General features: G+C 58.6%; 50 protein-coding genes (1 of these 50 cut by a window edge). 10 read left to right on the plus strand and 40 right to left on the minus strand.

Translation table 11 applies throughout. The features are described 5' to 3' along the window. Window positions 1-1174, plus strand: the 3' portion of a protein-coding gene (locus CQ009_RS01415) for an aminoacyl-tRNA deacylase and HDOD domain-containing protein (protein ID WP_016985804.1). It extends 227 nt beyond the left edge of the window; only the last 1174 of its 1401 coding nucleotides appear in the window; its start codon lies off the left edge, out of view; it ends in the stop codon at window positions 1172-1174. A gap of 96 nt (window positions 1175-1270) precedes the next feature. Here CQ009_RS01415 and CQ009_RS01420 read toward each other — a convergent pair whose 3' ends face one another. Next, a complete protein-coding gene (locus tag CQ009_RS01420) occupies window positions 1271-1654 on the minus strand; it encodes a helicase (protein WP_064389575.1) in 384 nt (127 codons plus the stop codon). A gap of 586 nt (window positions 1655-2240) precedes the next feature. Between CQ009_RS01420 and CQ009_RS01425 the strand changes: the two genes are divergently transcribed. After that, window positions 2241-2612 carry a DUF6124 family protein gene (locus CQ009_RS01425; protein WP_105704676.1) on the plus strand — a complete coding sequence of 124 codons (372 nt, stop codon included), beginning with the start codon at window positions 2241-2243 and terminating at the stop codon, window positions 2610-2612. A gap of 160 nt (window positions 2613-2772) precedes the next feature. Here the strand turns inward: CQ009_RS01425 and CQ009_RS01430 are convergent, their stop codons facing one another. The 27 genes from CQ009_RS01430 to tssA all read right to left on the minus strand — a co-directional run bounded on the left by CQ009_RS01430 (window position 2773) and on the right by tssA (window position 33149). Further along, on the minus strand, window positions 2773-5403 hold the full coding sequence (locus CQ009_RS01430) for a DUF2235 domain-containing protein (protein WP_256585359.1): 2631 nt from the start codon (window positions 5401-5403) through the stop codon (window positions 2773-2775). Further along, on the minus strand, window positions 5388-5903 hold the full coding sequence (locus tag CQ009_RS01435; RefSeq protein WP_082355433.1) for a DUF3304 domain-containing protein: 516 nt from the start codon (window positions 5901-5903) through the stop codon (window positions 5388-5390). Before CQ009_RS01435 ends, CQ009_RS01430 begins: the two co-directional genes overlap by 16 nt. Before the next feature lie 166 nt (window positions 5904-6069). Next, on the minus strand, window positions 6070-6627 hold the full coding sequence (locus CQ009_RS01440) for a DUF3304 domain-containing protein (protein WP_082355428.1): 558 nt from the start codon (window positions 6625-6627) through the stop codon (window positions 6070-6072). Continuing rightward, window positions 6612-7169: a DUF3304 domain-containing protein gene (locus CQ009_RS01445; protein WP_105704677.1), complete on the minus strand. Its 558-nt coding sequence runs from the start codon at window positions 7167-7169 to the stop codon at window positions 6612-6614. The genes CQ009_RS01440 and CQ009_RS01445 overlap by 16 nt, the downstream gene beginning before the upstream one ends. Beyond that, entirely contained in the window at window positions 7154-7711 is a 558-nt protein-coding gene (locus CQ009_RS01450; RefSeq protein ID WP_105704678.1) for a DUF3304 domain-containing protein, read from the minus strand. The genes CQ009_RS01445 and CQ009_RS01450 overlap by 16 nt, the downstream gene beginning before the upstream one ends. Next, a complete protein-coding gene (locus CQ009_RS01455; RefSeq protein ID WP_105704679.1) occupies window positions 7711-8517 on the minus strand; it encodes a DUF4123 domain-containing protein in 807 nt (268 codons plus the stop codon). The genes CQ009_RS01450 and CQ009_RS01455 overlap by 1 nt, the downstream gene beginning before the upstream one ends. An 11-nt stretch (window positions 8518-8528) precedes the next feature. Next, window positions 8529-10607: a type VI secretion system tip protein VgrG gene (locus tag CQ009_RS01460; protein WP_105704680.1), complete on the minus strand. Its 2079-nt coding sequence runs from the start codon at window positions 10605-10607 to the stop codon at window positions 8529-8531. Between the two features lie 28 nt (window positions 10608-10635). Next, window positions 10636-11637, minus strand: coding sequence for a serine/threonine-protein kinase (locus CQ009_RS01465; protein ID WP_064389581.1), 1002 nt, complete (start codon window positions 11635-11637; stop codon window positions 10636-10638). Continuing rightward, window positions 11634-12362: a PP2C family serine/threonine-protein phosphatase gene (locus CQ009_RS01470; protein ID WP_105704681.1), complete on the minus strand. Its 729-nt coding sequence runs from the start codon at window positions 12360-12362 to the stop codon at window positions 11634-11636. The genes CQ009_RS01465 and CQ009_RS01470 overlap by 4 nt, the downstream gene beginning before the upstream one ends. Further along, a complete protein-coding gene (gene tssM, locus CQ009_RS01475; protein WP_064389583.1) occupies window positions 12362-15901 on the minus strand; it encodes a type VI secretion system membrane subunit TssM in 3540 nt (1179 codons plus the stop codon). The genes CQ009_RS01470 and tssM overlap by 1 nt, the downstream gene beginning before the upstream one ends. Before the next feature lie 13 nt (window positions 15902-15914). Continuing rightward, entirely contained in the window at window positions 15915-16790 is an 876-nt protein-coding gene (gene icmH / locus CQ009_RS01480; RefSeq protein WP_064389584.1) for a type IVB secretion system protein IcmH/DotU, read from the minus strand. A 5-nt stretch (window positions 16791-16795) separates the two neighbouring features. Further along, entirely contained in the window at window positions 16796-18127 is a 1332-nt protein-coding gene (gene tssK / locus CQ009_RS01485) for a type VI secretion system baseplate subunit TssK (RefSeq protein WP_064389585.1), read from the minus strand. Window positions 18128-18129: 2 nt separating this feature from the next. After that, a complete protein-coding gene (gene tssJ / locus CQ009_RS01490) occupies window positions 18130-18630 on the minus strand; it encodes a type VI secretion system lipoprotein TssJ (RefSeq protein WP_105704682.1) in 501 nt (166 codons plus the stop codon). A gap of 5 nt (window positions 18631-18635) precedes the next feature. Next, window positions 18636-19832: a type VI secretion system-associated FHA domain protein TagH gene (gene tagH, locus CQ009_RS01495; RefSeq protein WP_064389587.1), complete on the minus strand. Its 1197-nt coding sequence runs from the start codon at window positions 19830-19832 to the stop codon at window positions 18636-18638. Between the two features lie 18 nt (window positions 19833-19850). Beyond that, window positions 19851-19991 (minus strand): hypothetical protein, encoded by a 141-nt coding sequence (locus CQ009_RS01500; RefSeq protein WP_003229566.1) that lies wholly within the window; start codon window positions 19989-19991, stop codon window positions 19851-19853. A gap of 93 nt (window positions 19992-20084) precedes the next feature. Further along, window positions 20085-21605 carry a sigma-54-dependent Fis family transcriptional regulator gene (locus CQ009_RS01505; protein WP_064389588.1) on the minus strand — a complete coding sequence of 507 codons (1521 nt, stop codon included), beginning with the start codon at window positions 21603-21605 and terminating at the stop codon, window positions 20085-20087. A gap of 10 nt (window positions 21606-21615) precedes the next feature. Then, complete coding sequence (gene tssH / locus CQ009_RS01510) at window positions 21616-24273, minus strand: type VI secretion system ATPase TssH (RefSeq protein WP_105704683.1); 2658 nt, start codon at window positions 24271-24273, stop codon at window positions 21616-21618. 11 nt (window positions 24274-24284) lie between these two features. Beyond that, on the minus strand, window positions 24285-25292 hold the full coding sequence (gene tssG / locus CQ009_RS01515; protein ID WP_064389590.1) for a type VI secretion system baseplate subunit TssG: 1008 nt from the start codon (window positions 25290-25292) through the stop codon (window positions 24285-24287). Then, window positions 25256-27043: a type VI secretion system baseplate subunit TssF gene (gene tssF, locus CQ009_RS01520; RefSeq protein WP_064389591.1), complete on the minus strand. Its 1788-nt coding sequence runs from the start codon at window positions 27041-27043 to the stop codon at window positions 25256-25258. The genes tssG and tssF overlap by 37 nt, the downstream gene beginning before the upstream one ends. 27 nt (window positions 27044-27070) lie before the next feature. Continuing rightward, window positions 27071-27496, minus strand: a complete 426-nt coding sequence (locus CQ009_RS01525) for a hypothetical protein (RefSeq protein ID WP_236708303.1) — start codon at window positions 27494-27496, stop codon at window positions 27071-27073. An 83-nt stretch (window positions 27497-27579) separates the two neighbouring features. Further along, entirely contained in the window at window positions 27580-27936 is a 357-nt protein-coding gene (locus CQ009_RS01530) for a hypothetical protein (protein WP_253481305.1), read from the minus strand. A 5-nt stretch (window positions 27937-27941) separates the two neighbouring features. Further along, on the minus strand, window positions 27942-28595 hold the full coding sequence (locus CQ009_RS01535) for a hypothetical protein (protein ID WP_105704685.1): 654 nt from the start codon (window positions 28593-28595) through the stop codon (window positions 27942-27944). Between the two features lies 1 nt (window position 28596). Next, complete coding sequence (locus CQ009_RS01540; RefSeq protein ID WP_064389594.1) at window positions 28597-29121, minus strand: PAAR domain-containing protein; 525 nt, start codon at window positions 29119-29121, stop codon at window positions 28597-28599. 11 nt (window positions 29122-29132) lie between these two features. Further along, entirely contained in the window at window positions 29133-29540 is a 408-nt protein-coding gene (tssE, locus tag CQ009_RS01545; protein WP_064389595.1) for a type VI secretion system baseplate subunit TssE, read from the minus strand. A gap of 9 nt (window positions 29541-29549) precedes the next feature. Continuing rightward, window positions 29550-31025, minus strand: coding sequence for a type VI secretion system contractile sheath large subunit (gene tssC, locus CQ009_RS01550; protein ID WP_016772499.1), 1476 nt, complete (start codon window positions 31023-31025; stop codon window positions 29550-29552). A gap of 25 nt (window positions 31026-31050) precedes the next feature. Continuing rightward, window positions 31051-31554, minus strand: a complete 504-nt coding sequence (gene tssB / locus CQ009_RS01555; RefSeq protein WP_003229587.1) for a type VI secretion system contractile sheath small subunit — start codon at window positions 31552-31554, stop codon at window positions 31051-31053. 32 nt (window positions 31555-31586) lie between these two features. Then, the gene (gene tssA / locus CQ009_RS01560) at window positions 31587-33149 is read right to left on the minus strand and encodes a type VI secretion system protein TssA (protein WP_064389596.1); all 1563 of its coding nucleotides are present in this window, start codon (window positions 33147-33149) and stop codon (window positions 31587-31589) included. A gap of 714 nt (window positions 33150-33863) precedes the next feature. Between tssA and tssI the strand changes: the two genes are divergently transcribed. The 3 genes from tssI to CQ009_RS30020 are packed head-to-tail and all read left to right on the plus strand — an operon-like array spanning window position 33864 to window position 38968. Then, complete coding sequence (gene tssI / locus CQ009_RS01565) at window positions 33864-37211, plus strand: type VI secretion system tip protein TssI/VgrG (protein ID WP_064389597.1); 3348 nt, start codon at window positions 33864-33866, stop codon at window positions 37209-37211. Further along, a complete protein-coding gene (locus CQ009_RS01570; RefSeq protein WP_064389598.1) occupies window positions 37204-37875 on the plus strand; it encodes a DUF2931 family protein in 672 nt (223 codons plus the stop codon). Before tssI ends, CQ009_RS01570 begins: the two co-directional genes overlap by 8 nt. Window positions 37876-37888: 13 nt before the next feature. Beyond that, on the plus strand, window positions 37889-38968 hold the full coding sequence (locus CQ009_RS30020; RefSeq protein WP_177330944.1) for a hypothetical protein: 1080 nt from the start codon (window positions 37889-37891) through the stop codon (window positions 38966-38968). Window positions 38969-39064: 96 nt separating this feature from the next. Here CQ009_RS30020 and CQ009_RS01580 read toward each other — a convergent pair whose 3' ends face one another. From CQ009_RS01580 to CQ009_RS01590, 3 genes are all read right to left on the minus strand, one after another. Beyond that, complete coding sequence (locus CQ009_RS01580; protein ID WP_003213368.1) at window positions 39065-39340, minus strand: HU family DNA-binding protein; 276 nt, start codon at window positions 39338-39340, stop codon at window positions 39065-39067. 190 nt (window positions 39341-39530) lie between these two features. Further along, complete coding sequence (locus CQ009_RS01585) at window positions 39531-40679, minus strand: NAD(P)/FAD-dependent oxidoreductase (protein WP_105704686.1); 1149 nt, start codon at window positions 40677-40679, stop codon at window positions 39531-39533. Between the two features lie 20 nt (window positions 40680-40699). Further along, the gene (locus tag CQ009_RS01590) at window positions 40700-40867 is read right to left on the minus strand and encodes a rubredoxin (RefSeq protein WP_007954349.1); all 168 of its coding nucleotides are present in this window, start codon (window positions 40865-40867) and stop codon (window positions 40700-40702) included. Between the two features lie 201 nt (window positions 40868-41068). On the opposite strand from CQ009_RS01590, the gene CQ009_RS01595 reads away from it, so the two are divergent. Then, the gene (locus CQ009_RS01595) at window positions 41069-41629 is read left to right on the plus strand and encodes a chorismate lyase (protein WP_064389600.1); all 561 of its coding nucleotides are present in this window, start codon (window positions 41069-41071) and stop codon (window positions 41627-41629) included. Then, on the plus strand, window positions 41629-42519 hold the full coding sequence (gene ubiA / locus CQ009_RS01600) for a 4-hydroxybenzoate octaprenyltransferase (RefSeq protein WP_105704687.1): 891 nt from the start codon (window positions 41629-41631) through the stop codon (window positions 42517-42519). The genes CQ009_RS01595 and ubiA overlap by 1 nt, the downstream gene beginning before the upstream one ends. A gap of 112 nt (window positions 42520-42631) precedes the next feature. Here ubiA and CQ009_RS01610 read toward each other — a convergent pair whose 3' ends face one another. After that, window positions 42632-43015, minus strand: a complete 384-nt coding sequence (locus CQ009_RS01610) for a hypothetical protein (RefSeq protein ID WP_064389601.1) — start codon at window positions 43013-43015, stop codon at window positions 42632-42634. 151 nt (window positions 43016-43166) lie between these two features. Between CQ009_RS01610 and phoB the strand changes: the two genes are divergently transcribed. The 3 genes from phoB (at window position 43167) to CQ009_RS01625 (ending at window position 46731) form a co-directional block, all read left to right on the plus strand. After that, window positions 43167-43856 carry a phosphate regulon transcriptional regulator PhoB gene (gene phoB, locus CQ009_RS01615; protein ID WP_007896474.1) on the plus strand — a complete coding sequence of 230 codons (690 nt, stop codon included), beginning with the start codon at window positions 43167-43169 and terminating at the stop codon, window positions 43854-43856. A gap of 137 nt (window positions 43857-43993) precedes the next feature. Next, window positions 43994-45280, plus strand: a complete 1287-nt coding sequence (phoR, locus tag CQ009_RS01620) for a phosphate regulon sensor histidine kinase PhoR (RefSeq protein WP_236427349.1) — start codon at window positions 43994-43996, stop codon at window positions 45278-45280. A 110-nt stretch (window positions 45281-45390) separates the two neighbouring features. Next, the gene (locus tag CQ009_RS01625; RefSeq protein ID WP_064389603.1) at window positions 45391-46731 is read left to right on the plus strand and encodes a hemolysin family protein; all 1341 of its coding nucleotides are present in this window, start codon (window positions 45391-45393) and stop codon (window positions 46729-46731) included. Between the two features lie 124 nt (window positions 46732-46855). On the opposite strand, the gene CQ009_RS01630 is transcribed toward CQ009_RS01625, so the two are convergent. The 8 genes from CQ009_RS01630 to CQ009_RS01665 all read right to left on the minus strand — a co-directional run bounded on the left by CQ009_RS01630 (window position 46856) and on the right by CQ009_RS01665 (window position 57556). Further along, a complete protein-coding gene (locus tag CQ009_RS01630) occupies window positions 46856-47752 on the minus strand; it encodes a M23 family metallopeptidase (RefSeq protein WP_105704689.1) in 897 nt (298 codons plus the stop codon). A gap of 187 nt (window positions 47753-47939) precedes the next feature. Beyond that, window positions 47940-48893: a response regulator gene (locus tag CQ009_RS01635; RefSeq protein WP_105704690.1), complete on the minus strand. Its 954-nt coding sequence runs from the start codon at window positions 48891-48893 to the stop codon at window positions 47940-47942. Window positions 48894-49070: 177 nt separating this feature from the next. After that, the gene (gene phoU, locus CQ009_RS01640; protein ID WP_016985766.1) at window positions 49071-49832 is read right to left on the minus strand and encodes a phosphate signaling complex protein PhoU; all 762 of its coding nucleotides are present in this window, start codon (window positions 49830-49832) and stop codon (window positions 49071-49073) included. 71 nt (window positions 49833-49903) lie between these two features. Next, window positions 49904-50737, minus strand: a complete 834-nt coding sequence (pstB, locus tag CQ009_RS01645; protein WP_105704691.1) for a phosphate ABC transporter ATP-binding protein PstB — start codon at window positions 50735-50737, stop codon at window positions 49904-49906. Window positions 50738-50881: 144 nt separating this feature from the next. Beyond that, a complete protein-coding gene (gene pstA / locus CQ009_RS01650) occupies window positions 50882-52552 on the minus strand; it encodes a phosphate ABC transporter permease PstA (protein WP_007920248.1) in 1671 nt (556 codons plus the stop codon). A 16-nt stretch (window positions 52553-52568) separates the two neighbouring features. Beyond that, window positions 52569-54851 (minus strand): ABC transporter permease subunit, encoded by a 2283-nt coding sequence (locus tag CQ009_RS01655; protein WP_105704692.1) that lies wholly within the window; start codon window positions 54849-54851, stop codon window positions 52569-52571. Between the two features lie 173 nt (window positions 54852-55024). After that, entirely contained in the window at window positions 55025-56023 is a 999-nt protein-coding gene (locus CQ009_RS01660) for a phosphate ABC transporter substrate-binding protein PstS (RefSeq protein ID WP_007920246.1), read from the minus strand. 234 nt (window positions 56024-56257) lie between these two features. Next, window positions 56258-57556: an MFS transporter gene (locus CQ009_RS01665; protein ID WP_105704693.1), complete on the minus strand. Its 1299-nt coding sequence runs from the start codon at window positions 57554-57556 to the stop codon at window positions 56258-56260. Between the last annotated feature and the right edge of the window lie 115 nt (window positions 57557-57671).

Below are 57671 nucleotides of genomic sequence, written 5' to 3' on the forward strand. Positions count from 1 at the left end.
GCGCCTCACCGCCGTGTCGACCGAACGCCTGGAAAAGATGCTCGGCAAACACAGCCTGAGCCTGCTGCCGGGCCTGCCGGCGCTGACCAGTTCGCCGTGCCTGTATGAAGAAAGCCTGCTGCGTGAGCCGAAGTTGCTGATCAACTCCGGTGAGCCGGGCCTGCTGCTGGAGATCGCCAGCGAAGACTTCAAGACCATGCTGACCAAGGCCAGCGCCGCCAACTTCGGCGAAGCACTGAGCAGCATTCGCCCGAACCTCGACCGCCCGGACGATGACCGCGAGGAAATCACCCAGGCCGTACAAGCGTTCACTGCACGCCGGATTCAGCAGCGTCTGGAAGCGACCATCGAGATTCCACCGCTGGCCGAAACCGCACAAAAAATCATCAAACTGCGCGTCGACCCCAACGCCACCATCGACGACATCACTGGCGTGGTTGAAACCGACCCGGCGCTGGCCGCGCAAGTGGTGAGCTGGGCGGCATCGCCGTACTACGCCTCGCCGGGCAAGATTCGTTCGGTGGAAGACGCAATCGTCCGCGTGCTCGGTTTCGATCTGGTGATCAACCTCGCGCTGGGCTTGGCCCTCGGCAAGACCCTGAGCCTGCCCAAAGACCACCCGCAACACACCACGCCGTACTGGCAGCAATCGATCTACACCGCCGCCGTCATCGAAGGCCTGACCCGCGCCATGCCGCGCGCCCAGCGCCCGGAAGCCGGCCTGACGTATCTGGCCGGTCTGCTGCACAACTTCGGTTACCTGCTGCTGGCCCACGTGTTCCCGCCGCACTTCTCGCTGATCTGCCGCCACCTGGAGGTCAACCCGCACCTGTGCCACAGCTACATCGAGCAACACCTGCTCGGTATCAGCCGTGAACAGATCGGCTCATGGCTGATGCGCTACTGGGACATGCCCGACGAGTTGGCCACCGCCCTGCGCTTCCAGCACGACCCAAGCTACGACGGCGCCTACGCCGAATACCCGAACCTCGTCTGCCTGGCCGTACGCCTGCTGCGTAGCCGCGGCATCGGCTCCGGCCCGGATGAAGATATTCCGGATGCCCTGCTCGAACGCGTCGGCCTGACTCGCGACAAAGCCAACGACGTCGTCAGCAAAGTCCTCGAAGCCGAAGTCCTCCTGCGCGAACTGGCCTCGCAGTTCAGCCAGGCCTAAACGCAATCGCGAGCAGGCTCACTCCTACAAGATTTAGGTAATCCCTGTAGGAGTGAGCCTGCTCGCGATGAATCCACCACGGTCCAACTGACCGCATCAAGCCTTAGGCTTAGCCTTCCTCGGCACCAAATACTTCATCAACCCCTGAAACCACATCACCAGCGCCGGATTGCCCTTGAGCTGGATCGACTTGTCCTGAATCCCCTGCATAAACGCCAACTGCTTGTTCTTCGCCTGCATCGTCGCAAAGCCATAACCGGCATCTTTAAACGCAATCGCAAACGCCGGCTCCGCCACCACCCCAGACTTGCTGGTAATGCGCTGATTCTTCACCACGAAATGCCGCGCCACTTTCCCATCCAGCGTCTGTAGCTGAAACACCAGATCCTTGTCACCCAACTGCTGCTGGAACGCAGGATTTGTCCGGCTGGCCTTACCCATCAACAAACCCATCATCCACAGAAGAAAACGAAATTTCATGCGCACAGCCTCAAAAGGAAAATGAACGGCCGGGGCAGTGTAAGGGATTCGGACGATAACGCCAGTATCTGACTCTATTGGAAGAGGATGCAGACCATTTCCCGCACGATGACCGCCAAGTCACGATTCAGCGCTCGCCCCCTGATCGTTCCCCCGCTCCGCGTGGGAATGCATCCCGAGACGCTCCGCGTCTCACCACTCACCTTTCCTACACCTGTTGAAACACATCCCTGTAGGAGTTGGCGAAGCCTGCGATCTTTTGATCTTCCGCCCCGCGAATCTATGGGAAATTTCCTGCAAAGTGCGGTGCTGTCCATGAACTAGGCGAGTTGGCTGGCTATCGATAGGCTCTGTGGGTCGCCGCAAAATCGGTGACTCGGACGTGCAAGTCCGGTTCAGGTGCACATTCCTTGATGGCATTTCGCCGAGCCTTTTCCTATGCTCGCGAATCGTTATGGCGGCTGTGCGTCGGAGACCTTCGGGTCTGCCGGGTTCCTGAACCGGTCTTGCACACCAACGCACAGCTGCCACCTATTCGAAGTGCATAGCGATTGGTGTCGGCCTCATAACTTCAGGAAGCTGCACCATGATCAAACCAACACCCAATCCCCCCGAATCCCCAGACATATCGCCCTACGAATCCCTGGAATCAAAGAAATTCCACGAAGCCGCCGAACGCGCCCTCGACCACCACTTCAAACCGCCCATCGAACCACACCCCAAACGCGAAACCGGCCTCTTCAGCCTCTCCCCCGGCACCGACGCCGAAGCCCTCATGGCCAACGCCTCCGAAGACCTTCTGTCCATCAGCGTCATCGCCTGCGACCTCGCCGACGACCTCCACGGCTCACGCCGCTCGGTTGCACTGGCCCTGAGCAGAATGGCGGACGGGGTGAGATTGATGGTGGAAGGAACGCTCGACCACATCGAAGTGCGGAGCATGGCGGCTAAGCCGTAGCGGGATTTTGGATAAAAAAAGGGGACGTTAAGTCCCCTTTCCATCGACTCTCGGAAAGCCAATGGTCATTTCAAAAGTCGTGAAACCAGCGGCATTCGAAATGCTATTTTGCTAACCAAAGAGGGCGGCTCATATCAAGCCGCCCTCTATGCTTTCGCAATTACACCTTCTTCTCAGACGACTTCAAATTGCTGGCCTGTTCGGCCACCAAGTCCATCCAGCCACCGGGCTTGTCTTCATCATTAGCGGCTTTTGCCACCATACCGGCCAATGAACCGAAGTCCTTCTTACGAGCAGCTTCGGCTGCTTCAACCGCTTGATGGGCAACCAGGATTTTCTGTAGCGCAGGCGTGTTGGCAGTGGCTTCGCTCAACGGTTTTAGCGGAGGCAAGGCTGCGACTTTTGCAACCATGTCACCTGGTTCTTTCGTGAACGCACGTATCGAGTCGACGCTATTGAGCATTGGCAGTGCAATCCCTGTAAGCGGATCGAATGCGCTGATTTCTGGTAGCTCCGACATAGCTACACCCACTTTGCCGCTCAGCACTGGAAGCGCGAGCGACGGCAGGAACAGCCCCAACAGCATGCGAGGGTCTTTTTTCTTGATACTCAAACCCACACTCGCGACAGCAATACCGAGCCCAATCACCCTGCCCGCAGTAGCCAGCAGAGACAGTTGTTTGTTCGACTCGTTATCAAAATGCACCAGCCGGATGCGGAAGTAGTCAGTAAATGGCTCGCGGGGTACGATTCCGGATGTGTTCATAAACCAAGCACGAGAGTCGTGAACCTGATCGTCAAAGAGCGCTACAAGATCTTCCTGACCCGCTCTAGGCTTGTTCGGTGAGCTGAACATTTTTTCATAGCGAGCCGTACCCTCTTTATAGAGGTATGCATACTCCTCTGCTTCATCCTCTTCGTTAATCAGGTACACCGTGCCGCCAAGCAACATATCGATTACGGCGACGTCAGTATGACCATCACCGACCAAGCCCCATTCTCTTCGATAATCATGACGGAACTCCGCTGCGGCACCTAGCAACTGTCGATGATCTAGCGGTGGTTCAAACACCTTTTCCCAGCGAGCGTTTTTATACTTTTCCTCGCCGACAATTTGAATATTCTGCTGATGCTCTTTTTCCTGTTCTGCTGTGTAGATTGGTGTCGGCTTGCCCAATATAGGCGCAGAAGTTTCTGCGACGTGGCGTTTTTCCAGAGCTTCCCAAGCATCAATCTGAGCCTGTGGCATATCTGGAGCAGCATTTTTGAAGAATGACTGTTTCTCCACACCACCAGCATATCGATCAATTCGCCAACCAGTGATCAGCGCGTGCTCACGCTTCATCATCTCTTCCAACGGACCGCTTTGGCCTTGAGCCTGCCATGCGTTGAAGCGCTTGATTAGCGTATCGGAGATTAAAAAATCGCCCTCAAGTTCTTTGGGTAACTTTCTCCATTTGTCATGAACGCCCTCCTGCAGCACTGTTTCTGGAACCGTCAATGGTGCGCCGGCCATGAACGCTTCAGCGTACATGTGCTGCAAAGAGATTTGCGATAAGACATGATCTGATCCAGCAGTTGCCTTGCCCTGATCATTTGGCGCATACCCACCCCCTACATCGGAATGGACCCCTGGGTAAATATACTCAACTGTGCCTGGTCGATAACTTGAAGCTTTGCTTTTATCACGACTACCATCTGCTGATTTCGGGCGGCGACGTATTGAATCTAGCGGAAAGCTAGCCCGCTGCTCGTGACCAGAAACCAAATGAACACAACGTTTTAGATAAGAACAGTCATCAGGCAGGGCTGTGCTTGCACATGAGGATGTTGCCTCATCAGGAAGACGCATCGTGCCGTCAGCCCAGTCCATATGTCCCGCTGCAAATGGAACGCTATCGGCAAGCCCAACCGCAGCTACTGTGTCAAAAACACCAAGGAAGTTTATCGATATTGGAAGTCCCGCAAAACGGTACTCAGCTCCACCACTTTCACTTTCGCAACGAACGAGTGTCTGTAACCAATTAACAAAAGTACGGGCCTCTGCAGCGCCTCGAGAAAATCCATAAACATACAGGCGCATAGCCAAGATATGCGGCTTTTCTCCAGAGTCCTCACGTTTTTTCAGCTTCTCCTCAAGTCCCTGAATTTCTTTCCGCAATATTGCTTCGCGTTTTTGTTCTCCGCTTTCGAACAGGCCCAAACCGAATGTGTTTTTATAACCATTCGTCGCCATGTCCTTCAGCATGCCTTTTGTTTTTTCAATAGGTAGTCTTTCTTTATCCAGAGTAAACTGCAACGCATCAATCAGTCGGGTAAGTGCCCAGTTAATACGATTCTCACCGCCGCTCGCACCCACTAGCCCGCTATTATCTGGCAAGAATTCTTCTACATCTGGAAATACAGTACCAACACCTGGACAGTAATACTTGAAAAATCCATTCTCTACCAGATCATCGTCTGCCCCCAAGCTCGCATGAAAAAGGCGCGCGACATTACTTCGAGAATTGGGAGTGGATGAGCCGTCCGCTTGATCGTTATTATTGGTACCGTCGAAAGCGAATGTTATATGTAGCGTCTTACAGCAGGGCGCACCACTATTGGCCTCCCCCTTTTCCTGAGCAAGTTTACGTTGCTGATTACCGAAAGCGCGTTCGTCTTTTTTTTGCAGTTGTATATTCTTCGTCACTTGGCCTGGTTCATTTGGCATTCGACGGGAAAGAGGAAATGCCGGAGCGACTAAAGCACTATCTGGCGAAGGGGCATCCGGCCCCATTAGTGATTCGAACATGTTGCTGGCTCCTTAACTTTAAAGTACGCCTTGTCTGGATAATTTGGATGTGACGGCGCAAAACAAGTCGTGGACACTTTCACCTGATCACACGGTAAAAAATGAACCTGCAACGCACAAAGCTTCTCTGCATACTTCGGAATTTCAACCGTTTCAGTATGATGAGAGTAGCCAGCTCTATGCCGAGCTAGTGCCTCTTTTTTTATTTGTCCATACTGGTCCCGCTCGATCGGACCGTCGGGGTTCGGATCTTTTTCCCACTCAATGACTGCTCTTACTTTCGGATTCCACTGAACAGGCAGCACGCCACAGCAGACTTCAGCTCCTCCGCCAGAATTTGGCGGAATGCTGGGACCACCCGCTCCATTAATACTAAAGCGAGTTATTTGTGCGGAGGTATGGTTATAGCCAGTAACCGGTGCAGACACCACCTCAGGACCAGCATTGCAGGCGACAACCGCTAGCATGCTGCACGCGACAACCAATGATCGCCATATCATTTTGGCGCTAAACTTTTTAGTCTTAGAACATATCCCTTGAACAACATTCTTTCGCTTCGAACCAGCACTTAAACGCATTCTTTTAAATACAACATCTAAAATTAACATACCTTAATCGCCTCCATGTTATTCGGGTATCTTGCAGAAAAAAACAAAATATATTGCTTTAAAGGTGAGGACATTTCATCGTCTCCTTGATGCCGAAATACCCTTGATCGGGATAGTTTGGGTGCTTAGGTGTAAAACAGGTTGTAGAAACACTCACCTGATCACAAGGCAAAAAATGAACCTGTATCGCACAGAAATCGATACCATATTTTGGTATTTCAACTGTCGCCTCATGATGAGAGTAATGGGCAGCATGCCGCTGATAGTCCTCCTTATCAAACTGTCCATATTTATCGCGTTTTATCAATTCTCGTGGATTAGGATCCTTCTCCCACTCGATGGTGGCTCGAAGGCCTGGATACCATTGAGCAGGAAGCACGCCGCAACAGACTTGAGTTGCACCACCTTGAAATGCTGAAACAGGGTGCCCCCCGGCTCCGTTTACACTGAATCGATTGATAGCAGCTGATGTATGGTTGAAACCTGTTACAGGCGTTGACACCATCTCCGGAGCTGTATGGCAACCGCACAAACTTAGCAAACTCATTGACAGTAAGAATCTAATACCTCGCAAAGCTCCAAGACAGCTCTCTAAGATGTTCAAGAAACGGGACATTTATCCGTCTCCTTGACTTCGAAATAGGCTTTATCGGGATAACTCGGATGCTCTGGAAAAAAACAAGTAGTAGAAACCCTCACTCGATCGCACGGTAGGAAATGCACTTGCAATGCGCACACCTCTTCAGCGTACTTAGGAATTCCAACTTTCGCAGTATGATGCGAGTAACCAAGAGCATGACGAATCCTGGACTCCTTTGTTATTTGACCGAACAGATCACGTTCCACGTTTCCGTAAGGTTCTGGATCTTTATCCCACTCGATTTCCGCACTCAGCATGGGGTTCCACTGGACAGGCAGTAAACCGCAGCAAACTTCAGCGCCCCCGCCACTATTTGGTGGAATCCTGGGGCCGCCAGCGCCATTGATACTGAATCGCATAATTTCTGCAGGCGTGTGGTTATAGCCAGTAACAGATGCACTCACCATTTCAGGCCCTGAGTGGCAACCACACAGACCTAAAAAAATTACGCACAGTGAAAATCTGAGACCACGTCGCAGCCCTAGAAAAGTCCCAGAGATACTCAAGAAGTCGGACATGTACCCGTCTCCTTAATTTGAAAATACGCTTTGTCAGGATAGTTTGGGTGACTCGAGGAAAGGCAAGAGGTAGACACCCTTACTTCATCACAAGGAAGAAAGTGAACCTGCAGCGCGCAAACATTCTCGGAATATTCAGGAATTTCAATAATCGCCGAATGATGCGAAAAATTAACGGAGTGGTTCGCGTACGCGACTTTATCAATTTGACCAAACTTATCCCGCTGAACGTCTCCATACGGATCTGGGTCTTTGTCCCATTCGATTCTGGCTTGGAGTCCGGGCGTCCACTTCAAGGGAAGTATGCTGCAGCACACCTCATTTCCTCCGCCCTGATTCGGCGGGATTCGTGGCCCACCAGCATCATTGATGGTGAACCTCATAATCTCTGCGGATGTATGGTTGAAGCCTTTGACCGGAGCACTCACCATCTCCGGCCCACCACGACACCCACTCAACGCCAACACCCCCAGCAAAACCCACACACAGACCAGCCCGGAAGACATCGCCTCCCGCACCGACCCACGCGCAATCGCATTCATCAAATCAACGCCTTCGGCGGCTCATCGATCACAAACGATGAGTTCTCCACCAACCACTGTTCAATAAACGGCTCGCGCTCCTCCGGCTCTTTCAAACCCTTCTGATTCGCCGCCAACTGGCTGCGATACAAGTGCCGGATCAAACTCTCGTTACGACTCAAGCCATAGTTCTGTGGCACTGCGCAGCGATCGACCCGGTAGGCATCTGCTTCTGTCCACGCGAGCAGGTTGGCCACTTGTGGGTGATCGAACATCACCGGGCCGGCGGCGGGTATTTGGGCGTGGCGGACGTAGTTGCCGGGCAGGCTTTGCGGTTGTTGGTCGCGGTCGAGCCAGTGCCAGGAGATGACGGCGGCGTGGAAGGCGTTGCTTTGTACCGGGGTCAGGGTTTCGGTGACCGGCAGCAGCATGCGCGGGTCGTAGTAGCGCAACACGCCTTCGGAACGGCCTTGGTTCCATTGGGCTTGAAGGAAGCCGCGCAGGTGATCGGCGAGCGCTTCGAATTGCCATGGGCTGAATACAACAACGACATGTTTGTTGCAGTCGACGGCGTTGATGAAGGTTTTCAGCCAGTCGCGTTGGCCGATGTCGACGCGCAGCAGCAACGGGCCGAAGTCGGCGATGGCAACCTCGGGAGTGTTTTCAAACAGCTTGGCCAGTTTTGCCGCGTCGGGCTGTTCGGCGAGCTGTTGCAGCAGCGGGTAGTCGAGGCTGGTGGCGTCGACCAGCACGTCGAGGTGCTGCTGTTTGAGTTGTTGGGCGTTGACCCATAACTCGTCGAGCCAGCGCGCATTGCTTGTGTTCATGAAGTCGTCCTTTATCGTGCGGCCAGGGCTTGAGCGTTACGTTTGGCCCGGGCCAGACATTCCTTGCACACCGGTGGTGGCGGCAGCGGTGCGTTCGGCAGCGCCTGCGGCGGTACGGCGCCGGCGATGTCCTTGTCGGCAGCACCCGGCAATATCGGCGGCTTGATGCCAATGCCAGTACCCGACCCAGCCGATCCGCCAGCATTGATCTTGATCACCGGCCCAACCACCGTCACCCCACCGCCATCCAGCTTGATAAAGCTCCCACCCCCAAGAATGGTCAGCTCCGTCCCGGCCTCAATAACAATCTTGTCCCCAGCCTTGAGGTGAATCTCTTTCCCCACGCTGGTCAGTTGCGCAGTCCCCAGCTTCACATGCTGGTTCTGCCCAATCGTCAGGTGGTCGTCCAGCTTCGCTTCAACCTTGCGATCGGCAATCGTGGTGCGGTGCTCTTCAGCCTTGAGCTCGGTGTAGGTGTTCTTCACCACCGTGTCGTGACGTTCATTGCCGACCCGAATCTTCTGATCGTGCTCAACGTTTTCATCCCAATCGCGCTGGGCATGAATGTAGATCTGCTCTGCACCTTTCTTGTCTTCGATGCGCAGTTCGTTGTAACCACCGCCACCCGGTGAGCTAAGCGTTTTGAACACGCTGCGCGTCTTGTTCGCCGGCAAGGCGTACGGCACCGGGTTTTCCTTGTGGTACAGGCAACCGGTGACGAGGGGTTGGTCGGGATCGCCTTCGAGGAAGGTGACGAGGACTTCCATACCGATGCGCGGGATGCTGATGGCGCCGTAGCGGTCGCCGGCCCAGGAGCTGGAGACGCGCAGCCAGCAGCTGGTTTTGTCGTCGGCCTGGCCTTCGCGGTCCCAGTGGAATTGCACTTTGATGCGGCCGTATTGGTCGCAGTGGATTTCTTCACCTTTGGGGCCGGTGACCATGGCGGTCTGGCTGCCGAGCACGCGCGGTTTCGGGTGTTCGAGGGCCGGGCGGTAGAACACGTCCCACGGGGTGGCGAGGAAGGTGTTGCGGTAGCCCTGGTGGAAGTCGTCCTTGTTGTCGGTGGTGTCGCTGGTCACGCCTTCTTCGAGGACTTGCGGCTGTTTGCCCTCGTGGAAGATTTCGGTGAGCAGCCACAGGTCGTTCCACTCGCTGCGCGGGTGGTCGGACATGGCCATGAAATGGCCGCTGACCAGTTTGGTCTGGTCGCCGCGACCTTCGGCCTGACGGTAGTCGGCGCGGTGGCGCTCGAGGGCGCGCTGGCTGAGGAACTTGCCACGGGCGCGGTCGATGAAGCGGCCCGGGTAGTCGTAGTCTTCGAGATCCGGTTCGCTGTCTTCGCTGTCGGCAGCGACGTCGGGTCTGTACGCCGCTTCCATTTGCAGGCGCGGTTTTTCAAAGTCGTAGTCGCGACGTGTGGTGCGGCTGGTGCGGGTTTCCAGGCGCAGTCTGAAACCTTTGATCACCGGTTCTTCGGCAACCATGCCGCTGCCCTGCACGTAGGCCGTTGGCTGGCCGAGGTCGGGGAACACGGTCTGATCATCGCCGAACACCAGCAGGTGTCCTTTGTCGCTGTGCTGGAAGTGGTAGTGAATACCTTCCTCTTCGCACAGGCGCTGGACGAAGTGCAGGTCAGTTTCGTCGTACTGCACGCAGTAGTCGCGATCCGGGCACGGTTGGCTGAGCTGGAAGCTGTAGGCGTTGCCCTTGATCCCGTGTTCATCGAGGATCAGCGCGATGATTTTCGGCGCCGACATCTGCTGATAGATGCGTTGGTTGGTGCGGTGATGCAGGTATTGCAGTTGCGGCACCATCGACACTTTGTAGCGGGTCAGGCGCTTGCCGGCATCGCCTTGGGCGACGCGGTAGATCTGCCCGTGAATGCCACTACCCTGCGGATCGAACGCCAGAAAGGCCTGCTTGTGCAGGAGCTTTTCCAGGTCCAGATCCGGGTTTTCACTGACCAGTTCCAGGTCGAAACGAAACGGCTGGCTGATGCCTTCGGTGCCGGTGAACGACAGCACTTGCAGGTCGCCGACGTAGTCTTCGACCTTGAGGCTGAAGTGGGTTTCGTTAGCTGGGTTGAACATAAAGTGCTCCCTGTTCGAATGTCATCCGTTACGCCCGAAGTCGCAGACGTTGCAGCCAGGACGAAGTGGCGCCCAAGGCGTCACGCAATTGTTGGGCAGTGATGGTGCGTGCTGCCGGGTCGAAGCTCAGCGCGGTTTGCAGCGCTGGCCAACAGTGTTTCGGTAAGTTCGCCGGCGCGTGCAACTCGCGCTCCAGGTGCTCGTCGCGAGCCTGGGTCGAGGGCAAGCGGCGGAACGGGTGTTTGCCGCCAGCCAGTTCGTAGATCACGCAGGCCACGCCGTACACGTCCGCGCTGGCCGACAACGGTTGGCCCTCAAGCAGTTCGGGGGCGGCGTAGCCCGGGGTCCAGGCGTTGAAACGTTCGCGGCTCAGGTGCGGCAGCCCGGGCATCACGCCCTCCTCTGCCTGGCCCAAACCGAAGTCAAAGAGGCGCAAGCCATCTTCGCTGAGCATGACGTTGCTCGGTTTCATGTCACCGTGCAGCACGCCGCGACCGTGGGCGTAGGCCAGCGTGTCGAGCAGCGGCAGGACGATGTCGCGCAGTTCTTGCCACGGCAGGCCGAGGGGCCGCTCGCAGAGCAATTTGTCCAGGGTCAGGCCACGCATGTATTCCATGGTGATGAAGGCCCGCTGGCAGTCGGTGTCGACTTCAAAGGTGTGCGCACGCACGACATTGTCGTGGCGCAGGCGTCGGGTCAGGGCGAACTCGCTGTAGAGCAAGGCACTGGCGTCCGGCGATTCGGCAAATTCTTCGCTGAGGATTTTCAGCGCTATGTAAGGGTCGGGATCGCCGAACTGTTCGTGCAGCAGATCCCGCGCCCGGTAAACGGCGCCCATGCCACCGGCCCCGAGCAGACGCTCGAGGTGGTAGCGACCGGCGAGCACATCCGGCAGTGCACCGATGCTGGCCTTGGTCGGCGCCAGCAAAGGCTCTGCCTTGTTTTCCTTGGCGAAGGCGAAGTAGGTCAGGTTGTTGGCCTGCTCTTCGCTCATCAACAAGTCATCGATGGGTGATTCGATCTTGGTCATTGGCGGATCACCACGGCTGTCAGGTTGTCGCGCGCGGCGCCACGCAGGGCGCCGTCGAACAAACGTTCCAGCGCCACGTGCGGCGCGCTGAGGCTGAGGGCGGTGCCGAGGGCATCGCTGCTCAGGCCCTGATACAAACCATCGCTGCAGAGCAAAAAAGCATCGCCCGGATACACCTCAAGTTCGAGGACATCCAGGGTCAGTTGCTCAGCGGCGCCGACGGCTCGGGTCAACGCCTGAGCCGCCGGGTGTGCCGCCGCTTGTTCGACGCTCATCTGTTGCTCGTCGATCAGTTGCTGTTGCAGCGAATGGTCCTTGGACAGCTGATACAAACGCTGCCCGCGCCACATATAACAGCGGCTGTCGCCGGCCCAGATGCAGGCCGCGCGATTGCCTTCCACCAGCAGCGCCACGACGGTGCTGCCCATGATGCTGTCGTGACGCCCGGCGGTGACCGTCAACTCCTGCCCCAAACGCCGGTTCAGCCAGTGCAGGCACTGGCGGATGGCTTTGAGGCGTTCGTCGAAGTCCTCGTGTTGCGGCAGTTCAGCCAGGCTGGCGACGATCAACTGGCTGGCGATGTCGCCACCCTGATGACCGCCCATGCCGTCCGCGACCACCCACAGCCCGTGCTGTGGCGAGTCGAGGAAGGCATCTTCGTTGCGCGCCCGCACCTTGCCCGGGTCGGTACGCGCCGCGCTGCGCCAGGCACTGGCCACCAGCATCAGAGCTGCACCGGCATACGGAAGGTGCGCAGCACGCCCATGTCGAACGGGTTCGGCGTGCGCTGGCTGCTCAGCAGGTAGTTGGCGCGCAGGCCACCCACGTCCGCTTTCAGCACCAGCACGTCGCGACCGGTCAGGTACTCGGTCTGCATCAGATCGAACAGACGGAACAGCGACCATGGGCCAGAGTTCTTCTCGATACCGATCGGGCGCCCGGCCATCTTGTCCATGACCAGACTGGTGCGACCGTCTTCAGCATCGGTCGGCCATTTGAAGGTCATTGGCAGGATCGGGCCGTGGCGGTATTCCATGGTCTTGTCGCCGAACTTGAACTCGGAACGGCTGACCGCCGGATCGAGCGTGTACGGCTCCAGTTTGAACTGCACGGTCGGTTCGGCCGGGTTGATCGAGAAGAAGCTCTGACGAATCGTCAGCGCTGCCGCCATCTGATCGAGGTAGACCTTGGACACCGGCAGGCTGTGACCGTCGACGCTGCGCATGCGGTAGTTGCCCGGATCGCCGCTGACGAACGGACGCATGTAGCTGTCGAAGAAGCGGTCGACGATGCCTTGAGCCTTGAAGAACTCGCGGAAGTCGCTGATCGCCACGTCGCTGGTGCTGCTGGCGCTGAACGGATAACGCTTGCTGATGGTTTTGCCATACACGCTGTACAGCTCGTTCTGATAACGACCGTTCAGGTATTGGTAGGCATCGTTGAGCACCAGGCGCCACGAGTCTTCGGCCAGCACGTTGAACCACACGCTCAGTGGACGCGGCAGGCGACCGGAAGCGGCGCGCAGGTTGGTCAGCGCATCACGCTGGCCGCTCATGCGGGTTTTCGCCAGTTCGAACGCGGCTTGTTCCGGCGTGCTGGAACGGGCCAGGCCGGACAGTTGCAGTTGCAGGTCGTTGAGCGCGTTGAACGCTGGCGTCAGGTCAGCGCCCGGGCCGTTGTTGTCATCAAGCAGGCGATGCAGTGGTTCGAAGCGACGTTGTAGCGACTTCTTCGCGGTGTCCGGCAGGCTCTTCGCAACGCTCAGGGCCGAAGCCTTGTCCGCCACGGCCGACGCCAGTTTGCCGACTTTACCCAGTTTGCCTTTCTGCCCTGCCAACGCATCAGCGGCATCACCGGCTTCATCCACAGGATCAGCGGCTGCCTCGAAGCGGGTGTTCTCGCGTACTTCGGTCAACAGCGCCAGCACCGGCGAGTTGGCCGAGGTCAGGCCCGCCAGTTGCTCGGCGCCTTCACCGGCGTCGCTGATCGGCGGCAAGGCCACTTGGCCAACGGCTTCGCTCCAGTAGTTGGCGTAGTCGCGGAAGTACAGTTGCTCCAGCTCGACCATCAGGCGACGCAAGTCCATGTCGCTGATGCCCGCACCTTCGCCCAGCACCCAGTTGTCGCGCAGGATGTCGGTGACCAGCGTTGCGCCCTGAACCGAGAAATACTGCTGATAACCGGACTGGGTGTAGAAACCCGGGATCACGTATTCGGTGCCGATAAACAGCGAACCTTGCGGGCCGAGGTGTTGGCTGAAGCGGTATTCCGGCAGGTTGCGCGCCTGCTCGCGGAGCATGCGGTAAACCACGGTGGCCAGCGACTCGCTGCGCAATACCTGACGCGCCTGCGTGACCAACTGGTCGTTCAGCGGGTAGATAAACGGCTGCTTCAGCAGGCGTTCGAGGTGCGCATTCAGACCGTTTTGCACCGCAGTGTTGCCGGTGTAGCGCTGCGACCAGTCAGTGGCAACCCAGTCCTTGAGCCAGACGGCATCGCGACGGTCTTTCATGTTCAGCATCAGGTACGCGCGCAGGCTGTTGAGCAGCTTTTCGCGATCCTTCATGTTGGCGCGGATCTGCCCTTCGAGCATGGTCGCTACTCGTGGCAACAGTTGCTTTTCAAGCTCGCGCTCGTAAGCCTCTTTGACCACTGGATTGACGTCTTCGCCCTGATACAGGCCGCCACGTTCGTGATAGGAAACGTCGCCCTTTTTCGGGAATGCCTGCGTCGCGGCGTAGCTGGTGTCGAGGGTTTTCAGCACGCCCATGGCGTCATCACGCGGCGTCAGGGCGCTGCGCTGCTGTGTCCAGTTCTGCGCCAGATTGCGCAGGTTTTCCAGACGCTCGTAGTTGGCCGAGAAACCGCCCGCCCAAAGCATGCCGAACAGCGCCAATGCCGCCAGTGCGCCGACGTACAGCGCCCGCTGGCCCCAATGAATGCGGCTGCGTTCGCGCTTGTCCAGACCGGCCAGATCGGCCTCGGGGAAAATCACCCGGCTGAGCAAGTGATGGATGAAACGCGAACGACCGCTGCGCAGGGTCGGCAGCACACCGGCGTTCATGCCGAGGCTGGCGCCGATGCCGGCGGTGGTCGAGTCCATTTCCTGGGTCAGGTGCGGCGCGCTGGTCAGGTAGAACCCACGCAGTTGCGTGGCACGCTGATAGCGGTTGCCGGTGAACGCCATGTCGACGAACAGGCACAGGCGCTCGCCGATCAGTCCCAGTTGATGCGGGAAGTCGAGGATGCGGCCACGGCGCTGCGTGTCGCGCTCGGAGTGCATGCGCATGATCACTTGGCTGTTGAGGCGACGCAGCAGTTCTTCGAACTCGTTGCGCAGCACAGCCACGTCGGTGCCGACCTGATCCTTGCGGAAACTGGTTCCGAGCACCTGATCGCTTTCTTCGCGGGTCAGTTGATCGAAGAACTCGTCGAAGCCGAGCAGCTTGTCAGCCTTGCTCAGGACCAGATACACCGGCACATCGACGTGCAATTTCTGATGCACATCCTGCAGACGACCACGCACTTGGCGTGCCAGGGTATCGATGTCCTGCTCACTGCCGCCGAGCAGGGTTTCCACCGGAATGGTCACCAGCACGCCGTTCAGCGGACGGCCGCGACGACGTTTGCGCAGCAGCTCCAGCAAGGTCGTCCAGGCACTGCCGTCGACTTCCACATCCGGTTGCGTGGTGTAACGCCCTGCAGTGTCGATCAGCACACCGTGGTCGGCGAAATACCAGTCGCAATGACGGGTGCCGAGGGTGTCGCGGGTCAGCTTGCGGTCGATCTTGTTGATCGGGAATTCCAGACCGGAAAAGTCCAGCAGGCTGGTCTTGCCCGAGGCTTGCGGACCGATCAGCAGATACCACGGCAAGTCGCTGCGCCAGCGTTCGCTGCGGCCGCGATACAGGCTCGAGGTCTTCAGGGTTTTCAGCGCGTCTTTGAAGCGCGCCTTCAACTCTTTCTGCTCGTCGTCGATCAGCTCTTCGCGGCGGATGCGATCCTGGCCGTCTTCGCTTTCCTCGTCGGCTTTCTTGCGGATACCCGCGCGCCAGCTGACGAAGACCATGGTCAGGCCCCAGATCAGGAACAGCACGGCAATGGTCAGCAAGCGGGCGGTCGAACCTTCCCAGAACTTGTAATCATCGACCGCCAACAACGGGCCGACGAACCACACCAGCAGCGCCACGAACAGCACCAGCAGCAGGGTCCAGACCCAGGTCTGGCGCAGGAAGGCGCCGACTTTCTTGAAAAACTTTTTCATCACACGTCCCTGTTTACGGCTGCGACTGCGGTTGGACCGCGGCTGGATCAAGCGGCTGATAAGGTTGCAGAACGGTGTCGCGCTGCTCGCCCAAGACCCAGGCGAAGCCCGAATACATCACCACCAGGCAGACGACAGTGAACAACACCACCATCCAGGCCGGCACGATGCGCACCAGGTTGCGGCGCTGATCGTCGAGGCCTTCCCAGTGCGGTGACAACTCACGCGGCACGTCGCCACGCAACTGACGGATTTGCCGGTACAGAGCGTCGCGGATGCCTTCGAGTTCGAGCATGCCGCGTGCCTGCACGCGGTACTTGCCTTCGAAACCGAGGGACAGGCACAAATACATCAATTCGAGCATCGGCAGGTGCTTGACCGGGTTCTTCGACAGTCGATCGAGCAACTGGAAGAACTTCTCGCCACCGAAGGTTTCGTTGTGGAAGCTGCTCAGCAGGCTCATCTGCGACCACTCGCTTTCGTTGCCCCACGGTGTGGTCACGACGGCTTCGTCGACCACGGTGCAGAGCACGTAACGCGCGGCCATCACCTGGCTGCTTTCGGCGCCGTTGTGCAGGGCGCGCACTTCAAACAGCTTGAGCCCGGCGGTCAGGCGCTCGTTGAGCGCGTAGAGATCTTCACGGGTTTCACTGTGCTTGAGGCGCACCACTTCCGAAAGCAACTCGGACGAGGCTGCCACCAGCGAATTGAGGCTGATGTTGAACGCTTCCGCCGGACGCAGGCGCGCGGCGTAGATCATGCGTTCTTCCAGTTGCTCGAAGCGCGGTGGCGCGGCGAAGTCGGTCAGCGGACTCGACGCCGGTCCGTGGCCTTGACGATCGAGCAGGACGGTTTTGTCGTCCTGGTTGTAATCCGTTTCCTTGATCATGTCGGTCAGTTCCTGATGGCCCAGAATTTCAGTTCAAGCTCGGCAAATTCGCCGGACACGTGGAACGCGAAACCGCCGGAGCGCTCGAGTTGTGCCAGGTCTTCGGAACTGAGTTCGAGGATGAAATAGGTTTTGTTCGAATGGAACGCGATCTGCCGTGGGGCCACCGGCAACGGTTTGACCTTGATCCCCGGCAAGTGCAGGTTGACCAGTTGGCGGATACGCTCCACCGGGCCGACCTTGAGGTGCGCCGGCAAGCGATGGCGCAGTTCTTCGGAGTCGCAGTTGGCACTCGCTGCCAGCACGAACGAGGCCGAGCCGAGCAGTTTGTGGTCGTGCAACGGCGACACGATGATGCCGTACTGACGCGCTTGCAGGATCAGTTCGATGGCGTGCTGTTCGAGCACCATCGACAGTACCTGACGAATCGCTTCCATCAGTTTGCGGAAGCTGCCGCCCTGATCGGCGTGGGAGTAGCGGCTGTCCAGACGCGGACGTTTGCTCTCGCCGGAGAAGGTCGCCAGATCGCCGAGCATGGTCAGCAGCGTGCGGTACAACTCTTCCGGGTGCACCTGCTCCAGCCCGAGGTAGTGGCGCAGCAGCAGTTCGGTGCGGTTGATCAGTTGCAGCATCATGAAGTCGCCGACTTCCGCGCCGCCAACCTTGCCGTTGGAGCGAATCCGTTCGGCAATGGTGTCGCCCCGGTGGCTGAGCATGCTGATGACTTCTTTCAGGCACGACAGCAGATAGCTGGAGGCGTGGGCCTGAATGTAGGTCGGGACGAAATCCGGATCGAGGCTGATCACGCCGTCGGGCGTGGTGTCGAGCACGTCGCAGATCTTCAGCTTTACGTAGGCCTGATCGCTCTGCTGCTCGCCGAGCAACAGTTTGAAGTCCGGACGGCCGCAGCTGACCTGGCTGGCAGAATCGTCGCCGGCGTTGGAGTCGGCCACTTCGGCGTCGTACGCGGTGTAACGCGCGAGCACGTCGGACTGCTCCGGACGGCGCGACTCGATGTGGTTGCCGGTGACCAGCGGCAGCGCCAGATAGATCGGCGTGTTGCCGGTGTTCGGTGGCACGTCCAGCGCCAGCGGCTCGGTGTTGCCACCGAGTTCGAACAGGCTGCCGTCCGGCAGAATCCCCGAGGCTTCACTGATCACCAGTTTGCCCATGTTGAGGAACTGCAAGTCGATCTCCAGATTGAGGAAACCCCAGGTGTAGCCACCCAGCAATTGCGTGCGGGTTTTCATCTGGTGATCGTAGTAGCGATCGTTGTGCTGGAAGTGCTGCGGACGCAGCAGCATGCCTTCCTGCCAAATGACTTTATGGGTATTCATGGTCAGTCATCCGCCTTGGCGAGCACTTGATTGGTGTTACGGATGCCGGTCTGGTCCAGAGTCAGATCGACTTCGGTAACTTCCAACGGAGTGATCTGCACCGTGTGGCGCCATTGGGTTTCCGGCAAGTCGCGGTAAGCGGCAAGAACGCCGACATAAAGGCTGCCCTCTTCCACCTTGAGTTTCAGTTCCACGGTTTCGCCCGGGCGCAGTTCGAGTTCTTCACTGGCCACCAGATCCGGGTTGAGGGATTCCTTGGCGCGCTCGTAGAGGCTGAAGAAGTCAGCGTTCTCGAAGGTCACCGGGTGCTTGAGCTCGAACAGACGCACCACCACCGGCGATGGGCGGCCGTTGAGGTCGAGGTTCAACTGATCGCTGCCGGTCAGTTTCAGGTTGATCTTGGTCACTTTCGAGTACGGCGACAGCGACGAACAACCGGCGAGCAACACCAGCACGGTGAGCGCAGTCAGCGTCTTGAAAAAAGCGGTCGAGCGGCGAGACATGCGCATCATCCTTGGTGGTCGGTGTGGAGGGTGGAGATCAGGCGGATCTGTTCTTCGTAGGCTTGGGCGAAGTCGCGGGCCAGCAGACGCTCGCTCCAGTCATCGTCCTGACGCAGTGCCTGGTGATAACGGCCGAACGCTCTCCAGCGCCCGCCAGACGTGGCGATCAATGGCTTGCTGTCGCGCTCGAAACGCAGGGTCAGTTGCTCCGGCGAGAAGTGCTCCAGGGTGCCGCGCACGGCGGCGCGGCTGGCGGTCAGCAGTGCAACCTGATGCGCCTGCAAATCGCGGAACGCACGGGAGATCGCCTGCTCGGCCGGCAGATGTCCGGGCTTGCTTGGCTGCAACAGAATCTGCAGCGCTTCACTCGGATCGACGGCGAATTTCAGCGGATTCTTGTTGGTGCCTTGCACGGTGGTCTGGGCCAGACGCAGTTCGTTTTTCAGCTCCGAACGGGTGCGCAGGCTCTGCTGCAAACCGCCGATGCTTTGGCGCAGCAAGCGTGCAGCATTCAAGGCCAGGGCTTCGCGTTCGTCGTGGCTGAGGCCTTTGACGTCCACACCCAGCGCCGCACCGAAGTGCTCCCAGAAACCTTCGCTTTGACGCTCGACGGCTTTCGGTGCCGGAGCGGGCTCAGGTTCGGCGGGCGCGGCGATCAGCTCCGGCACCATCAGGCTTTCCATGTCGATGCGCGCGTAGTCGGCGCGTTGACGGGAGTCTTCCGGCTTGGTGTTCGGCGCCAGCAGTTCGTCGATTTCCGAGTACACGCGCTCTTGCTGTTCGAGGGCATTGAGAGGGTCGAGATCGAGAAACGCGTCGTCCGGGATGATGCTGCCCGCGGCGCGCGGACGCCCGGCTTCACCGTCGAAAGTCGCCGGGTCGCGTACCAGACGTGCACGTATCTCGAAGTCACCGAGCACGTAGGTGCTGCCGTGCTCGATACGCACCGGTTCGCCTTTGTGCAGGCGTGCGCCGCTGTCACCGTCCTGCACACCGTTGCTGCTGGTGTCGGTCAGAAAGAACGTGCCTTCGCGGTAGCTGACAATCGCGTGGTGATTGGACAGGTGACGCTTGCGGTCAGGGATGATCCAGTCGCAGTCCTCGCCCCGCCCGATCACGCCGCCGGCCTGTTTAAAGGTCTTCTGGCACAACTCGGTGGGCACGAACTGCTTGGTGTTCAGCATTTCGAAAACCAATTCCATGTTTGATGCTCCTTGCGGTCACTTGCCGCGATTGACCGCTTGCGGATCACCCAACGGGCGATAGTCGTTGTCGTTGAATTTGTAATTGCCGCTACAGCCGCCAAGGCCGCATAGAACGACGAGGGTCAGCAGGACAGCGTGCCAGTGACGAACAGACATCAGAGGGTCTCCAGGTGTAGACAAAGCACAAAGCGCCGACCCTCGCGGGCGGCGCTGAAATTGATTTTCGAGGTGAAATCGATGAGCGTTTGCCTAGCCATCGAAATCCCCCAGATTGATGTTCAGACGACCGAGCCGGTACAGCAGCGTGCGCCGAGGCAAGCCCAGTTCGCGGGCCGCGAGGGTCTGGTTGCCGTCGTTTTTGCGCAGGCAATCGAGCAGCAAGGTGCGCTCGACCTGCTCCAGGCGTTCGCGCAGATTCAGGTGGCTGTTGTCTTCCAGCATCGGCTCCAGGCGCAGGGAAAAATGCTCGGCGAGCAACTCGCCGCCTTCGCACAGCAACACCGCACGTTCGACCAACGCCTTGAGTTCGCGGACGTTGCCGGGGAAGGTGTAACCGCCCAGATGCTCCAGCGCTGCATCCGACCAGCGCACCGGATCACGCTGCAAATACGTGCAGGTCTTGTCGGCGAAATGCTGGGCCAGTTCGAGGATGTCGCCTTCGCGCTGACGCAGCGCCGGCAACTCGATCGGGAATTGCGCGAGGCGGTAGTACAAGTCCTCGCGGAATTTGCCTTCGCTGACCAAAGTCGACAGATCGCGGTGAGTGGCAGCGATGATGCGTACGTCGATCTTGTGCGTGTCGTTGGAACCCAGCGGACGGATCTCGCCTTCCTGCAACACGCGCAAAATCTTCGCTTGCAACGACAGCGGCATGTCGCCGATTTCATCGAGCAACAGCGTGCCACCATTGGCCGCATCAAACAGACCCGCACGGTCGCGGTCGGCGCCGGTGAAGGCACCTTTGCGATAGCCGAACAGCTCACTTTCCAGCAGGTTTTCCGGGACCGCTGCGCAGTTCTGCACGATGAACGCCTGAGACCGGCGCGGGCCGCAATCGTGAATCGCCCGGGCGACGACTTCCTTGCCAGTGCCGGTTTCACCGCGCAGCAACACAGTGTACGGGCTGTGCAGCACTTTGCTGATCAGCGAATGGGTCTGGCGCATCGCCGCGCTTTTACCGATCAAGCCGTAGCCACTGATGCTAGGTACGCTGCGCGCCACCGTGGCCGTTTCCGCCAGCGGCTGACGCAGGCGTTGCAACAAATGCAATTGGCCAAGCACGAACGAGCCGAGCTGGCCGAGGGAATCGGCAAAGCCTTGCAGGTTGGTGCGACGACGACTGGCACACAGCAGCAGACCTTCGACAGCCTTGTGCTGGTTGACCAGCGGCACGCACAGCAACGACTGCCACGGCGAAGCCGCTGCCGGCAGAAAACTGGTTTCGTGCAAGCTGCCGCTCAAGTCGTCGAGGCACACCACGCGGTTCTGGCACAGGGCGAACTGCAGCAGTTGTTCACCGTTGTAATCCGCCGGCAGGCTCGCCGCTTCGCGCGGTTGCAGGGCGCCGTCGAGGCATTCGGCGTTCATCCCCAGGCAGGTGTGGGTGGCGTCGAGCAGATACAGCTGCGTCAGTTCGCAACCGCTCAGCTCGGCCAGCCCACGCACGAAGTCACCCAGCAACGCAGCCCCGTCCGCCGCCCGCGACAGACTGGCGAACTGCGCCAGCAACGCTTCGGCATAGACCAGCGGCTGCGGCACCTGAGTGAACATCACACCCACCTCAGGCGAACTCGCACGTCACGCTGGCTTCACCATCGAGCGTGGCATGTACACGCTTGAGGCTTTCGCCGGTGGCCATGGCGTCGAGCAAACGATCCGCCACCAGCGGCAGCACGTGTTGATCGAGCAGATGGTCGATCAGGCGCGCACCGCTTTCGCTCTGCGTGCAACGCTCGGACAGATGATCGACGAGGTTCTGGCACCAGCTGAAATCCAGCTGACGACGGTTGAGGCGCTCGCCAAGACGACCGAGTTTGATCTCGATCAGTTCGCGCAGCACCGGGCCGCCGACCGGGTAGTACGGCACCACTTTCATTCGCGCCAGCAGCGCCGGTTTGAAGTGTTTGCTAAGGACCGGGCGAATGGTTTCTTCGAGGACTTCAGCGGTTGGGCGTGCGCCGTTCTCGCAGAGATCGCTGATCTTGTCGCTACCGAGGTTCGAGGTCATCAGGATCAACGTGTTGCGGAAGTCGATCTCGCGACCTTCACCGTCGTTGGCCACGCCTTTGTCGAAGATCTGGTAGAACAGGTTGAGCACGTCCGGATCAGCCTTTTCGACTTCATCGAGCAACACCACCGAATACGGTTTCTGCCGCACGGCTTCGGTGAGCATGCCGCCCTCGCCATAACCGACGTAGCCCGGTGGCGCGCCGATCAGACGGGAAACGGTGTGCTTCTCCTGGAATTCGGACATGTTGATGGTGGTGATGAAACGATCACCGCCGTACAGCAAGTCAGCCAGGGCCAGTGCGGTTTCGGTTTTACCTACGCCGCTCGGGCCGACCAGCAGGAACACGCCGACTGGCGCATCAGGTTTGTTCAGGCCGGCAGCGGTGGCGCGCATCGAGCGATCCAGTGCGTGTACGGCTTGTTCCTGACCACGGATGCGCGTGCGCAGGTCGGTGGCAAAACTGGCGACTTTGGCGTTGTGTTCGCGGGCCAGTTGCGCCAATGGCACGCCGGTCCAGGCGCTGATCACTTCGGCAACCAGACGCGGGCACACTTCGAAACTGACCAGACGCTCTTTGACCTGAGCGGCAGTCAGGGCGCTGTGGGTTTCGTTGAGCTGCGCCTCGAGCGCTTCGACGCTTTGGCCTTCTTCGACTTCGGCGGCAACGGTTTCGATCACGGTGCCTTCGGCGTCTTCTTCAACGGTGACCACTGGCTCGACCGCCGCAGCTTCGCGAGCCTTGGCCAGTTGCTGACGCAGATCCAGCAGGCGCTCGGCCAGTTGCTTCTGCTCAGTCCACAGGGTTTCCAGCGCGACCATTTCAGTTTCGGCTTCGTCCAAACGCGCTTCCAGTGCCTCCAGCGCTTCATGGTCGATCAGCAGACCAGCCTCGGCATCGCGACGCAGCGCCTGACGCTGACGGCCACCTTCAGCCAGTTCGCCACGCAGGCGCTCGAGGCTTTCCGGAGCAGCGGCGAGGCTGATGCGTACGCGAGCGCAAGCGGTGTCGAGAACGTCGACAGCTTTGTCCGGCAGTTGCCGGCCAGCCAGATAACGTGCGGACAATTCCGCCGCCGAAACCACCGCATCATCACGCAGGTAGATGCCGTGGCTCTTCTCGTAAACCTGGGCCAGACCACGGAGGATGGTCACCGCTTCGCTGACGGTCGGTTCGTGCAGTTGCACCGGCTGGAAACGACGGGCCAGCGCCGGGTCTTTCTCGAAGTATTTCTTGTACTCAGCCCAGGTGGTCGCGGCGATGGTGCGCAGTTCGCCACGGGCCAGTGCCGGCTTCAACAAGTTGGCCGCATCGGAACCGCCGGCATTGCCGCCCGCGCCGATCAGGGTGTGGGCTTCGTCGATGAACAGAATGATCGGTTTCGGCGAGGCTTTGACTTCGTCGATCACGCCTTTGAGGCGACGTTCGAACTCACCTTTGACGCTGGCGCCGGCCTGCAGCAAGCCCATGTCCAGCGACAGCAGCTCAACGCCTTTGAGCACTTGCGGCACTTCACCGGCGGCGATGCGCGACGCCAGACCTTCGACGATGGCGGTTTTACCCACGCCAGCTTCACCGACCACAATCGGGTTGTTCTTGCGGCGACGGGCGAGGATGTCGACCATCTGCCGGATCGCGCCGTCACGGCACAGCACCGGGTCGAGTTTGCCGTCGCGGGCCTGTTGCGTCAGGTTGTGGGTGAAACGCTGCAGCAGCGATTCGCCCTGTGCGGCCGGTTTGCCATTGGCCGCTGGTTGCTCCTGTTGCGACAGGGCAAATTCCTTCAGGCGATCGATGTTCAACTTAGCGAGCAGCGGCTGATAGCGGCTGCCGGCGTAGCGCATCGGATTGCGCAGCAGCGCAAGGATCAGCGCGGCGTCTTCGACCTGGGTCTGGCCCAGTTCGAGGTTGGCCACCAGCAGCGCGTCTTGCAGCCACTGCACCAGTTCCGGGGCGAACACCGGGTTACGCGAAGCGCTGTGTTCGACGCGCGATTGCAGCGCGGCGCTGAGTTCACCGGCGTCGACGTCTGCATCCTGCAGTGCGCGCGACAACAAGCCATTCGGGCGCTCGAGCAGGCCGAGCATCAAATCTTCGACGAGGATCTTGCTGCCGCCACGGGCCACGCAACGCTCGGCGGAACGTTCCAGATCACGACGGGTTTCGGCGTCCAGCGCCTGGATGAGTTGTTGCAGGTCTACGTTGATCATGGCTCACGTCCTTAATGAATTTTGCTGCCCAGGGTCACCACGCCGTCCGCTTTTTCGCGGCCCAGCCAGCTGGTCCAACCGAGGCGACAGGCGTTCTGCTCACCGATGCGCAGTTCGCGGATTTCTTCCTGGCGCAGAACCAGGCGGATGTCGTAATCGAGCGGGTCACGCAAGGTGAACCGCACCAGCGCGCAGAGCGGCTGGTAACCGAAACCGATCGGCAGGAATTCATGGAATCGCTGCCAGTCGAGTTCGGTGATGTGAATGCGGAATTTGCCGCTGCGGTCGCGCACGTGTTCGCCGAGCACCAGGTCTTCACCGAGCAGGCTGTTGGCACGGCCCAATCGATTGCGCTGCTCTTCGAGAATTTCCACTCGGCGCTCGATGCACTGCTCGATGACCAGGTCTTCGTGCTTGAAGTAGTAACGCAGCACGGCTTCGATCAGCGCCGCCGAGTGCGCCCGCAAGCTGAGCAAGCCGAGGTACGGCAGCAGGCGTTTCCAGTTGAGTTCCTTGGCCTTGCGAATCTCGTCGCCGCCCAGGCCGATCAGCGCAAACAGCTGCGCCGAGAACGGGTCGAGCGCGCCGCTCTGGAAGCTCGCACGATAGCGATACTTGCGCCAGATCGGCAGCATCAGCCGTTGCAGGCGATGGTGGAACAAGTCGAGGAAATTGCGCGTCGGGTTGCCGTCCTCGCTGTCGCCCAGGGCTTGTTCACCGTAGAACGCCGGCAGCGGCGAGCCGGAACCGACCAGGCCGATCAGGTTGAAACGCATGCGCGCGCGCATCTGCCCGTGTTCTTCGAAGAACTCGACGCGATCGACGTCGCTGCGCGGAAAGCCCAGGCTCGGGTTGGCCTGAAACTCGACCTGATCGTACAGATCGTCTTCGCTCAGATGCGGGTGTGCTTCGCGCAGCCGGTCGATCACCAGCAGCACGGCCTGAAACAGCGAGTACTCGCGTATTACCTTGGTCAGCCCGCTTAAAGCAGGGGCTGCAGGCCCATACGTGGTGTCCATTGGTACACCTCTCCCTGTGTGCTTTTTACGCGCAGCTCATGGAATGAATTGAGACTGGCGTAAAGCGCGAAAAACTCGTTAAGAACCGAAGCGAAAACGAACAGGTCGCCTTCGCCGATATACCCTTCCGGGTCGATGGTCAGTTCGGTGCGCAAACCGCGCACCGGTAGCCCACGGTGCAAGCGGTCGACGTGGTGATGCTTGATGTGCTTGAGGCCGCCGAGCAGGCGTTTGCTGACCTTCTCCGCGTGCTGGTCGTAGTAACGCGGCAAGTCGTAGGTTTCGAGAATAACCTTCAACGCATTGACGTCGGCCAGCGACAGATAGTTAAGCGACATGTTGCTGATCAGCTTCCACAGGAAGTCACGGTTCAGCGGTGGCGCGAAGCTCGACGTGGCCGGGGTAATGTTGCGGAAACTCAAGAACTCCGGCGTCTCTTCGCAGGCCATGCAGATGTCGCCGAGCTTGAGCTTGCGCGGCAGGTTCTGGTTGGTGCAGATCAGCTCGATCGACAGGGTTTCGTGGGCTTCGGTGTGACGAATGCCGAAGCTCAGGTATGTGTCGAGGCCGTCGTGCAGCAAGGACGAACGCTGGCGAATGCTGTAGTGCGGACGGCTGTTGGGCACGTCGAAACTCGGGTCGTGCTCGAAGGATTCGAACGGCACGTATTCCTGATAACCGAGGCCGCCGGGCTTCCAGCCAGTCACGGTTTCCACCGAGAACACGCCGCAGTTTTCCAGATCGAATTCCGCCGGCAGCAACAGGTATTCGTCCTGTTTGCCGTCGAGGCGAATCGGCAATGCATCGTGGGCGAACAGGTTGGCAATCGGTGTGCAAAACAGCTTCACGTTATCCAGGGTCGGGCGCATGCGCATGATGCCGCTCTTGCGGATATCGAAGCGCAATTCAAGGCCGCGCATCTGCTTCAGCGTGTCTTCCGGCAGCGCATTGAGGATGTCCAGACCGTTGACGTCGACGAACAGGAACTTGTCCTGGAAGGCGAAGTATTCCTGGAGATAGCGATAGCCGCGGAAGGTGTTCAGCGGATACGGGATCAACGCCTCTTCTTCGGCAAAGCCCACCGGTTTGACCCGATCACCGGGAATCTTGAACGCCATCGGCTTGCCGCTAACGCCATCAATCGGTTTGCCGGCACCGTCGAGCGGGATCAGTTCGATGCCTTCGAGGTTGCGCAGCAGGCTCAGGTAGAGCATCTGGCTGATGTAGCGCTCACCGGCAAAGTGCAAACGCAGTTTGCTCAGTTCCAGCTCACCGAGGTGTCCGTCGGCACTCATTTCCAGACGCAGGCTGAGCAGCGAGCCGTCGCCCTTCACCGAGTAATTCAGCGCGGCCAGATCCAGTGGCAACACTTCGGTCGGGTAGCAAGTACGGAAGCGGCAGCGCACGTCTTCGATCGGCTTGCTTTCAATCGGCGTATCACGCTCGACGCGCAACGCCGGCCCGGAACGCTTGAGCGGATCGAACTGCAAAATGCTGAACGCCGGCAGCGGGCGCATGTAGTTCGGCCACAGCAGTTGCATCAGCGAATGGCTGAGTTCCGGCAGCTCGTCATCGAGCTTCTGGCGCAGCCGCCCGGTGAGAAACGCAAAACCTTCGAGCAACCGCTCCACGTCCGGATCCCGCCCGGCCTGCCCCAGATACGGTGCCAACGCCGGACTACGCTCGGCGAAACGGCGACCGAGTTGGCGCAGTGCGGTGAGTTCGCTTTGGTAGTAGTGGTTAAAGGACACGGGTTACCTGCCTGGTAGTGGAACTCATCAAAAAAATATCCTGTAGAGCGCGACTGTCAGCCCGGACACGAAATAACCTGCGACGAGCAGGTACGGTAAAAAAGCGAGCCAAGCGAACATCATCGGTAATCCGGAAAGCTCCCCCAAAAGCAACAGAACCAGCCCGCCGATAATCCAGGGTGTCGCATAAAACGGGATGAACATCAGTGGCGCCCACAAGACCTTCTTCAGAATCTCTTGCTCAGTTACTTTGCTGAGCGCTCGCGTTGCCCATGTGGCAAAAACGAAGTACGCCGGAATGCCGAACCCAAGGACGTAGATCATCAGGAACTGCTTCCAGTTGGAGACCTGCGAGTACCCCGCAAACCAATCAACGATCGTTAGAACCACGAGCAAGACCATCGGTCCGCAGAGCGCGGCCACCAGAAATCTGTGCAGGCTCGGAGTGATCACTTGCACACACCTAAGGCAGGACGCTGTCCATCGCGATAGGCAAACGCTTTTGGCCCCCGGATTTGCGAACTCATGGGAGGTCGTTACTTCGCTTTCGCTTTATCGGAACTAAGAACTTTTCGCTCTTGAATAAAAATAGCGCCCTCACCCTCAAAAAACAGAACATTGTCAGCAGTGAATGGCTCGCTATTCTCATCTCCAAACTTCAGCCAGCCTTCATCCCATAATGACCCATCATCATTTCGGATCTGGATAAAATAATAAGGCCGTTCGGACTTTGTGATTTCTATAAACTGTCCGCCATCGGCTCCACCGCGCCAATGAGCGTTCGGGTACTCGCTCAACAGACGCGGCTTATCTTTTGAAAAATCCATAAAATATATTCCAACAAATAATGCCAAAAAAGAAAGCGCACCCATGAACATTAGAAAACGCTTCACCCAAATCAATCTTTTATCTCCAGAGCGTCAGTGCTGTACACGTAATTCAGATCCGGTTTAACCGCCTGAAAGTCTTCCATATAATCTTTAGGAATGACGGCAAAATAAGGTCTGCTCGGTGCACCGAGATTGAGACTGTCGACTAAATCGGCAACGAAGGTCATGCAGTTATGGTCTGTCAGGTTGTAGGGCTTCCTATCCAGAGCCTTGTTTTCCTTCAATTTATTGTTCAGCCAAGTTTCGGCGTCAGAATATGCAGCTCCGCGGAGCACCACCCCAGATACATTGCCGGACTGTCCAAATGCTACGGCCATTTTTCTCAAGGTTTTCTTCAGTGACTGCTCAGTAATCGCGCCTGCCTTAATCGTAACGTCAGGCACCGCGCGAACCCTGACGACGCCAGGGGGGCCCTCCTCCCCTTGATACCGTCCATATTCTCCATACATCGTCTTTCCAGTTTTACCGTTGACAATCAAAACACCAGCATGCCCTAGATTCGGAACCTCGCCACTGAGCCCTAGCATTTCGACATGAATCTTGTAGTCTGGAAATACGACTGGAATTACGAAGTCGTGATCACTCACCAGATAAATTTGAACCGGCGTTTTATCCTTGGCGGGTGTCGTCGCAACAGTTGCTACTTTTACAGCTTGAGGCATCTCACTCTCCCCTGACCAGCCAATTTGGCTTAGCTGAAATTTCGATGTTCTGCACGCTCCCCTTAGTTCCTAACGACTTGGAAAAACCCGCATCATCAGTTACACCATGGATTTCCGAACCATCTTCGAGAGTGGCTGTATAAGCCATATTTTTAAGTGGCTGACCAGATACTGGGTCCATTAGTTGGACGCGGACATTGAATCCAAATATCTCCAAAGGAACTGGCGGCACAAACGGCGCCGGAGAGTGCGAATTCCCGATAATTACCGTCGAAGATCCAGCCGTAACCTTGTTGCCGTGGGAGCCCACAGAATCAACAGTGACAGCAGACTTGCCGTTGATTTTTACCGTCGTGGCCAGATCGCCGACCATCGCACCACCACACGCAGAGGCATCACCTTCACGGGCGGCCGCGAGGCCGTCGAAGAACACGTCGCCGGAACCGGCGGCGATCGGGTTGGTACCGTGGCCAGGAAGTGGGCAAGCGGTGGGGTCGGATACGCGTGCTGCAGGTTTGCCAGACATCGGGGATCTCCTTAGGTGACCTTCACTTGTCCGCTGCCATCCAGGCGCGCGGAAAAACTGACCTGACGCTTGAACCCTTCAACTTCCAGCAGGCCTTCGATACTGAAGGCCAGGCGCAGTTGATCGTGGTCACGCGGCAGGGAAATGACACGCACGTTGCTCAGGCGTGGCTCGTAGGCTTCGATGAAGTTTTCGATGGCCAGACGGGCCTGACTCAGGGAGTCGTGCAGGCTCAGGCGCATGTCATTGAGATCGGGCAACCCGTAGTCGGACAGCGTTTGCACGCTGCCGGCCCGGGTGCTGAGCATTTTGGCCAGATGGGCAGCCACAGACGCCATGGCTGAAGCTTCGAGGCTCCTGCCTTTGCGCTGTTCCGCGTCGCCGTTGAGGCGTTCGAAAAGACTGCCGTATCCGTCCATGAGTCGCTCTTACTCTTTGTCCAGCTTGCCAACCAGCGACAGGGTGAAATCGGCACCCATGTACTTGAAGTGCGGACGCACGTTCAAGCTCACGCGGTACCAGCCCGGCTCGCCTTCAACGTCGCTGACGATCACTTGCGCAGCACGCAGCGGACGACGGCCACGGACTTCGGCGCTCGGGTTTTCCTGGTCGGCAACGTACTGACGGATCCACTTGTTCAGTTCCAGCTCGAGGTCGGTACGTTCTTTCCACGAACCGAGTTGCTCGCGCTGCAGCACTTTCAAGTAGTGAGCCAGGCGGTTGACGATCATCATGTACGGCAGTTGGGTGCCGAGCTTGTAGTTCAGCTCTGCGGCCTTGCCTTCTGCGCTGATGCCGAAGAACTTCGGCTTCTGCACCGAGCTTGCGGAGAAGAACGCCGCGTTGTCGGAGCCTTTACGCATGGTCAGGGAGATGAAGCCTTCCTCGGCCAGTTCGTATTCACGACGGTCGGAAACCAGTACTTCGGTAGGAATCTTGGTTTCGATTTCGCCCATGCTTTCGAAGTGGTGCAGAGGCAGATCTTCAACCGCGCCACCGCTCTGCGGGCCGATGATGTTCGGGCACCAGCGGAATTTGGCGAAGCTGTCGGTCAGCTTGGTGCCGAACGCGTAAGCGGTGTTGCCCCACAGGTAGTGCTCGTGGCTGTTGGCAACGGTTTCCTTGTACACGAACGATTTCACCGGGTTTTCTTCCGGATCGTACGGGTTACGCAGCAGGAAACGTGGCACGGTCAGGCCAACGTAGCGGGAGTCTTCCGAGGTACGGAAGCTCTGCCATTTGGCGAATTGCGGGCCTTCGAAGTGGTCTTTCAGATCTTTCAGATCCGGCAGACCGGTGAAGCTTTCCAGACCGAAGAATTTCGGGCCGGCAGCAGCGATGAACGGCGCGTGCGACATGCACGAAACGCTGGCGACGTACTGCATCAGCTTCACGTCTGGTGAGCTTGGCGACATGTAGTAGTTAGCGATGATCGCGCCCACAGGCTGACCACCGAACTGGCCGTATTCAGCGGTGTAGATGTGCTTGTACAGGCCCGACTGCATGACTTCCGGCGAATCTTCGAAATCGTCCAGCAGGTCTTCTTTCGAGACGTTGAGGATTTCGATTTTGATGTTTTCGCGGAAGTTGGTGCGGTCGACCAGCAACTGCAGACCACGCCACGAGGATTCCAGCGCCTGGAAATCCGGGTGGTGCAGGATCTCGTCCATCTGGCGGCTGAGCTTGGCATCGATCTCGGCGATCATGCGGTCAACCATGGCCTTTTTGACCGGCTCACCGTTGTTCTGCGGCTTGAGCAGTTCTTCGATGAACGCCGACACACCGCGCTTGGCGATGTCGTAGGCTTCGTCGTCCGGAGTCAGACGGGTTTCGGCGATGATGCTGTCGAGAATGCTGTATTCGCCGCTGGCGGCGCTCTTCTCTTGTGCTGCGCTAGTGCTCATTGTGTTGGCTTCCTTGGCTGGAGTCTCAGGCGTCCGGGGCTGCGGCGTTCAGGCCCAGCTCACCGAGTACGCGACCGCGGGATTCGTCGTCGGCGAGCACGCCTTCGATGGCTTTACGGAACGCAGGTGCGTTACCCAGCGGGCCTTTGAGGGCCACCAGCGCATCGCGCAGTTCCATCAGTTTTTTCAGCTCAGGCACTTGCTCGACCAGGCTGGCCGGGTTGAAGTCCTTCATCGAATTGACGCGCAGTTGCACAGCCAGCTCGTCGGCCTCGCCATCTTCCTGCAGACGGTTCGGCACGCTCAGCGTCAGACCCAGTTCTTGCTTGGCCAACACTTCGTCGAAGGTCATCTTGTCGATGCTGATCGGCTTGCGATCTTCGATTTTGCGATCGTCCTTGCGGTGGGTGTAGTCACCGATTGCCAGCAGCTTCAGCGGCAGTTCAATCTCTTCCTGAGCACCGCCGGTGGCGGGTTTGAAGGTGACGTTGATGCGTTCCTTGGGGGCTACCGAGCCTTCTTTGGCCATGGCTTTTCTCCTTGCGGTTGTGGCCCTGGGGCCTATTCGAGTACCACTTCGAGATCGAGGTGGCACAGCCTGCGATAAATCTCTTCCTTGCGTTCACGTACGGCATGGTTCTGCGGCAACAACTCGCAGCAACTGTGCAGCAGGTGCAGCACTTCCAATGCAAGATCGGGCTCCCAGGCGTGCAGGCCTGAGTCCTGTAATGTCTGATCGAGGGTTTCCAGCTGGTTCTTGGCCAGTTCGTATTTCTTGGCCATGAAGCACAGTCGGGCGAGCGCGAACTGCCAGAAGAAGCGTTCGCGGCCACCGTGAGCGGATTGCAAACCCTGCTTGAGCGTCTGCACGGCAGGCTTCAGGCCTTCTTTGCGCAGCAGCGGCAAGACTTCTTCGAGGGCTTTTTCCCAGGCCGGCTGGGTTTCGACGTTTTCGCTTTCGACCTTGCGCGGCGCACTCGCGCTTTGCAGATGCGGCATGACGTTGGCGGCGATCCACGCCCGGGTAGACGGATCGGCAAACGGCGCGCCGTCATGGAAGCGCAACTCGACAATGCCGGGCAGACGCTGAATCAAAAGCGCGAAGTGGATCTCCACTTCGCGCATTGCCAACTCGGCGTTGAGGTTCTGGAGACATTCCCAGACCATCCTCTGGCCATCGAACCAGAACGGCGCCTTCGCCAGGCTCGCCTCCAGTTCCACCAGCAGGTCGGCGTATTTACCCTGATCGAAACGGTCCTGGTAGAGCTTGAGTTTTTCCAGCGGCAGGCCGCGCAGCACGGTGATCTGCTCAGCGTTGCGCTCGGGCACCGCGTCGATGGTCATCCACAGCAGCGTGCGGTTCAGACGCAGGGCGCGCAGGTCGGTGGCTTTCTGTTTGAGCCACCATGCGCACAACGGCCGAGCGCTTTCCTGCTGGGCGCGCAGAGCTTTATGGGCGTCTCGTTCGTTGTCGATCGGTGCGCCGGGGGTGAGCAACTGGCTCGCAGCCTGTTTGACCTGCGCCACTGCCGCACCGACCACACCGGGGGCCGGCTGATTGTCGGCCGCGCGCTGGATCATGGTTTTCAGGCGACGGGAGATCGGCAGCAACAGCGGCGAATCATCGCCCAGGTGCTCAGCACACGCCGCTTCGAGACCGGACAGGTGCTCGGAGAGCTGCCGGAACATCGGCAACTGTTCCTTGATCGCGATGTTTTCAGTGATGACCTGCTCAAGGCGCGGCACCAGCCAGCCGATGGCGGCGGCACGGGTACGGGCTTTGAGCGGGTGAACGTCGGCCCAGTTGTTTTCCGACAGATGGTGCAGCAACCCGAGGCCGGCGAGCAGTCCGGGGAAGGATTCGCGCTGGTACAGCGACCATGTCAGCCAGGCGCCGACACGCAAATCCTTGGATTGGGTACGCAACAGATTTTCGCTGTTTTCGCGAATTTTCAGCCAGTCGATCTGCCCGCTTTCGTGCATCGACGAGGCTTTGGCCAGCTCGCTTTCCAGGGCCTCGAATTCGCTCGAGAAACGAACGTCTTCGCCCGCGAAATTCTCTTTGGAAACAGAGACTTTAGCGAGTTCGAGGTAATGGGCGGAAAGTTTGCTTGAGTAGGACATCCATGGCCTTTATTAAGGATTACAGTCAGGCGCCTGTTGGAATAACCGCGGCGCGGGACAGTATCGAAGAGCGGTGCAGCGACTCATCCAATTGAGATGTGCTCTTTCAAGTGGGCGCATCGTAATCACAATGATGGCCACTAGCAAGCATCTGATTAAACAACAAGACGAAGTGTTCATTGGGGCCTGTAGGAGATTGCCCTATATGTCGCAAGGGAATCCCTGAGAGTCATTTATATTCGCCGCATTTTCCTGTCCCCCGCCAAAACCTTGAGCTAGAGGGCTCTGTTCCTCCGAAAAGGCATCTTGCCGCTTGCCCACCCCAATACACGGCGGCAAGCATGACAACTCTTGAAAAAAATAGAAGTAGGACTCTTCCTAAAATTCATCGGCTTCTTTGAACAATTCGGCGAAGACAATGACATATGGGAAAAGTGCCATCAATTTGATGGCAAATTACTTTGTGAAACTTTCAGCAGGCCGGAAACACTGCACATTCGTGCTAATTCAATAGTTATCGAACTCTCCCTCCTAAGTCATTTCCTTCAATTCATACAACACCTTACAACCCGGAAGACTCTGACAAATGTCAGAGACGGTTCTTACATCAATTTATTTCCCCCGCAGCTAGCGTGCCTTGGCAAATTTTTTACGCGTGGCGATCAGGGACGATCAAACACCGCGCATCGACTCATTTTGCTTAAGGACAAGCGTATGTTCAGCACGGGCAGTTGCGCGCCTTTTACCCTGCAGATTCCCGGAGTTCGCCACGACTTCAAGGTGCTCGCATTTGATGGTGATGAAGCCATCAGCTGCCTGTACGCCATCCGGGTCGAACTGATCAGTGAACAAGCGAATATCGATCTGGAAGGCCTGCTCAGTCAGCCAGCATTTCTGCAATTCGGGTTCAACAACGAAGGTATTCATGGGCGCATTGAAGATGTGCGGGTCGGTGAAAGCGGAAAACGCCTGACCCACTATGAGCTGAAGCTAGTGCCTGCCTTGCATTATTTGCAGTTCAGTCATGACCAGAGGATTTTCCAGCAGCGTACGGTGCCGCAGATCATCGCGCAGGTGCTCCAAAAGCACGGTATTCAAGGTGATGCGTTCACTTTTCATGTCACCCCGAACCCGCCACGCGACTATTGCACTCAGTACGCGGAAAGCGACTTTGAATTTATCCAGAGGCTGTGCGCTGAAGACGGGATCGCCTGGCATCACCAGCATTCGGCGGACGGCCATTTGCTGGTGTTCACCGATGACCGGGTGTTTCTCCCCAAGTTGGCCGCGCTGCCATATCTGCAGAAATCCGGCATGGTGGCCGAGCATCAGGTTATCAGCCGATTCTGGGTGCGCAACAGTACGCGCACGAGCACCGTCACCCGTCGTGACTACGACCTGAAACGCCCGAGCCTGTTGCTTGAAAGCAGCTTCACCGCCGGATTCACTCCAACGCTGGAGGACTACTTTTATCCGCTGCTGATCGAGAACGAAAGGCGCGGCAAGCAAATTGCTCGGCAGGCACTCGAGCGCCACCGTAGCGATTACGAACTGGGCGACGGCGAAAGCGATCAGACGAATCTGCGTTGTGGCCACCTGTTTGAGCTGACCGGACACCCGCGTAAAAAGTGCAACGACCTGTGGCTTTTGCTCAGCGTCAGCCATGAAGGCCGACAGCCACAAGTGCTTGAGGAGTTCGGCCCCAGCGACGTCAAAACCGCCGATGGTTTCACCCAAGGCTACCGAAATCGCTTTAGCGTGATTCCCGCTGAGGTGGTTTTCCGGCCACCGCTGCCTGCACCACGCCGCCCGCTGGTGATCCAGACCGCACGGGTCACCGGCCCCGAAGACGAAGAGATTTACTGCGATGAGTTAGGTCGCGTGAAGATCGAACTTCCCTGGGATCGCAAAGAACTCAACAGTGAGCGCAGCAGTTGCTGGGTACGCGTGGCGAGCAGTTGGGCCGGAGATCATTTTGGAGCCGTGACCATTCCGCGGGTCGGCATGGAAGTCGTGGTGTCCTTTTTGGAGGGTGACCCGGACAAACCGCTGATCACCGGGTGTGTGGCCAACAGAGTTACCACGCCGCCCTACTCTTTACCCGACCACAAAACCAGAACCGTCTTGCGCAGCGAAAGCTCGCCGCGCAATGGCGGCTACAACGAACTGTCGATTGAAGATCGCGCCGGACAGGAACTGATCTACCTGCGCGCGCAACGCGACATGGCACAGAAAATCGGCAATAGCCTTCAACTGGAAGTGGGCAACGAACGCCGCGAAACCATCAATGGCAGCAGTTACACCCAGGCTGGAAAGTCTCTCGACATCGAGGCCGGCCAGCAAGTGCACCTGAAGGCCGGCGCCAGTGTGGTGCTGGATGCCGGCGCCAGCATCACGCTGAAAGCCGGCGGCCATCACCTAGTGATCGATGCGGGCGGCATTTTCAGCAGCACGGAAATCGAAACGGGCCGCAAGCCACACGACAGTGAAGCCCCCCATCTGCTGCTGCCTGGACTGGATAGCGCATTACGCGTTGCGCCAGCGGTAAACGCGCGTGCAGAGGAAGAGCTCGAGGAAGAGGAGGAAGAAGTCGACCTGGACGATGAGACGCCGGGGGGAATTACTCTGCGTATCGGCGTGTTTTTCGATGGCACCGGGAATAACAAGGACAACAGCGAGACGGTCGCCGCGTGCTACGCCGCAGACGCCAATCTCGCGGAAGCGGCTGCAGAGATCCAGCAGCACTGCGCCACCTACGGTTACGACGGAAACGGGAGTTCGCCGGACAACAGTTATGGAAATGATGCGAGCAATATTGTGCGGCTGTATGAGCTGTATACGGATCATTCCTTCGAAACACTGTCGGAGAAAACGAGAAACGCCTCTTTGCGCGTGTACATCGAAGGTATTGGCACAACAGCTGACGCAGGTGACTCACTTTACGCACAAGCGACAGGCCGAGGAGAGACTGGCGTATCAGCTCGTGTGGAGCAGAGCCCTGAAAAAATTATCGGTCAAGTGCGCTCACTGATCGGTAAGAATCCCAATCTACTTATAGAAAAGATCGAGTTCGATATTTTCGGCTTCAGTCGTGGTGCCGCCGCGGCTCGACACTTTGCAAATGAGGTTCTCAAAGGCGAGCGCAGTATTCTCGCAGATGCGCTTCCAGCAGGTTCTCCGGCACTCTCAAGCACCTTTGACTGGCGTCCGCAATCGAGCATCAGCATCAATTTCATTGGTCTGTTTGACACCGTTGCAGCAATCGCCAACCCATGGCTGTTCGATTTTACCGGCGCTAACAGCAGAAACTCCGGACTCGATTTAAAGCTGCCTGATGGTTGCGCCAACAAAGTAGTCCATCTGGTTGCGCGCGATGAATATCGCGAGAACTTTGCACTCAACAGCCTGGGCGACATCGATCTGGTTTTGCCCGGCGCTCACTCGGATCTGGGCGGCGGCTACTTGCCCAGAGCCAAGGAAAAACTTCTGCTGAGCAACCCGATCACCAGCACTATCAGCCGAGACAAGGACGCGACCCGCAGTGCAGCCTATGTTGCTGCCGAGAAAGAAGCATTTGCCTGGTTTGCAAAAGGCGTCATCGATGAGGACCTCCCGGGCAGTCATTTGCGCGTGGATTTTTGGGAAAGAGCCGTTACTCAATCAACAGCAAATGGTAGATCAAGCCCGGATCCTCAAAAGCGGGTTTACGCGGCGACCAGCATTGAGCGGCCAGTACATAGCGAGCTGTCGCTGGTGTATCTGCGCATCATGCGTGAGCTTGCGGTCAGAGCAAATGTGCCGTTCAAGGTCATCCCAGATACGCCGAATCTGAATCTGCCCGAAGAGTTGGTCCCCATTCACAGGAAGCTCCAGTCCTACGCCTTGGGCGAGTCTCCCGTCGAAGGCCTGACTATCAAAGAAAGGTCATTGTTACGTAGCCGCTATATACATCTCTCTGCTCACTGGAATGCGGCCAAGGGCTTGAACAGCAGCGACTTGAATATTGTTTTCATCAACCGACCAACCAAGAACAACCAACGAGTGGTGCACCCCCATGAATGACTTCACTCGACCTATCAGGAAAACAATGTACTTCCTTCTAGGCATATTATTGGCCGGCTGCGGACTAGACGTCTCCCAAGCTGCGGACAAGCATCCATGGTTCCTTGGCTTTGGAGCACCGGACTACATGGAGGTCTGGATTGAAACCGCCGATGTGGTGGATATTCGAGAGCGAGTATTCCGACGTGCCGGAGCCGGGATTGCTTCGGTAAGAGCTCCCGCTGATAACAAAGGCACGCCCGCAGGGTGGCCAGAAAACCCCGGAAGTGGCGCAGGACGGGATATCACCGGCGCCGACCTGCCCCGCTTGATCTACGTACGATGGCAATCCCTGGCCGAACCTCAAACCTATGAGGCTTACATCACCATTTCCGAATCGGCTCGGGAAATCATGCGAAAGCCGGAAAAAGCTTTCTGCAGGGCTGATGGAAAATGGATCACGGACTACCGCGATAACATGGGTATTGGCTTGGCACCCGGCGGTATTGCAAAGGTCTGGCTAGGGGCCGCTTGCCTCGAGTCTGTCGAGATTACTCGGGTCGAAGGGAGTGTAATGAAGGTAGGCCCGTATCAAGGAAAAAACGAGGGGCGGTACGCACTGTCTCTATCACCTGAATCTAAAGCCTACATCGAAAAATTCGGCATTCCCTTCGGGAGCTGGTAAGGAGCATTACCTCATGGAATTGAAACCGCTGTTGTTCGCAGCGCTGATGTGGCTTCCCGTTACCCACGCATCCGCAGACACCTCGCCACTGGACGGTCATTACTACCTGTCTGGTGCCATGGAAATGGCCGCCGAGTTGCTGTTGCGTAAGGACGGCACTTTTTCTGCTGGTATCGCCTACGGATCGGCTGGCGGTGTCGCCAAGGGAAACTGGTATGTCGAGGAAAACACTCTCATGCTGGAGCAAGAGCCTGCTGCCCAGCCAGCAAAGAAGCTTTCCTACAATCTTTCACGCGAGAGAACTCTGGTCGAACTCAAGGAATATGCCGACAGAGAAAAAAATGAGTTGGCTAAAGAGAGCTACGTTTTAGAGCTACGGTACGATCACCAGCCTCCGCCGCCGCCCCTGAAGCCCGTGATGGTCAGTCTTGAGTTCAATTCAGGCCCACCGGGTCAATTGCTCTTGAACTCGAATCAACAAACAGACCTCTGGTTTCCTTACGATCACCAGAGAACGCTGAAAAAAATTGGCTTTGGCACAGATCCTAATCGTGGAGCTTATCAATGGTTCGATGTCGCGGGGGACAGCCGAGCCTTCAACATTGGCTGGAAGAAACGAAAAAACCAGCCCTTAACGTTCGAACAACCAATCGGATTTGATCTGGCGACCACCAGCCAATATCTGACTCCAGAAGAGCGAGAACGAGTTGACCATAACTATTGGTTGACGTTTTATCACTTCGATCCGGTCTCACCACCTGCGATCCATCCAGTGGAAGTTCATTGGCAATTCGAAGACGGTTCGACGTTGAAGGAGGTTTGGACAGACTCGCAGCAAAACACGCTGACAGTGCCGTTTTCCCCAAACAACGCTTTGGCGAAAATCGGCTTACATACACAAAATTCTCCTGATGAAATCGAGTGGTTCACCGTCATGCCGAAAACTAGATGGGCGACGCTGGACTGGCAAGCCTATCCTGACCCTGCCAACGGCGATCTTTCTGTGTTGTTCAAAGATCTGCAATTGGCCGTTGAGCCAAATTGCCTGGCAGTGGATTTTGGCAACGGCAAAGCCTGCTTCCGCCGCCAATAACCTGGCTTGCAGCCACAAAAAATGGGCACCCGACCGCAATCGGTGTGCCCATTTTTTATTACGGTGTTCCCCCGCTATTCAGGGGATCCGCCGCAATTATGGATTAACGCTGTCTTTCAACGACTTGCCTGGCTTGAACGCAACGGTGTTGCTGGCCTTGATTTTCACCGGCTCGCCGGTTTGCGGGTTTTTGCCGGTGCGGGCGCCGCGGTGGCGTTGCAGGAAGGTGCCGAAGCCTACCAGCGTCACGCTGTCCTTGCGGTGCAGAGCGCCGGTGATTTCTTCGAGAACGGCGTTGAGTACGCGGTTGGCCTGTTCTTTGGTCAGATCTGCTTTTTCAGCGATTGCAGCGGCGAGTTCTGGTTTACGCATTAGTGAAGCCCCTTTGACGGTTTTTTGTTGTTATGTCCGTGCTGTTCTCGTTGGAACAGCGCCCAAGGCGCCGCAGGCTCTACTCTGCGGCAGACGGGAGTGAGAATGGCACGCGGATACCGGCGGCGCCAGTCTCCCCGCGACCTTTGTAGGGGCAAAAGCGGGGTGATTCCGACAGAACGACCGGTATTTACGCCAGCAAGGCCGGAAGCTGTTTGTTCAGGGCGAGTTTTTCCATGACTGCAGCGCCGGTCAGCGCATAACCAAGCAACTGACCGTCGGCGCTGTGGCACAGCGCCTTGATGTCGGCGCCCTGCCCTTCGATTGTCCAAACACCTTCGCTACCACGTGGCGGTGGCGAAACCACCAAGGGACAAACCGGGGTTTTCACAGTAATCGGCATCGGACCGTAGCTTACCGCCGCAGTGTTTCCAGCCAGGGTTTGTGCCAGCGCTCGCGCACAGCTCATGAGGGGCATCACGTACAACAGATTCAGCCCGTCGACTTCCGCGCAGTCACCCAGGGCGTAGATATTGGCGTGAGAAGTCTTCAGGTGACGATCGACGACGACACCACGGTTGACCTGTACGCCGGCGGCTGCCGCCAGATCGATGCGTGGACGCAGGCCGATCGCCGACACCACCACGTCGCACGGGATGACCTGACCGTCGGACAGATGCGCTTCCAGACCGTCAGCGACTTTTTGCAGGCGGGTCAGCACCGGGCCGAGATGGAATTTCGCACCAATGCTTTCCAACCCTGCCTGCAACGCTGCCGCAGCCGCTGGGTGCAGCAGAGTCGGCATGACTTGTTCGCACGGTGCAACCAGTTGCACGTCGTAGCCACCGAGGATCAGGTCGTTGGCGAATTCACAACCGATCAGGCCGGCGCCCAGCAGCAGCACCCGGCGCTTGCCCGCCGCAGCGGCACGGAAACGCGCATAGTCTTCGAGGTCATTGATCGGGAACACCAGATCGCTGCCATCGCCTTCAATCGGCACGCGCACGGTTTCTGCGCCCCAGGCGAGGATCAGATCACGGTAATAAACCGCTTCTTCGCCGATCCATAGGCGTTTATGGCCAGCGTCGATGCCGCTGATGCGCGTATGAGTGCGCACCTCGGCCTTCAACTGCTCGGCCATGGCGCCCGGCTCGGCCATGCTCAGACCATCGGCGTCCTTGTTCTTGCCGAAACCGGTAGAGAGCATCGGTTTGGAGTAAGAGCGGCCGTCATCGGCAGTGATCAGCAGCAGCGGGGTTTCGCTATCAAGCTTGCGAAACTCGCGGGCCAGGTTGTAGCCCGCAAGCCCGGTGCCAATGATTACGACAGGTGCGCTCATGCCTTACTCCCTTGTTTTGCTTAGTTGATTTCGATCATTTCAAAGTCCATCTTGCCGACGCCGCAGTCCGGGCACAGCCAGTCTTCCGGCACGTCCTGCCACAGGGTGCCCGGCGCAATGCCGTCATCCGGCCAGCCGTCGGCTTCGTTGTAGATCAGGCCGCAGACCACACATTGCCACTTTTTCATTCAGGTACTTCCTCAGGGTTCAGGCTTATTGCCGGCGCGGATAGTCGATGGGTGTTGCGCTGCCATCCGGCTCAGGGCGTTTTGTACTGATGGAGCCGGGCAGATGCAAGCCTGTTCGGCGCAATGGCACCCCGGATCAATCAATGTCGCTGCCCGCCATGGTAAGCTCGGCGCCTCATTTGCGGCCAATAATGACTCATTGTGCAACAGACAAATTCCGGCCCGGCCCCGCTCTGGCTGACTCAAAACCGACTGACGCCTCTCCCCGATTCGCTGACGCTGGACTGGTTGTTCGACGAAGGCTCCCTGACCCGCCGACTCACGCGTTTGTCCAACGATGGCTTCAGCGTCACGCCATTGTTCGAGGGCTGGGACACCCTGCGCGCCGACGAATGCGCTGCGCTGGATCTGGCCGAAGGCAGCGAGGGCTGGGTGCGCGAAGTGTATTTGCGCGGCCACGGCGAAGCCTGGGTCTTCGCCCGTAGCGTGGCCTCGCGCGCCGCTCTGCAGGGCGACGGTTTGCACATGGACGAACTGGGCAGTCGCTCGCTGGGCGAACTGCTGTTTTGTGATCAGGCGTTCCAGCGCCGCGCCCTCGAAGTTTGCCACTACCCTGAAGAATGGTTGCCGCAGGCCGCCAAAGCGCCCGGTTTATGGGGACGTCGCTCCCGGTTCGACCGTGGCGCGCTGAGCGTACTGGTGGCGGAAATCTTTCTGCCGAGCCTGTGGAGCGCCGCCGGCGCCCATCCGGAGAACTGCTGATGTATCAAAGCCTGCTCAAGTCCCTGAACCGCTTGAACCCGCGCGCGTGGGATTTCATTCAGTTGACGCGCATGGACAAGCCGATCGGCATCTATCTGCTGCTGTGGCCGACGCTGTGGGCGTTGTGGATTGCCGGCAAAGGCTCGCCGTCGTTGGCCAACGTGGTGATTTTCGTCCTCGGCGTGGTGCTGACCCGCGCCGGTGGCTGCGTGATCAATGACTGGGCGGATCGCAAGGTCGACGGCCACGTCAAACGCACCGCACAACGGCCTTTAGCTGCGGGCAGAATCAGTTCGAAAGAAGCCTTGGTGTTCTTCGCGCTGTTGATGGGCGTAAGTTTCCTGCTGGTACTGTGCACCAATGCGCCGACCATCTGGCTGTCGCTGGGCGGTCTGGCGCTGGCGTTCACTTATCCGTTCATGAAGCGCTACACCTATTACCCGCAAGTGGTGCTGGGCGCGGCGTTCTCCTGGGGCATGCCAATGGCGTTCACCGCCGAAACCGGCGAGCTGCCGGCGGCGGCGTGGCTGCTGTGGATCGCCAACCTGCTGTGGACGGTGGGTTACGACACCTATTACGCGATGACTGATCGCGATGACGATTTGAAGATCGGCGTGAAATCGACGGCGATTCTGTTTGGCGAAGCGGATCGGGTGATCATCCTGAGTTTGCAGGCGCTGTCGCTGGGCTGTCTGTTGCTGGCGGGGTCGAAGTTCGAGTTGGGGACGTGGTTTCACCTTGGCTTGCTGGTCGCAGCTGGGTGCTATGCCTGGGAGTTTTGGTACACGCGAGATCGCGACCGGATGCGCTGTTTCAAGGCGTTTTTGCACAACCATTGGGCCGGGTTGGCGATATTCGTCGGGATCGTGCTGGATTACGCGTTGCACTAAGCGCAAATCAAAGTAGGAGTGAGCCTGCTCGCGATAGCGGTGTGTCAGAAACGAAAATGCTGACTGACACACCGCTATCGCGAGCAGGCTCACTCCTACAGGGGGACCGCGTTTATTTGGCTTTGGCGACTTTCCACGCGCCGTCCATTTTGCCGTCACCGGTCATGTCACCGGCTTTCTTGTCCATCACGAAGGTGTACAGCGGCATGCCTTGGTAAGCCCATTGCATTGAGCCGTCGTCACGCTTGATCACCGTCCAGTCGCCCATCGACTTATCGCCGGCCTCAGCCTTCAACGGCGGCCAATTCGCAGCGCATTTGTCGTTACAAGCGGACTTTCCGGCGGAGTCCTTGGCGAAGGTATACAGGGTCATGCCCTTGTGATCGGTGTACATGCCGTCCTTCTCCATCGCGGGATCCGCGGCCAGTGCAAATCCAGGCAGAGTAAGCGCAGCAGCCATCAACAAGGCTTTGAAAGAAACAGTCATTTGAGTCATGGAAACCTTCTTTTGTGGTTGTCAGGATTCGGACTAAGAGCTTAGTTCAGGATTCGTCCAATCGCCGCCGGACTAAAATACTGTCACACGACTGCAATAATTCCGTTATCTAATGCGGCGCAAGACAGTTAAATGACAAGAGGATTAAGGCATGGTTGGCAGGAGCATTCTGATCGTCGACGACGAAGCGCCCATTCGCGAAATGATCGCCGTTGCGTTGGAAATGGCCGGCTATGACTGCCTCGAGGCAGAGAACTCGCAGCAGGCACACGCCATCATCGTCGACCGCAAGCCGGACCTGATCCTGCTCGACTGGATGCTGCCCGGCACCTCCGGCATCGAACTGGCCCGCCGCTTGAAACGCGATGAGCTGACCGGGGACATCCCGATCATCATGCTCACCGCCAAGGGCGAAGAGGACAACAAGATCCAGGGTCTGGAAGTCGGCGCCGACGACTACATCACCAAACCGTTTTCCCCGCGTGAACTGGTTGCCCGTCTCAAAGCCGTGCTGCGCCGCGCCGGTCCGACCGACGGCGAAGCGCCGATTGAAGTCGGCGGCCTGCTGCTCGACCCGATCAGCCACCGCGTGACCATCGACGGCAAACCCGCCGAGATGGGCCCGACCGAATACCGTCTGCTGCAATTCTTCATGACCCACCAGGAACGCGCCTACACCCGTGGCCAGTTGCTCGATCAGGTCTGGGGCGGCAACGTCTACGTTGAAGAGCGCACCGTCGACGTGCACATCCGCCGCCTGCGCAAGGCCCTCGGCGACGCCTACGAAAATCTGGTACAAACCGTGCGCGGCACCGGCTACCGGTTTTCCACCAAGGCATAAAAAAGCAGCTGCAAGCTTCTAGCTATAAGCGGCAAGTAAAAGCCGATCCGCTTTAGCTTGAAGCTTGCGGCTTGAAACTCGAAGCTGCGTAAGGACGCTCCGTGAATCAAAACTGGCATGGCACCCTGATTCGCCACATGCTGTTGCTGGTCACCGCTTGCCTGGTGATCGGCCTGATCACCGGCTATTACGGCTGGAGCCTCGCGGCGGGACTGGGGATTTATCTGGGCTGGACGCTCAAGCAATTGCTGCGGCTGCACGAGTGGCTGCGTCAGCACCAACCCGATGAAGCACCGCCCGATGGCTATGGCCTGTGGGGCGAAGTGTTCGACAGCATCTACCACCTGCAACGCCGCGACCAACGCGTGCGCGGGCGCCTGCAGGCGGTGATCGACCGGGTGCAGGAGTCCACCGCAGCGCTGAAAGACGCGGTGATCATGCTCGACAGCGACGGCAACCTGGAATGGTGGAACCGCGCTGCTGAAACCCTGCTCGGCCTCAAGACCCCGCAAGACAGTGGTCAACCGGTAACCAACCTGGTGCGGCATCCGCGCTTCAAGGAATATTTCGAGCAGGACAGCTACGCCGAACCGCTGGAAATCCCCTCGCCGACCAATGATCGCGTACGCATTCAGCTGTACCTGACCCGCTACGGCAACAACGAGCACTTGATGCTGGTGCGCGACGTTACGCGCATCCATCAGCTGGAGCAGATGCGCAAAGACTTCATCGCCAACGTCTCCCACGAATTGCGCACGCCGCTAACGGTGATCTGCGGCTATCTGGAAACCCTGCTCGACAACGTCGAGGAAGTGAATCCGCGCTGGAGCCGCGCCCTGCAGCAAATGCAACAACAGGGCGGGCGCATGCAGACGCTGCTCAACGATTTGTTGTTGCTGGCGAAACTGGAAGCCACCGATTACCCGTCGGACAACCAACCCGTGCAGGTCGACACCTTGCTGCAATCGATCAAAAGCGATGCGCAGCAATTGTCCGGCTCGAAGAATCAACGCATCACCCTCGAAGCCGACGCCGGCCTCCTGCTCAAGGGTAGCGAGGCGGAATTGCGCAGCGCGTTTTCCAATCTGGTGTTCAACGCCGTGAAGTACACCCCGGCCGAGGGCAACATCCGCATTCGCTGGTGGGGCGACGATCAGGGCGCACACCTGAGCGTGCAGGATTCCGGGATCGGCATCGACAGCAAACATCTGCCGCGCCTGACCGAACGCTTCTACCGCGTCGACTCCAGCCGCAACTCCAACACCGGCGGCACCGGCCTTGGCCTGGCCATCGTCAAACACGTGTTGCTGCGCCACCGCGCGCGCATGGAGATCAGCAGCGTGCCCGGTCATGGCAGCACCTTCACCTGCCATTTCGCCCCGGCGCAAGTGGCCAGCGCACGGGCGATCAGCACCGCTGAGTAATGTCGCACTAGGCAATCGCCAGGTCAGCCGCTACATTGGCTGACTTGTGCCTGCCTTTCAGGCGCGACTTTTCTCTCTTTTGAATCACACGGAACCCGCAAAACTCCATCATGGACCCTTCCCCTGGCTTGTCCCTCGCAACAATATTCGCCGATTTCGGCATGATTCTTTTTGCTCTGATCCTGGTTTTGCTCAACGGCTTTTTCGTTGCGGCGGAATTCGCCATGGTCAAACTGCGCTCGACCCGGGTCGAGGCCATCGCTGATCAGAACGGCTGGCGCGGACATATCCTGCGCACCGTGCACAGTCAGCTCGATGCGTACCTCTCGGCGTGTCAACTCGGTATTACTCTTGCCTCCCTCGGCCTCGGCTGGGTCGGTGAGCCGGCGTTTGCGCACATTCTCGAGCCACTGCTGAGTGCGGTCGGCGTGCAGTCGCCAGAGATCATCAAGGGCGTATCGTTCTTCACTGCGTTCTTCATCATTTCCTACCTGCACATTGTGGTCGGCGAACTGGCCCCGAAATCCTGGGCGATCCGCAAACCCGAGCTGCTGTCGCTGTGGACGGCGGTGCCGCTGTACCTGTTCTACTGGGCGATGTACCCGGCGATCTACCTGCTCAACGCCAGCGCCAACGCGATTCTGCGTATCGCCGGCCAAGGCGAACCCGGCCCGCACCACGAACACCATTACAGCCGCGAAGAACTGAAACTGATCCTGCACTCCAGCCGTGGCCAGGATCCGAGCGATCAGGGCATGCGCGTATTGGCCTCGGCAGTCGAGATGGGCGAGCTGGAAGTGGTCGACTGGGCCAACTCCCGCGAAGACCTGATCACGCTGGAATTCAACGCACCGCTGAAAGAAATCCTGGCGATGTTCCGTCGCCACAAGTTCAGCCGTTATCCGGTGTACGACAGCGAGCGCCAGGAGTTCGTCGGCCTGCTGCACATCAAGGATCTGCTGCTGGAACTGGCGGCACTGGACCACATTCCCGAGTCGTTCAACCTGGCCGAGCTGACCCGTCCGCTGGAGCGCGTGTCGCGGCATATGCCGCTGTCGCAGTTGCTGGAGCAGTTCCGCAAGGGCGGCTCGCACTTCGCCGTGGTCGAGGAGGCTGACGGCAACATCATCGGCTACCTGACCATGGAAGACGTGCTGGAAGTGCTGGTCGGCGACATTCAGGACGAACACCGCAAGGCTGAGCGCGGGATCCTCGCCTATCAGCCGGGCAAGCTTTTGGTTCGCGGTGATACGCCGCTGTTCAAGGTGGAACGCCTGCTGGGCATCGACCTTGACCACATTGAAGCGGAAACCCTTGCCGGACTGATCTACGAAACCCTGAAACGGGTGCCGGAAGAGGAAGAAGTGCTGGAAGTCGAAGGTCTGCGCATCATCATCAAGAAGATGAAAGGGCCGAAGATTGTGCTGGCCAAGGTGTTGATGCTGGATTGAGTGCAATGCGGGTGACCGCATTGCCTGTTAAAAGATCGTCCGATCGCGGCCCGAACCTGCGGCAGCTCCTACAGGGGATCGCATTCCAATGTAGGAGCTGCCGAAGGCTGCGATCTTTTGCTGTTTACTGCTTGCCCAGCGCAAAGTTGGGCAAGGCCCCCAGCGGCTGGTTGAACTGATACGGAATCGACACCAGCCCCTCACCGGTATTGCGCTGCACGACAAAGTGCAAATGCGGGCCGCTGCTGTTGCCGGTATTACCGGACAGCGCCAACGGACTGCCCACCGCTACCCTTTGCCCTTCGCGCACGCTCACCGAGCCTTGCTTGAGGTGCAGGTACACGCCCATGGTGCCGTCGTCATGCAGCACCCGCACGAAATTGCCGGAGGCATCATTGCCGCGCCCGCTCTGCGCGTTTTCGGTTTTCACCACCACCCCCGCCCGCGCGGCAATGATCGGCGTGCCCACTGGCATGGCGATGTCCATCGCATAACGATTCTTCGGCCCGTAGTGGCTGTACTGGCCGTTGGCGCCCTGGCTCAGACGAAACGGTCCGCCACGCCATGGCAGTGGGTAGCGATAGCCATGCGCGGTGCCTGTGGGGTCGCCGAGGGAGTAATGGAACTGCGGCGTATACACCAACGGTTTGCCACCGCTAATCGCCGTCAGCAGCGCCAGACGCGTATTGCTGCGCGCGGGCAGCACCCGGCGGATGGTTTGTGCCGGCGCGCCGCGGACGTTACTCATCCCGGTAAACGCCAGCGCCACCTCGACCGGTGCATACAGATCGTTGCGCACGAACACCACGTCAGTGCCCTTCTGTTTTTTGATGTCGAGATAGACCTGCCGCTCGAGGCGCTCGACCATGCGGTCCTGAAAAACGAACACCTGCGAGCCTTTGCTCGGCCGGTCACTGTACGAGACCACGCCGTTGGCATCGGTGGATTTGTAAATGGTCATGGCCACAGCCGAGGTGGAGGCCATGAAAAGACCACAGAAAAACAGCAGGCGCGCGAGCATGGGCAAGAGTCTGTCGAAGTAAGGCCTGGAAATGAGCCTAGCAGGTGAAGCAGACCAGGCTAGTCGACAGATGTTTCAATTTGCCCAGCGCACAAAGCAAAAGATCGCAGCCTTCGGCAGCTCCTACAGGGAAAATGCATTCCAATGTAGGAGCTGCCGAAGGCTGCGATGTTTTCACAGACGCCGATTACGCGCCCGGAACGAAGTGCTTCTGCGCCGTGCCGCGGGCGATCAGGCGGGAGATGTAGTCGAGCTTCTGCGCGTCCTGATCGACGAAACGGAAGGTCAGTTGCAGCCATTCGCTGTCCGGTTTCGGCTCAAACGCGACGACGGCGTGCAGGTAGCCATTGAGGCGGGCAATCTCGGCGTTGTCGCCCTGCTCCAGATCGAGCACGGCGCTGTCGAGGATCTGCGGCAGGGTCTCGGTGCGTTTCACCACCAGCAACGCTTCCTTGATGCTCAGCGCTTTGATCACGCATTGCTGAGTACCGCTTGGCAGACGCAACTGACCTTGACCGCGCCCGCTGGCCGGAGCCGACGCGGCGACTGGCGCCTTGACCGGTGGGCTATTGAGCAAACCACGCGATGGCGCAGCGGCGGGCGCAGGAGCGGCAGCGGCAGGCTTGGCAAACGGGTTGACCGCCGCCGCCGGCGCACCACCGACCACGGCAGGCTTGCCGCCAGTCAATGCGCTCAGCGAATCGTTACCGAACGCCGAGTTCATTTTGGTCGGCGCACTGTTCATCAGGGTGTCGAGCTTGCCGACCTTGTTCAGCGCCTGTTTGACCTTGGTCAGCAGTTGCTCGTTGGTGAACGGCTTGCTGACGTAGCCGGAAACGCCGGCCTGAATCGCCTGCACGACGTTTTCCTTGTCGCCACGGCTGGTCACCATGACGAATGGCATGGTCTTGAGGTTGTCTTGCTCGCGGCACCAGGTCAGCAGTTCGAGACCGGACATTTCCGGCATTTCCCAGTCGCACAGAACCAGGTCGAAGGCTTCCCTGGCCAGCATGGCCTGGGCCTTTTTACCGTTGACGGCGTCCTCGGTGCGGATCCCCGGGAAGTAATTACGCAGGCACTTTTTCACCAGGTCACGAATGAACGAAGCATCGTCCACGACCAACACACTGATCTTGCTCATCCAACACCCCTATTAAAATCCCGGCAAGCATAACGCTGGCTGATGGCACATTGCCAAAACTCTTCAGTCACGCCGGGACTTTTCGTTCGCGGGTGCTGCTTTTTAATTCGAATCTGCCCATGAAAAGCACAAACAAAAACGCCCGGCCAAAGGGCCGGGCGCTTTTCTCAGGCAATCTTACTTATCGTCAGCATTGCCCGGAACATTAGCGGTTTCGCCGCTTGTGCCTTCAACTTCTTCCTTCATGCGCTTGAGGCCCATGTGGCGCACGTCGGTGCCGCGCACCAGGTAAATGACCAATTCGGAGATATTGCGCGCGTGGTCGCCGATACGCTCCAGCGAACGCAGCACCCAGATAATGCTCAAGACCCGCGAGATAGAGCGCGGGTCTTCCATCATGTAGGTCGCCAGCTCGCGCAGGGCGGTCTTGTATTCGCGGTCGATGATCTTGTCGTATTGCGCCACCGACAACGCCAGATCGGCGTCGAAACGGGCAAACGCGTCCAGTGCATCGCGAACCATATTGCGCACCTGGTCGCCAATGTGGCGAACCTCGACGTAACCGCGCGGCGCTTCGCCCTCTTCGCACAACTGAATCGCGCGGCGGGCGATCTTGGTCGCTTCGTCGCCGATGCGCTCAAGGTCGATCACCGACTTGGAAATGCTGATGATCAAACGCAGGTCGGACGCTGCCGGCTGACGACGAGCGAGAATGCGCAGGCATTCTTCGTCGATGTTGCGTTCCATCTGGTTGATCTGGTCATCGATCTCGCGCACCTGCTGAGCCAGACCGGAGTCGGCCTCGATCAGCGCGGTCACCGCGTCGTTGACCTGCTTCTCGACCAGCCCGCCCATGGCCAGGAGGTGGCTGCGCACTTCCTCAAGCTCAGCGTTGAACTGCGCGGAGATGTGATGGGTAAGGCCTTCTTTACTAATCATGTTGGCGTCCTTGGAGCGTCCGGTAAGGTGCGGTGGGCCGCAGCGTCAATTCTGTGAATAACCCGCAACTGTCAGCCATAACGACCGGTGATGTAGTCTTCGGTCTGCTTCTTCGCCGGATTGGTGAACAGGGTATCGGTGTCGCCAAATTCCACCAGTTTGCCCATGTACATGAACGCCGTGTAGTCGGACACCCGCGCGGCCTGTTGCATGTTGTGGGTCACGATGACAATGGTGAACTTGGACTTCAACTCGTAGATCAGCTCTTCGACTTTCAGCGTCGAGATCGGGTCGAGGGCCGAGCACGGTTCATCGAGCAGCAGCACTTCCGGCTCAACCGCGATGGTGCGAGCGATGACCAGACGCTGTTGCTGACCACCGGACAGGCCGAGAGCCGACTCATGCAGGCGATCTTTGACTTCGTCCCACAGCGCCGCACCTTTCAACGCCCACTCGACCGCTTCGTCGAGGATGCGCTTCTTGTTGATGCCTTGGATGCGCAGACCGTAGACGACGTTTTCGTAGATGGTCTTCGGGAACGGGTTGGGCTTCTGGAACACCATGCCGACGCGACGACGCAGCTCAGCCACGTCTTCGCCCTTGCGATAGATGTTGTTGCCGTAAAGGTTGATCGCGCCTTCGACGCGGCAGCCGTCAACCAGGTCGTTCATGCGGTTGAAGGTGCGCAGCAAGGTCGACTTGCCGCAGCCGGACGGACCGATGAATGCGGTTACGCGCTGTTTCGGGATGTTCATGCTGACGTCGAACAGCGCTTGTTTCTCGCCGTAGTACAGGCTCAGGCCGGGTACTTCGATGGCCACGGTTTCCTGTTCGAGATTCAGGCTCTGCTTGTCGCGGCCCAGGGCAGACATGTTGATGCCGTGGCTATGTGTTTCGTGCTGCATGGGAGGCTCCCTGTGCTAACAAATTCGGTTCGGTTTTTTGTGGGAGCCAGCCTGCTGGCGATTCAGGCGCTGCGGTTTGTCTATGAAACCGCGGTGATGCCTTCGCGAGCAGGCTCGCTCCCACATAGAAATCAGTGCTGCAAATCAGCTATCCAGTGCTTTGTATTTTTCGCGCAGGTGGTTACGGATATACACCGCCGACAGGTTCAAGGTCGCGATGACCAACACCAGCAACAGCGCCGTGGCGTACACCAGCGGACGCGCCGCTTCGACGTTCGGGCTCTGGAAGCCGACGTCATAGATGTGGAAGCCCAGGTGCATGATCTTCTGGTCCAGGTGCAGGTACGGGTAGTTGCCGTCCACCGGCAGCGACGGCGCCAGTTTCACCACACCCACCAGCATCAGCGGCGCCACTTCACCGGCGGCGCGAGCCACGGCGAGGATCATGCCGGTCATCATTGCCGGGCTGGCCATCGGGATGACGATCTTCCACAAGGTTTCAGCCTTGGTCGCGCCGAGGGCCAACGAGCCTTCACGTACGGTACGCGGGATACGCGCCAGACCTTCCTCGGTCGCCACAATCACCACCGGCACCGCCAGCAGTGCCAACGTCAGCGACGCCCAGAGCAGACCCGGTGTACCGAAGGTCGGTGCCGGCAGCGCTTCGGGGAAGAACAAGCGGTCAACCGAACCACCCAACACATAAACGAAGAAGCCCAGACCGAACACGCCGTAAACGATCGCCGGTACGCCGGCGAGGTTGTTCACCGCGATACGGATGATCCGCGTCAGGGTGTTCTGCTTGGCGTATTCGCGCAGGTACACCGCCGCCAGCACGCCGAACGGGGTGACGATCATCGCCATGATCAACGTCATCATCACGGTGCCGAAGATCGCCGGGAAAATACCGCCTTCGGTGTTCGCTTCACGCGGGTCGTCCGAAAGGAATTCCCAGATCTTGCTGAAGTAGAAACCGACTTTGGTAAAGGTGCTCATCGCGTTTGGCTGGTAGGCGTGAACCACTTTGCCCAGACCGATTTCAATCTCTTTGCCGTTGGCATCGCGAGCGGTCAGGGCGTCGCGGTTGAACTGCGCATGCAGATCGGCCAGACGTGCTTCGATGTCCTGATAACGCGCATTCAGTTCGGCGCGCTCGGATTCCATGTCCGCTTGCGCGGTGGCGTCGAGCTTGCCTTCCAGTTCCAGTTTGCGACCGTGCAGACGGATGCGTTCCAGCCCTGCGTTGATTGCACCAATGTCAGTCTTTTCCAGCGACTTCAGCTGTGCCGCCAGACCGTTCACCCGGTTGATCCGCGCCTGCAGCTCAGGCCATGCAGCTTCGCCCTCGGCGATGACCTTGCCGTCCTGTTTGACGTTGACCAGGTAGCCGTAGAAGTTGCCCCACTCGCGACGTTCGATCGCCATCAGCTCCGGCGGCGTGGTCTGGTTGGTCAGCCACTCGCCGACGATCCAGGTGAAGTCGTTGCCGTTCAAATCACGGTTGCCGACCTTGATCAGCTCGCGGGTCATGAATTCCGGGCCTTCATCCGGCACCGGCAAACCGGCGCTCTTCAGACGGGCACGGGGCACTTCTTCTTTCTGTACCACTTCACCGATGACCAGGTGATTGGCCTGGCCCGGTACGTCGTAATGGGCGTGGACCAGGTCCGCGGGCCAGAAGTGACCCAGACCACGCACGGCAATCACGGCCAACAGGCCAATGGTCATGATGACCGCGATGGACACCGCGCCACCGCTGATCCAGACGCCCGGGGCGCCGCTCTTGAACCATCCTTTCAGGGAGTTCTGTTTCACAGACTTCTACCTTTGCTTAAAGCGACGAGTATTTCTTGCGCAGACGCTGACGAATCAGTTCTGCCAGGGTGTTCATGACGAAGGTGAACAACAGCAACACCAGCGCCGAGAGGAACAGCACGCGGTAGTGGCTGCCGCCGACTTCCGACTCGGGCATTTCCACCGCGACGTTGGCGGCCAGGGTACGCAGGCCTTCGAACAGGTTCATTTCCATGACCGGGGTGTTACCGGTGGCCATCAGCACGATCATGGTTTCGCCGACCGCACGGCCCATGCCGATCATCAGCGCCGAGAAGATCCCCGGACTGGCGGTCAGGATCACCACGCGGGTCATGGTCTGCCACGGTGTGGCACCGAGGGCCAGCGAGCCGAGGGTCAGGCCGCGCGGCACACTGAACACGGCATCTTCAGCAATCGAGTAGATGTTCGGGATCACCGCAAAGCCCATGGCCAGACCTACCACCAAGGCGTTGCGCTGGTCGTAGGTGATGCCCAGGTCGTGGGAAATCCACATGCGCATGTCACCGCCAAAGAACCAGTTCTCCATGAACGGGCTCATGTACAGCGACAGCCAGCCCACGAACAGGATCACTGGAATCAGCAGCGCACTTTCCCAGCCATCCGGGACTTTCAGGCGGATCGATTCAGGCAGACGGCTGAAGGTGAAACCGGCGACCAGAATGCCGATCGGCAACAACATCAGCAGGCTGAAGATGCCCGGCAAATGCCCTTCGACATATGGCGCGAGGAACAGGCCAGCGAAGAAACCGAGGATCACCGTCGGCATCGCTTCCATCAGCTCGATCACCGGTTTGACCTTGCGGCGCATGCCCGGGGCCATGAAGTAAGCGGTGTAGATCGCAGCAGCCACAGCCAGCGGTGCAGCCAGCAGCATGGCGTAGAACGCAGCTTTCAGGGTGCCGAAGGTCAGTGGCGAGAGGCTCAGTTTCGGTTCGAAATCGGTGTTGGCCGCCGTCGATTGCCAGACGTATTTAGGTTCGTCGTAGTTCTCGTACCAGACCTTGCTCCACAGCGCGCTCCACGATACTTCCGGGTGCGGGTTGTCGAGCAACAGCGGTTGCAGCTTGCCGTCGGCTTCGACGATCACGCGGTTAGCGCGTGGCGACAGACCGAACAGGCCTTGGCCTTCGACCACCTGATCGACCAGCAAGGTGCGATGTGCGGTGCTGTGGAACACGCCGAGCTTGCCGCTGGCATCCAGTGCGAGGAAGCCTTTGCGACGCTCTTCGGCGGTGATTTCAACGATCGGCGTGGTGCCCATCTGGAAGGTGCGGATCTGCTTCAGGCGCAACTCACCGTCGGTGTCGCGGGCCATGAACCACTGCGCCAGACCACCCTTGGAGTCGCCGACGATCAGCGAGATACCACCGACCAGTTGCGCGGTCGCAGTGACTTCGGCATCAGCGTTTTCCAGCAGTTTGTAGCGACCATTGAGGCTCTTGTCGCGCAGGCTGAACACGTCAGCCTGAGCGCGACCGTTGACCACGTACAGCCACTGTTGGCGCGGGTCGACGAAGATGTTTTTCACCGGCTCGGTCATCTGCGGCAGATCGATACGTTTCTGCTCGTTGGTGACTTCGCCGGTCATCATGTTTTCTTCGCTGGTCAGCGACAAAACATTGAGTTGCGAGCCGGTCGAGCCGACCAGCATCAGGGTCGTGTCGGAGGCGTTGAGGCTGACATGCTCAAGCGCGCCGCCGGCTTCGTTCAGCGCGATTGGCGTCTCGCCATACGGATATTCGATGGCCGGGCTGATGGTTTTCTTGCCATCGGGGTAGCTGACTTTATAGGTGTGACGGAACACCAGCGCCTGGCCGTTGGACAGGCCCACGGCCACCAGCGGATGGCCCGGCTGGTCTTCACCAATCGAGGTCACAGTGGCGCCGACGGGTACCGGCAGATCGACGCGCTTCAGCTCAGCGCCACTGTCGATATCAAAGAACAATGCCTGACCTTTGTCGGAAACGCGCATGGCCACCTGATTCTGCTCTTCGAGCGAAATCATCAGCGGCTTGCCGGCGTCCTGCATCCAGGCCGGGGTGATCGAGTCTTTCGCGGTCAGGTCGGCACCCTGGAACAGCGGCGCAACCACGTAGGCGAGGAAGAAAAAGATCAGGGTAATGGCTGCCAGCACCGCGAGACCGCCAACGAGGACGTACCAGCGAGTGAAGCGATCCTTGAGCGCGCGAATGCGGCGCTTGCGTTGCAGCTCAGGCGTATTGAAATCAATGCGCTTGGGAGGATTAGTAGTCATTTGGGAATTGGCCAGATCATTCATGCGCTCACCCTAGCGATCCTGTATGACAGAAAGATGACAATGCAGTGACGCAGCAAATCCACCGCCAGCGGGACTGGCAGAGGATCAAAAATTTGAGGTATGGAAAAGGCCGGCCTGCGTGCAGATCCGGCCTTTTACCTGAGTCCGGTGGGGTTCACCCTGGACTCAATTTGTTACTTCTTTGCGACAGCGCCGCCTTCCTGCAGACCCAGGTCAGCCAGTGCTTTTGCAGCAACCTTGGCTGGCAGTGGGATGTAACCGTCTTTCACCACAACTTCCTGGCCCTGTTTCGACAGCACCAGTTTCACGAACTCGGCTTCCAGCGGAGCCAGAGGCTTGTTCGGGGCTTTGTTGACGTAAACGTAGAGGAAACGCGACAGCGGGTACTTGCCGTTCAGGGCGTTTTCTTCGGTGTCTTCGATGAAGTCAGTGCTGCCTTTCTTGGCCAATGGCACGGTTTTCACGCTGGCGGTCTTGTAACCGATACCCGAGTAACCGATGCCGTTCAGCGAAGAGCTGATCGACTGCACGACCGAAGCGGAACCTGGTTGTTCGTTGACGTTCGGTTTGTAGTCGCCTTTGCACAGGGCTTCTTCTTTGAAGTAGCCGTAGGTGCCGGATACCGAGTTACGGCCGAACAGCTGAACCGGCTTGTTGGCCAGGTCGCCGGTCACACCCAGTTCGCCCCAGGTTTTCACGTCGGCTTTGGCGCCACAAAGACGGGTCGACGAGAAGATCGCGTCAACCTGTTCCATGGTCAGGTGCTGGATCGGGTTGTCCTTGTGCACGAATACAGCCAGGGCATCCACGGCAACCGGGATAGCGGTTGGCTTGTAGCCGTACTTCTGCTCGAAGGCCGCCAGTTCGGTGTCCTTCATCTTGCGGCTCATCGGGCCCAGGTTGGAGGTGCCTTCAGTCAGCGCAGGTGGCGCAGTGGCGGAGCCAGCGGCCTGAATCTGGATGTTGACGTTCGGGTATTCTTTTTTGTAGTTCTCAGCCCAGAGGGTCATGAGGTTGGCCAGGGTATCGGAGCCGACGCTGGACAGGTTGCCCGACACACCAGTGGTCTTGGTGTAGCTCGGGATAGCAGGGTCAACAGCGGCAACCGCGTTGGCAGTCGCAACGCCAGCAGCGACAAAAGTCATTGCCGCCATCAAACGCTTCAGTTTCATGCCTTACTCCTAGCAGATAGGGTGTGTTAAGTCGGGGCCAAGTATCAGCAGGCCGTGTGAACACTCTATGGCTGAAATATGACAATTGGATGAAAGGCCATTATTCGGGTTTTTGCAGGATGATTCGTGTTGCCCCCATCGCGAGCAGGCTCACTCCTACACTTGAAATGCGTTCCAAATGTAGGAGTGAGCCTGCTCGCGATGGCGTCAGAACATCTGATGCAGAATCCTGGATCAGCGCCCCTTCTTCCACAGCCACGCCCCGACCAGAATCCCCATCGCGCACAGCACCGCTACATAGTAGGCAGGCCCCATCGCGCTTTCTTTCAGCAACAGACTGACCACCATCGGCGTCAACCCGCCGAAGATCGCGTAAGCCACGTTGTACGAGAACGACAACCCGCTGAAGCGCACCACCGGAGGGAAGGCCTTAACCATCACATATGGCACCGCACCAATGGTGCCGACCAGAAAACCGGTCAATGCGTACAGCGGGAACAGCCAGTTCGGGTGATCGGCGAGGCTGTGATAGAAGGTCCAGGAGCTGATCAGCAACCCCAGGCAACCGAACACAAATACGCGGCCGGCACCAAAGCGATCTGCCAGTGCGCCGGAAATGACGCAGCCGATGCTCAGAAAGACGATCGCCAGACTGTTTGACTGCAGCGACTCGGTCGGCGTGAAGTGATAGACCGTTTGCAGCACGGTCGGGGTCATCAGGATGACCACGACGATGCCAGCGGAAAGCAGCCAGGTGAGCAGCATCGAGATCGCAATCGCCCCGCGATGATCGCGCAGCACGGCGCGCAGCGGCACTTCTTCTGCCAAGGCTTTACGCAGTTGCAACTCGGCGAACACAGGGGTTTCGTGCAACCAGCGGCGCAGGTAGACCGAGAACAGGCCGAATACGCCGCCCAGCACGAATGGAATCCGCCAGGCGTAATCAGAAACTTCCGCCGGCGTATAAATGCTGTTGATTGCCGTGGCCACCAGCGAGCCGAGCAGAATACCGGCGGTCAGGCCACTGGTGAGCGTGCCGCAGGCGTAGCCCATGTGTTTTTGCGGTACGTGTTCGGAAACGAAGACCCAGGCGCCCGGCACTTCACCGCCAATCGCCGCGCCTTGAATTACGCGCATCAATAGAAGAAGGATCGGTGCCCACATGCCGATCTGTGCATACGTTGGCAGCAGACCCATGATCAGGGTCGGCACGGCCATCATGAAAATGCTCAGGGTGAACATCTTCTTGCGCCCCAGCAGATCGCCGAAGTGCGCCATGACGATGCCGCCCAACGGCCGAGCCAGATAGCCGGCGGCGAAGATGCCGAAGGTCTGCATCAGGCGCAGCCACTCGGGCATGTCGGCCGGGAAGAACAGCTTGCCGACCACGGTGGCGAAGAAGACGAAGATGATGAAATCGTAGAATTCCAGCGCGCCGCCAAGGGCGGACAGCGACAGAGTCTTGTAGTCATTGCGGGTCAACGGTCGTGCGGGTTGCTCGGGCTGCGCGAGGCTCGAAGGCGCTGTGGTCATGGCAAGGGCTTCTCTTATAGTCGGATCTGCCGCCACAACAACGCTGGCGGTGGCTTGGGCAGGTTCGGCACCATAGCAAATTGTTCGAAAAAGCACATAGAGGCGCGTAATTGAC

This window comes from Pseudomonas sp. MYb2 (assembly GCF_002979955.1).
GTDB lineage: Bacteria > Pseudomonadota > Gammaproteobacteria > Pseudomonadales > Pseudomonadaceae > Aquipseudomonas.

Coding starts and splice junctions, on each gene's coding strand:
- CQ009_RS01540 (WP_064389594.1), bottom strand. CDS start 29,121: ATGTCTGGCAAACCTGCAGCACGCGTATCCGACCCCACCGCTTGCCCA.
- CQ009_RS01460 (WP_105704680.1), bottom strand. CDS start 10,607: ATGTTCAACCCAGCTAACGAAACCCACTTCAGCCTCAAGGTCGAAGAC.
- CQ009_RS01660 (WP_007920246.1), bottom strand. CDS start 56,023: ATGAAACTGAAGCGTTTGATGGCGGCAATGACTTTTGTCGCTGCTGGC.
- CQ009_RS01570 (WP_064389598.1), top strand. CDS start 37,204: ATGAATGACTTCACTCGACCTATCAGGAAAACAATGTACTTCCTTCTA.
- CQ009_RS01500 (WP_003229566.1), bottom strand. CDS start 19,991: ATGTCTGTTCGTCACTGGCACGCTGTCCTGCTGACCCTCGTCGTTCTA.
- icmH (WP_064389584.1), bottom strand. CDS start 16,790: ATGATCAAGGAAACGGATTACAACCAGGACGACAAAACCGTCCTGCTC.
- CQ009_RS01655 (WP_105704692.1), bottom strand. CDS start 54,851: ATGAATGATCTGGCCAATTCCCAAATGACTACTAATCCTCCCAAGCGC.
- CQ009_RS01625 (WP_064389603.1), top strand. CDS start 45,391: ATGGACCCTTCCCCTGGCTTGTCCCTCGCAACAATATTCGCCGATTTC.
- tssM (WP_064389583.1), bottom strand. CDS start 15,901: ATGAAAAAGTTTTTCAAGAAAGTCGGCGCCTTCCTGCGCCAGACCTGG.
- tssJ (WP_105704682.1), bottom strand. CDS start 18,630: ATGTCTCGCCGCTCGACCGCTTTTTTCAAGACGCTGACTGCGCTCACC.
- tssH (WP_105704683.1), bottom strand. CDS start 24,273: ATGATCAACGTAGACCTGCAACAACTCATCCAGGCGCTGGACGCCGAA.
- CQ009_RS01420 (WP_064389575.1), bottom strand. CDS start 1,654: ATGAAATTTCGTTTTCTTCTGTGGATGATGGGTTTGTTGATGGGTAAG.
- ubiA (WP_105704687.1), top strand. CDS start 41,629: ATGTATCAAAGCCTGCTCAAGTCCCTGAACCGCTTGAACCCGCGCGCG.
- CQ009_RS01470 (WP_105704681.1), bottom strand. CDS start 12,362: ATGCTGGTGGCCAGTGCCTGGCGCAGCGCGGCGCGTACCGACCCGGGC.
- tssC (WP_016772499.1), bottom strand. CDS start 31,025: ATGAGCACTAGCGCAGCACAAGAGAAGAGCGCCGCCAGCGGCGAATAC.
- CQ009_RS01635 (WP_105704690.1), bottom strand. CDS start 48,893: ATGAGCAAGATCAGTGTGTTGGTCGTGGACGATGCTTCGTTCATTCGT.
- CQ009_RS30020 (WP_177330944.1), top strand. CDS start 37,889: ATGGAATTGAAACCGCTGTTGTTCGCAGCGCTGATGTGGCTTCCCGTT.
- tssI (WP_064389597.1), top strand. CDS start 33,864: ATGTTCAGCACGGGCAGTTGCGCGCCTTTTACCCTGCAGATTCCCGGA.
- CQ009_RS01585 (WP_105704686.1), bottom strand. CDS start 40,679: ATGAGCGCACCTGTCGTAATCATTGGCACCGGGCTTGCGGGCTACAAC.
- CQ009_RS01580 (WP_003213368.1), bottom strand. CDS start 39,340: ATGCGTAAACCAGAACTCGCCGCTGCAATCGCTGAAAAAGCAGATCTG.
- tssK (WP_064389585.1), bottom strand. CDS start 18,127: ATGAATACCCATAAAGTCATTTGGCAGGAAGGCATGCTGCTGCGTCCG.
- CQ009_RS01440 (WP_082355428.1), bottom strand. CDS start 6,627: ATGTCCCGTTTCTTGAACATCTTAGAGAGCTGTCTTGGAGCTTTGCGA.
- CQ009_RS01535 (WP_105704685.1), bottom strand. CDS start 28,595: ATGCCTCAAGCTGTAAAAGTAGCAACTGTTGCGACGACACCCGCCAAG.
- CQ009_RS01450 (WP_105704678.1), bottom strand. CDS start 7,711: ATGAATGCGATTGCGCGTGGGTCGGTGCGGGAGGCGATGTCTTCCGGG.
- CQ009_RS01430 (WP_256585359.1), bottom strand. CDS start 5,403: ATGTTCGAATCACTAATGGGGCCGGATGCCCCTTCGCCAGATAGTGCT.
- tssB (WP_003229587.1), bottom strand. CDS start 31,554: ATGGCCAAAGAAGGCTCGGTAGCCCCCAAGGAACGCATCAACGTCACC.
- CQ009_RS01445 (WP_105704677.1), bottom strand. CDS start 7,169: ATGTCCGACTTCTTGAGTATCTCTGGGACTTTTCTAGGGCTGCGACGT.
- tssE (WP_064389595.1), bottom strand. CDS start 29,540: ATGGACGGATACGGCAGTCTTTTCGAACGCCTCAACGGCGACGCGGAA.
- CQ009_RS01630 (WP_105704689.1), bottom strand. CDS start 47,752: ATGCTCGCGCGCCTGCTGTTTTTCTGTGGTCTTTTCATGGCCTCCACC.
- pstB (WP_105704691.1), bottom strand. CDS start 50,737: ATGCAGCACGAAACACATAGCCACGGCATCAACATGTCTGCCCTGGGC.
- CQ009_RS01665 (WP_105704693.1), bottom strand. CDS start 57,556: ATGACCACAGCGCCTTCGAGCCTCGCGCAGCCCGAGCAACCCGCACGA.
- phoU (WP_016985766.1), bottom strand. CDS start 49,832: ATGATTAGTAAAGAAGGCCTTACCCATCACATCTCCGCGCAGTTCAAC.
- tagH (WP_064389587.1), bottom strand. CDS start 19,832: ATGGAATTGGTTTTCGAAATGCTGAACACCAAGCAGTTCGTGCCCACC.
- CQ009_RS01505 (WP_064389588.1), bottom strand. CDS start 21,605: ATGTTCACTCAGGTGCCGCAGCCGCTGGTCTATGCCGAAGCGTTGCTG.
- CQ009_RS01455 (WP_105704679.1), bottom strand. CDS start 8,517: ATGAACACAAGCAATGCGCGCTGGCTCGACGAGTTATGGGTCAACGCC.
- tssA (WP_064389596.1), bottom strand. CDS start 33,149: ATGTCCTACTCAAGCAAACTTTCCGCCCATTACCTCGAACTCGCTAAA.
- CQ009_RS01610 (WP_064389601.1), bottom strand. CDS start 43,015: ATGACTCAAATGACTGTTTCTTTCAAAGCCTTGTTGATGGCTGCTGCG.
- CQ009_RS01590 (WP_007954349.1), bottom strand. CDS start 40,867: ATGAAAAAGTGGCAATGTGTGGTCTGCGGCCTGATCTACAACGAAGCC.
- CQ009_RS01435 (WP_082355433.1), bottom strand. CDS start 5,903: ATGATATGGCGATCATTGGTTGTCGCGTGCAGCATGCTAGCGGTTGTC.
- CQ009_RS01425 (WP_105704676.1), top strand. CDS start 2,241: ATGATCAAACCAACACCCAATCCCCCCGAATCCCCAGACATATCGCCC.
- CQ009_RS01465 (WP_064389581.1), bottom strand. CDS start 11,637: ATGACCAAGATCGAATCACCCATCGATGACTTGTTGATGAGCGAAGAG.
- phoR (WP_236427349.1), top strand. CDS start 43,994: ATGCTGTTGCTGGTCACCGCTTGCCTGGTGATCGGCCTGATCACCGGC.
- phoB (WP_007896474.1), top strand. CDS start 43,167: ATGGTTGGCAGGAGCATTCTGATCGTCGACGACGAAGCGCCCATTCGC.
- tssG (WP_064389590.1), bottom strand. CDS start 25,292: ATGGACACCACGTATGGGCCTGCAGCCCCTGCTTTAAGCGGGCTGACC.